The organism is Methylotenera mobilis 13, from assembly GCF_000384255.1.
GTDB lineage: Bacteria > Pseudomonadota > Gammaproteobacteria > Burkholderiales > Methylophilaceae > Methylotenera > Methylotenera mobilis_B.
Genome location: NZ_KB913035.1, coordinates 2,697,826 through 2,755,496 on the forward strand (window position 1 = coordinate 2,697,826; position 57,671 = coordinate 2,755,496).

At 42.0% G+C, this 57,671-nt stretch carries 54 protein-coding genes, 1 tRNA gene and 1 riboswitch (2 of these 56 only partly in view); of the genes, 31 read left to right on the forward strand and 24 right to left on the reverse strand.

Annotation, left to right across the window (positions count from 1 at the left end; translation table 11 throughout):
• The 4 genes in view from A391_RS0113000 to A391_RS0113015 are tightly spaced (at most 2 nt apart) and all read left to right on the forward strand, a layout consistent with a single transcriptional unit that may run on beyond the window.
• Positions 1-366 carry the 3' end of a site-specific integrase gene (locus A391_RS0113000; RefSeq protein WP_019899823.1) on the forward strand. 927 nt of this gene lie to the left of the window's left edge, so the window shows 366 of its 1,293 coding nt (coding positions 928-1,293); its start codon lies off the left edge, out of view; the stop codon is at positions 364-366.
• Complete coding sequence (locus A391_RS0113005; RefSeq protein WP_019899824.1) at positions 350-1,879, forward strand: hypothetical protein; 1,530 nt, start codon at positions 350-352, stop codon at positions 1,877-1,879. Before A391_RS0113000 ends, A391_RS0113005 begins: the two co-directional genes overlap by 17 nt.
• Positions 1,872-4,298, forward strand: coding sequence for a hypothetical protein (locus A391_RS0113010; protein ID WP_019899825.1), 2,427 nt, complete (start codon positions 1,872-1,874; stop codon positions 4,296-4,298). The genes A391_RS0113005 and A391_RS0113010 overlap by 8 nt, the downstream gene beginning before the upstream one ends.
• Positions 4,299-4,300: 2 nt before the next feature.
• A complete protein-coding gene (locus A391_RS0113015) occupies positions 4,301-4,726 on the forward strand; it encodes a hypothetical protein (RefSeq protein ID WP_019899826.1) in 426 nt (141 codons plus the stop codon).
• On the opposite strand, the gene ttcA (A391_RS0113020) is transcribed toward A391_RS0113015, so the two are convergent.
• Positions 4,723-5,568, reverse strand: coding sequence for a tRNA 2-thiocytidine(32) synthetase TtcA (ttcA, locus tag A391_RS0113020; protein ID WP_019899827.1), 846 nt, complete (start codon positions 5,566-5,568; stop codon positions 4,723-4,725). The genes A391_RS0113015 and ttcA (A391_RS0113020) overlap by 4 nt on opposite strands.
• Positions 5,565-8,201, reverse strand: a complete 2,637-nt coding sequence (locus A391_RS14040) for a type I restriction endonuclease subunit R (RefSeq protein WP_019899828.1) — start codon at positions 8,199-8,201, stop codon at positions 5,565-5,567. Before A391_RS14040 ends, ttcA (A391_RS0113020) begins: the two co-directional genes overlap by 4 nt.
• A 497-nt stretch (positions 8,202-8,698) precedes the next feature.
• Between A391_RS14040 and A391_RS14215 the strand changes: the two genes are divergently transcribed.
• From A391_RS14215 to A391_RS0113040, 3 genes are read left to right on the forward strand one after another with little or no spacing between them, the layout of a single operon-like run.
• Positions 8,699-9,793: a type II secretion system protein gene (locus tag A391_RS14215; RefSeq protein WP_019899829.1), complete on the forward strand. Its 1,095-nt coding sequence runs from the start codon at positions 8,699-8,701 to the stop codon at positions 9,791-9,793.
• A gap of 15 nt (positions 9,794-9,808) precedes the next feature.
• Positions 9,809-9,997 carry a hypothetical protein gene (locus tag A391_RS0113035; RefSeq protein ID WP_019899830.1) on the forward strand — a complete coding sequence of 63 codons (189 nt, stop codon included), beginning with the start codon at positions 9,809-9,811 and terminating at the stop codon, positions 9,995-9,997.
• On the forward strand, positions 9,945-10,607 hold the full coding sequence (locus A391_RS0113040) for a prepilin-type N-terminal cleavage/methylation domain-containing protein (RefSeq protein WP_081621936.1): 663 nt from the start codon (positions 9,945-9,947) through the stop codon (positions 10,605-10,607). The genes A391_RS0113035 and A391_RS0113040 overlap by 53 nt, the downstream gene beginning before the upstream one ends.
• Before the next feature lie 1,116 nt (positions 10,608-11,723).
• Here A391_RS0113040 and pqqA (A391_RS14725) read toward each other — a convergent pair.
• Positions 11,724-11,795: a pyrroloquinoline quinone precursor peptide PqqA gene (gene pqqA, locus A391_RS14725; protein WP_012777389.1), complete on the reverse strand. Its 72-nt coding sequence runs from the start codon at positions 11,793-11,795 to the stop codon at positions 11,724-11,726.
• A gap of 462 nt (positions 11,796-12,257) precedes the next feature.
• Here pqqA (A391_RS14725) and A391_RS0113050 point away from each other — a divergent pair, with 462 nt between their 5' ends.
• Positions 12,258-12,716 (forward strand): YybH family protein, encoded by a 459-nt coding sequence (locus A391_RS0113050; protein WP_019899833.1) that lies wholly within the window; start codon positions 12,258-12,260, stop codon positions 12,714-12,716.
• A gap of 188 nt (positions 12,717-12,904) precedes the next feature.
• Here A391_RS0113050 and A391_RS0113055 read toward each other — a convergent pair whose 3' ends face one another.
• Positions 12,905-13,858, reverse strand: coding sequence for an AraC family transcriptional regulator N-terminal domain-containing protein (locus A391_RS0113055; protein ID WP_081621937.1), 954 nt, complete (start codon positions 13,856-13,858; stop codon positions 12,905-12,907).
• Between the two features lie 157 nt (positions 13,859-14,015).
• Between A391_RS0113055 and A391_RS0113060 the strand changes: the two genes are divergently transcribed.
• The 4 genes from A391_RS0113060 to topA all read left to right on the forward strand — a co-directional run bounded on the left by A391_RS0113060 (position 14,016) and on the right by topA (position 20,458).
• Positions 14,016-15,971: an SMP-30/gluconolactonase/LRE family protein gene (locus A391_RS0113060; RefSeq protein WP_029144189.1), complete on the forward strand. Its 1,956-nt coding sequence runs from the start codon at positions 14,016-14,018 to the stop codon at positions 15,969-15,971.
• Positions 15,972-16,153: 182 nt separating this feature from the next.
• Positions 16,154-16,483, forward strand: coding sequence for an SMR family transporter (locus tag A391_RS0113065; RefSeq protein WP_019899835.1), 330 nt, complete (start codon positions 16,154-16,156; stop codon positions 16,481-16,483).
• 489 nt (positions 16,484-16,972) lie between these two features.
• Positions 16,973-17,749, forward strand: coding sequence for a tRNA 2-thiocytidine(32) synthetase TtcA (ttcA, locus tag A391_RS0113075; protein WP_019899837.1), 777 nt, complete (start codon positions 16,973-16,975; stop codon positions 17,747-17,749).
• Positions 17,750-17,860: 111 nt separating this feature from the next.
• Positions 17,861-20,458 (forward strand): type I DNA topoisomerase, encoded by a 2,598-nt coding sequence (gene topA, locus A391_RS0113080; RefSeq protein ID WP_019899838.1) that lies wholly within the window; start codon positions 17,861-17,863, stop codon positions 20,456-20,458.
• Between the two features lie 138 nt (positions 20,459-20,596).
• On the opposite strand, the gene phoU is transcribed toward topA, so the two are convergent.
• Positions 20,597-21,304: a phosphate signaling complex protein PhoU gene (phoU, locus tag A391_RS0113085; RefSeq protein WP_019899839.1), complete on the reverse strand. Its 708-nt coding sequence runs from the start codon at positions 21,302-21,304 to the stop codon at positions 20,597-20,599.
• 81 nt (positions 21,305-21,385) lie between these two features.
• Positions 21,386-22,045, reverse strand: coding sequence for a ribose-5-phosphate isomerase RpiA (gene rpiA, locus A391_RS0113090; protein ID WP_019899840.1), 660 nt, complete (start codon positions 22,043-22,045; stop codon positions 21,386-21,388).
• 80 nt (positions 22,046-22,125) lie between these two features.
• On the opposite strand from rpiA, the gene ilvA reads away from it, so the two are divergent.
• Entirely contained in the window at positions 22,126-23,637 is a 1,512-nt protein-coding gene (gene ilvA / locus A391_RS0113095) for a threonine ammonia-lyase, biosynthetic (RefSeq protein ID WP_019899841.1), read from the forward strand.
• A gap of 211 nt (positions 23,638-23,848) precedes the next feature.
• A complete protein-coding gene (locus A391_RS0113100) occupies positions 23,849-24,964 on the forward strand; it encodes a beta-propeller fold lactonase family protein (protein ID WP_019899842.1) in 1,116 nt (371 codons plus the stop codon).
• Between the two features lie 83 nt (positions 24,965-25,047).
• On the opposite strand, the gene A391_RS0113105 is transcribed toward A391_RS0113100, so the two are convergent.
• Positions 25,048-25,506 (reverse strand): EVE domain-containing protein, encoded by a 459-nt coding sequence (locus tag A391_RS0113105; protein WP_019899843.1) that lies wholly within the window; start codon positions 25,504-25,506, stop codon positions 25,048-25,050.
• Between the two features lie 67 nt (positions 25,507-25,573).
• Here A391_RS0113105 and A391_RS0113110 point away from each other — a divergent pair, with 67 nt between their 5' ends.
• Positions 25,574-25,945 carry a DUF2237 family protein gene (locus A391_RS0113110; RefSeq protein ID WP_019899844.1) on the forward strand — a complete coding sequence of 124 codons (372 nt, stop codon included), beginning with the start codon at positions 25,574-25,576 and terminating at the stop codon, positions 25,943-25,945.
• A 357-nt stretch (positions 25,946-26,302) separates the two neighbouring features.
• Here the strand turns inward: A391_RS0113110 and A391_RS0113115 are convergent, their stop codons facing one another.
• Together A391_RS0113115 and A391_RS0113120 are read right to left on the reverse strand one after the other, a co-directional pair.
• Positions 26,303-26,593, reverse strand: a complete 291-nt coding sequence (locus A391_RS0113115) for a cell division protein ZapA (RefSeq protein WP_019899845.1) — start codon at positions 26,591-26,593, stop codon at positions 26,303-26,305.
• 34 nt (positions 26,594-26,627) lie between these two features.
• Positions 26,628-26,816, reverse strand: coding sequence for a hypothetical protein (locus A391_RS0113120; RefSeq protein WP_019899846.1), 189 nt, complete (start codon positions 26,814-26,816; stop codon positions 26,628-26,630).
• A 123-nt stretch (positions 26,817-26,939) separates the two neighbouring features.
• Positions 26,940-27,192: riboswitch (cobalamin riboswitch) on the forward strand.
• Between the two features lie 145 nt (positions 27,193-27,337).
• On the opposite strand from A391_RS0113120, the gene A391_RS0113125 reads away from it, so the two are divergent.
• From A391_RS0113125 to A391_RS14385, 10 genes are all read left to right on the forward strand, one after another.
• A complete protein-coding gene (locus A391_RS0113125; protein WP_019899847.1) occupies positions 27,338-29,248 on the forward strand; it encodes a TonB-dependent receptor domain-containing protein in 1,911 nt (636 codons plus the stop codon).
• An 89-nt stretch (positions 29,249-29,337) separates the two neighbouring features.
• Positions 29,338-29,934, forward strand: coding sequence for a hypothetical protein (locus A391_RS0113130; RefSeq protein ID WP_232416179.1), 597 nt, complete (start codon positions 29,338-29,340; stop codon positions 29,932-29,934).
• 5 nt (positions 29,935-29,939) lie between these two features.
• Positions 29,940-30,545 carry a cob(I)yrinic acid a,c-diamide adenosyltransferase gene (gene cobO / locus A391_RS0113135; RefSeq protein WP_019899848.1) on the forward strand — a complete coding sequence of 202 codons (606 nt, stop codon included), beginning with the start codon at positions 29,940-29,942 and terminating at the stop codon, positions 30,543-30,545.
• A gap of 9 nt (positions 30,546-30,554) precedes the next feature.
• Positions 30,555-31,811, forward strand: a complete 1,257-nt coding sequence (locus A391_RS0113140; RefSeq protein ID WP_019899849.1) for a cobyrinate a,c-diamide synthase — start codon at positions 30,555-30,557, stop codon at positions 31,809-31,811.
• Positions 31,811-32,476: a 5,6-dimethylbenzimidazole synthase gene (gene bluB / locus A391_RS0113145; RefSeq protein WP_019899850.1), complete on the forward strand. Its 666-nt coding sequence runs from the start codon at positions 31,811-31,813 to the stop codon at positions 32,474-32,476. Before A391_RS0113140 ends, bluB begins: the two co-directional genes overlap by 1 nt.
• A complete protein-coding gene (locus A391_RS0113150; RefSeq protein WP_019899851.1) occupies positions 32,473-33,285 on the forward strand; it encodes a cobalamin-binding protein in 813 nt (270 codons plus the stop codon). Before bluB ends, A391_RS0113150 begins: the two co-directional genes overlap by 4 nt.
• Position 33,286: 1 nt before the next feature.
• The gene (gene cobU / locus A391_RS0113155) at positions 33,287-33,814 is read left to right on the forward strand and encodes a bifunctional adenosylcobinamide kinase/adenosylcobinamide-phosphate guanylyltransferase (protein WP_019899852.1); all 528 of its coding nucleotides are present in this window, start codon (positions 33,287-33,289) and stop codon (positions 33,812-33,814) included.
• 17 nt (positions 33,815-33,831) lie between these two features.
• A complete protein-coding gene (locus A391_RS0113160) occupies positions 33,832-34,044 on the forward strand; it encodes an RNA-binding S4 domain-containing protein (protein WP_019899853.1) in 213 nt (70 codons plus the stop codon).
• 115 nt (positions 34,045-34,159) lie between these two features.
• Entirely contained in the window at positions 34,160-34,624 is a 465-nt protein-coding gene (locus A391_RS0113165; RefSeq protein ID WP_019899854.1) for an RDD family protein, read from the forward strand.
• Positions 34,625-35,169: 545 nt separating this feature from the next.
• Complete coding sequence (locus tag A391_RS14385) at positions 35,170-35,601, forward strand: hypothetical protein (protein WP_157261365.1); 432 nt, start codon at positions 35,170-35,172, stop codon at positions 35,599-35,601.
• 499 nt (positions 35,602-36,100) lie between these two features.
• Here the strand turns inward: A391_RS14385 and A391_RS0113175 are convergent, their stop codons facing one another.
• On the reverse strand, positions 36,101-37,585 hold the full coding sequence (locus A391_RS0113175; protein ID WP_019899856.1) for a cobyric acid synthase: 1,485 nt from the start codon (positions 37,583-37,585) through the stop codon (positions 36,101-36,103).
• Positions 37,586-37,617: 32 nt separating this feature from the next.
• Between A391_RS0113175 and cbiB the strand changes: the two genes are divergently transcribed.
• The gene (gene cbiB / locus A391_RS0113180) at positions 37,618-38,523 is read left to right on the forward strand and encodes an adenosylcobinamide-phosphate synthase CbiB (RefSeq protein WP_019899857.1); all 906 of its coding nucleotides are present in this window, start codon (positions 37,618-37,620) and stop codon (positions 38,521-38,523) included.
• Positions 38,516-39,490, forward strand: coding sequence for a threonine-phosphate decarboxylase CobD (cobD, locus tag A391_RS0113185; RefSeq protein ID WP_019899858.1), 975 nt, complete (start codon positions 38,516-38,518; stop codon positions 39,488-39,490). Before cbiB ends, cobD begins: the two co-directional genes overlap by 8 nt.
• Before the next feature lie 72 nt (positions 39,491-39,562).
• Here cobD and cobC read toward each other — a convergent pair whose 3' ends face one another.
• From cobC to cobT, 3 genes are read right to left on the reverse strand one after another with little or no spacing between them, the layout of a single operon-like run.
• Positions 39,563-40,129 carry an alpha-ribazole phosphatase gene (gene cobC / locus A391_RS0113190; RefSeq protein WP_019899859.1) on the reverse strand — a complete coding sequence of 189 codons (567 nt, stop codon included), beginning with the start codon at positions 40,127-40,129 and terminating at the stop codon, positions 39,563-39,565.
• Positions 40,126-40,932: an adenosylcobinamide-GDP ribazoletransferase gene (locus tag A391_RS0113195; protein WP_019899860.1), complete on the reverse strand. Its 807-nt coding sequence runs from the start codon at positions 40,930-40,932 to the stop codon at positions 40,126-40,128. Before A391_RS0113195 ends, cobC begins: the two co-directional genes overlap by 4 nt.
• A gap of 29 nt (positions 40,933-40,961) precedes the next feature.
• Positions 40,962-42,035: a nicotinate-nucleotide--dimethylbenzimidazole phosphoribosyltransferase gene (gene cobT / locus A391_RS0113200; protein ID WP_019899861.1), complete on the reverse strand. Its 1,074-nt coding sequence runs from the start codon at positions 42,033-42,035 to the stop codon at positions 40,962-40,964.
• A 195-nt stretch (positions 42,036-42,230) separates the two neighbouring features.
• Between cobT and A391_RS0113205 the strand changes: the two genes are divergently transcribed.
• Positions 42,231-42,306 (forward strand) — tRNA-Phe (locus A391_RS0113205).
• Positions 42,307-42,325: 19 nt separating this feature from the next.
• Here A391_RS0113205 and A391_RS0113210 read toward each other — a convergent pair.
• The 3 genes from A391_RS0113210 to A391_RS0113225 form a co-directional block, all read right to left on the reverse strand.
• The gene (locus A391_RS0113210; RefSeq protein WP_019899862.1) at positions 42,326-43,396 is read right to left on the reverse strand and encodes a tyrosine-type recombinase/integrase; all 1,071 of its coding nucleotides are present in this window, start codon (positions 43,394-43,396) and stop codon (positions 42,326-42,328) included.
• Positions 43,397-43,604: 208 nt separating this feature from the next.
• Positions 43,605-44,921 (reverse strand): hypothetical protein, encoded by a 1,317-nt coding sequence (locus A391_RS0113220; protein WP_019899863.1) that lies wholly within the window; start codon positions 44,919-44,921, stop codon positions 43,605-43,607.
• Between the two features lie 100 nt (positions 44,922-45,021).
• Positions 45,022-45,933 carry a hypothetical protein gene (locus tag A391_RS0113225; protein ID WP_157261366.1) on the reverse strand — a complete coding sequence of 304 codons (912 nt, stop codon included), beginning with the start codon at positions 45,931-45,933 and terminating at the stop codon, positions 45,022-45,024.
• Between the two features lie 122 nt (positions 45,934-46,055).
• Between A391_RS0113225 and A391_RS0113230 the strand changes: the two genes are divergently transcribed.
• Positions 46,056-47,474: a KAP family P-loop NTPase fold protein gene (locus tag A391_RS0113230; RefSeq protein ID WP_019899865.1), complete on the forward strand. Its 1,419-nt coding sequence runs from the start codon at positions 46,056-46,058 to the stop codon at positions 47,472-47,474.
• Positions 47,475-47,828: 354 nt separating this feature from the next.
• On the opposite strand, the gene pqqA (A391_RS14730) is transcribed toward A391_RS0113230, so the two are convergent.
• Positions 47,829-47,900 (reverse strand): pyrroloquinoline quinone precursor peptide PqqA, encoded by a 72-nt coding sequence (gene pqqA / locus A391_RS14730; RefSeq protein WP_019899917.1) that lies wholly within the window; start codon positions 47,898-47,900, stop codon positions 47,829-47,831.
• Between the two features lie 204 nt (positions 47,901-48,104).
• On the opposite strand from pqqA (A391_RS14730), the gene A391_RS14060 reads away from it, so the two are divergent.
• Positions 48,105-48,590, forward strand: coding sequence for a DUF3429 domain-containing protein (locus tag A391_RS14060; RefSeq protein ID WP_019899866.1), 486 nt, complete (start codon positions 48,105-48,107; stop codon positions 48,588-48,590).
• Here the strand turns inward: A391_RS14060 and A391_RS0113240 are convergent.
• From A391_RS0113240 to A391_RS0113275, 7 genes are all read right to left on the reverse strand, one after another.
• Positions 48,580-49,752 (reverse strand): MalY/PatB family protein, encoded by a 1,173-nt coding sequence (locus tag A391_RS0113240; RefSeq protein ID WP_019899867.1) that lies wholly within the window; start codon positions 49,750-49,752, stop codon positions 48,580-48,582. The genes A391_RS14060 and A391_RS0113240 overlap by 11 nt on opposite strands.
• A gap of 65 nt (positions 49,753-49,817) precedes the next feature.
• On the reverse strand, positions 49,818-50,804 hold the full coding sequence (locus A391_RS0113245; RefSeq protein ID WP_019899868.1) for an L-histidine N(alpha)-methyltransferase: 987 nt from the start codon (positions 50,802-50,804) through the stop codon (positions 49,818-49,820).
• Complete coding sequence (gene egtB / locus A391_RS0113250; RefSeq protein WP_019899869.1) at positions 50,801-52,054, reverse strand: ergothioneine biosynthesis protein EgtB; 1,254 nt, start codon at positions 52,052-52,054, stop codon at positions 50,801-50,803. The genes A391_RS0113245 and egtB overlap by 4 nt, the downstream gene beginning before the upstream one ends.
• A gap of 44 nt (positions 52,055-52,098) precedes the next feature.
• Positions 52,099-52,380 carry a DUF427 domain-containing protein gene (locus A391_RS0113255; RefSeq protein ID WP_019899870.1) on the reverse strand — a complete coding sequence of 94 codons (282 nt, stop codon included), beginning with the start codon at positions 52,378-52,380 and terminating at the stop codon, positions 52,099-52,101.
• 152 nt (positions 52,381-52,532) lie between these two features.
• The gene (locus tag A391_RS14065; protein WP_232416180.1) at positions 52,533-52,862 is read right to left on the reverse strand and encodes a hypothetical protein; all 330 of its coding nucleotides are present in this window, start codon (positions 52,860-52,862) and stop codon (positions 52,533-52,535) included.
• A gap of 459 nt (positions 52,863-53,321) precedes the next feature.
• Complete coding sequence (locus A391_RS0113270) at positions 53,322-54,335, reverse strand: zinc-dependent alcohol dehydrogenase family protein (RefSeq protein WP_232416181.1); 1,014 nt, start codon at positions 54,333-54,335, stop codon at positions 53,322-53,324.
• A 134-nt stretch (positions 54,336-54,469) separates the two neighbouring features.
• On the reverse strand, positions 54,470-56,026 hold the full coding sequence (locus tag A391_RS0113275; RefSeq protein WP_019899874.1) for a sensor domain-containing diguanylate cyclase: 1,557 nt from the start codon (positions 56,024-56,026) through the stop codon (positions 54,470-54,472).
• Between the two features lie 377 nt (positions 56,027-56,403).
• On the opposite strand from A391_RS0113275, the gene cptA reads away from it, so the two are divergent.
• Positions 56,404-57,671, forward strand: the 5' portion of a protein-coding gene (gene cptA, locus A391_RS0113280; RefSeq protein ID WP_019899875.1) for a phosphoethanolamine transferase CptA. The gene runs 415 nt beyond the window's last position; the window shows 1,268 of its 1,683 coding nt (coding positions 1-1,268); it begins with the start codon at positions 56,404-56,406; its stop codon lies beyond the right edge, outside the window.

The window sequence follows — 57,671 nt, forward strand, 5'->3', positions numbered from 1 at the left end:
GAAAGACGTCTTGCGATTTCATTAAGCTCTAATATAAAAGAACATCCTTATCTATTTGTTTGCCAAAGTGGTCCAAGTATTGGAGAACCAATTTCACAGCGCAACTTGAATAGAATTATTTCAAAACTCAAATCGTTAAAAGAATTTCCAACATGGTTTACACCACATTCTTTGAGGCACACGCACTTAACTGAGATAGCTAACATTGCTCATGAAAAAGGTAAAGATGTAAGAAGCATTTTAATTCAACGTGGCCGATGGGCTAACACCTCCACAATGCCTTCCAGATATAGCCAAAGACACATCATTGATCAAGCTGCAGAGCTAATTGAAGAGAGAGACCGCATCCTTGACAGCCTCAAATAAATTTAGCGGATATGACACATTTATAGTTTATTCCAATGAACTTATTCCTGAAGATTTCCCTAAAAGAATCAGACCGATTGATAGCGGTAAGTTAATTGATGTCAACTTCGATCTTATGACATTAAAGGGAGATGCTGGTGACGCAAGTATAAGACTAAACCAATTATCAGTTGGTTTAACGAAAGCTACCAGTAGCATTTTTTACTATGTCGTCATTCATGCATTAAATGGAAGAAGAAAAATATCGACAGTTAAACGTTGGATTAATCAATTCTCGATGTTTATAAGAGTCATAAAAGAATTAGTCCCAAACCAAATATCCTGTATCAATTTAGCAATGTTTAATTGGTTTAACCAAGATAAATCTCCCTCATCACAGAAGTTGCTTAGATCGTTTATAAAGTATTGGATTGGTCTCAATATCCCAGGAATTGATTTAGACCTTAAGAGCTATATAAAATCATCAAAATCACCCAAGCCCAAAAGCACTATAAACATCCAAAATTCCAATCCGCAAGAGCGTCCATTCAGTATGCAGCAAACCAGAAATATCCTTACAAATGTTGAAAGCTTATACATATCAGGTGAATTTAATCCACAAGATTATTTAATGTGGAGATTAATTATTTCTGAAGCAATGCGACCGTCGCAATTACAGTTATTAGAATTTGGAGACCTAAAAATTGATATGGATATAAATGGCAACTTGGTTAAAGTTCAAGTTAATGTTCCCATAGTTAAACAAAAAGCCACCCCGGCGCGAGAATACATGATGGAATACACACTTTCTGAGCCAATTGGTAGAGCGGTAGTAGAGCATATAAAATACATATCGAGTATTACAAAAAAAGAACCAGAACGTACTTTACCAATATTTTGCATTGCAAGAAAAGGTGCGGGAAAGCAGGTTCTTGTAAACAAAAATGGTATTAATATTACTAGCCGAATCATGAATAGTCGAAAATATATCGCTGGTATTGATGAAGAGCCTCAAGATTTAAACTTATTTACTAGAAGGTTTAAACATACGAAACTAACCCATTTAGCGATGTTAGGTGCGCCTCTAGAGGTTTTAGCAAGGGCTGGATTTCAAACGTCCACTGGATCACTAACACATTATGTCAATTTAACTGAAGAGGCTTTCGTTAATTATGAAAATCAATTATCAAGCCATCATGAGAACTTACTATCAGCATTCAGAGGTAAAGTAATTAACAAAAACTTCTCAACAAATCCTGATCTAGACCACCGGATTTTAGATCCAGATATCGATAAAGATGTTGGATCTTGCTCGACTAAGCCATGCAATGTACTTACCCCATTTGGATGTTATATTTGTCCGCGTTTTGAAGCATTTAAAGATGGGGCGCATCAGGCCGTTCTGGATAGCTTACTTTCCAAAAAGAAAAAATTAATAAAACTGAAACTTCCTCTTGAGGCTATTACAAGAGATGACTACCTTATTGATGCCGTCAGTTCTGTAATTTCTAGTATCAAAGAACAAAATGGCTGAGAATTTACCTTTATTCCTTGTCCATTCCGAGCTGGATGTTCTAGATAGGTTTGAAAAATTCATCAACTGGGGTTTACCATTTGGTACGGCAAATATTAACAACATCCATGCAGATACCTTTGAAAAAGAACTTCCATATTTTGAGTACTCATCACGTTTCATTCCTCACAGTCACGACTCAACAAAATCATTTTTTCTCAAACAAGAGTTTCTAAAAGATGGCTTACTATCTACGACTAAACTATCAACAAGATTGCTTGACGCAGATAACTTCATCACAAGCAAAAACTACTTATTGTTTGCAAAAGCTTATATCAACGTAATGATTTTCTACAGAAACCTAAGGTCAAAACCAAAATGCATCTCACTGGCTTTAATTTATCTTGAAAAAGCGCTGCGAGTATTAAATTGCGACAGCAATAATCTTAACCAAATAAAACTCATCACCTTCCAGCAAGCTTTAAGATGTATTCAAGAGAGTAATTACAGCCAAGGCATCAAGTATGACACCGGCAAAGAACTAGAAACTCTTGCTGGAATGTTACAGTCTGGACACCACACCAAGACGTTCAGATTTTCTGGCAAAGGATTTAATCTTCTAGACAAACCATTCTCTTTCGTATCCGATATACAAGCTAAATCGCGCAAAAAAGCTATCGCTGTTGATGATAGTGAATTTAATCAAAGAGCCTCATCACGAATATCTAATGAGGAACTTGCTGCCGTTGGCTTAGCCTATTTCAAATCTCTTGATATAGATGGCGGAATAAGCAAGACAAGCTTTATGGCTTCTATTTGTGGGCTTTCTTTTACAACTGTCTCAATGAGAATATCAGAAACATTACTATTAAGTAGAGATGCACTTTATAGTGACCAAGATAATAAAGAGCGTACTCGAATTAGATTAACGCGCCCTAAAATTGATGAATCACAGAACCTGCCGATACCTCACAAGCTATCAAACTTAGCCAAGGAAATGTTTGAAAACATACTGCATTTTTCACAAGGTGCACATGAAGCATTTAAATTTTATCTAGCGAAATTTCCAAACTCATTTTCAGAAGTAAACGAGCTATATATCCCCTTACACCTAAGAGATATTTTTAATAAGGAGTATTTATCAAAAGAAGATGTACTTTTTGTTCTAGCATGCCCAGACTCTCCCTACTATTACTTCCCAAGTCGATTAGCAAAACTATCAGTACATATTTTTATAAAAGAACCTAATGACATTTCTAATCTTGTAAGCAAAAATTTTAGAAAACATAACGCTCCTTACATTCGGATTGACGAGTTCGAGAAAGCTAGTCAAAAATATAAGTTAAGCATAAATATGCCTCAAAATATTGATAAGACTAAATATATAACTTGCGTAATGGCCAGAAAGTATATTGGAAAAGGACACAGCCATCTAAAAATATCTCATCCTATTTTTAGCGCCTCGCTTAAACCAGGTTGCTATATCAAATCTAAAGACCTATATAATTTTTTATTAATGCAATTTAAACAAAGCAAATTTATGCATTGGCCGTACACCTCAAAAGATAAATCGACAAAACTTGATAACGCACTTTTAGTTTCATTCTTACCAGATAATACAAAAGGCATTGGCACAGGCAACGAGATAGCTCAATGGTGGCGTCCTGAGGCACTCTCAGGACAAGTCATTAATGCTTGGCTTAGCCAATATAACCAAGGACCTGCTAAATTATTTTTCAATCTTAATATTCGATTGAGCGATGGATCATACCCATCGATAACTCTACATAAAACTAGAAAGTATCATCAAACAGAAGCATTATTAGCTGGTGCAAATGAAAAATTTATCGATGAATTAGCCGGTAGGAAAAATGGAAAGCAATCAGAACATTACGACCTTCGCACCCCACACGAAATAATTTCACAATCTATAGAAACTTTTGATCCTGATGTTGATTTTAACGTAATCGGCCCAGTCGCATTAGAAGCTCCTCCAAAAGTAAAAGTTATAGCACGAAAAATATTTCTATATGAAAATGCGGCGCCAAAGCACATCACTGAAGTAGGAGGGTGTAGAAGTGATTGGTCAATTAATCCATGCGAGATGTTCGGTGACTGCATGCGGTGCAATAAATCAGTGTGGCAAAAAGGTGATAAAAAAAGATTACCAATAATTCATGACATGCGGAATTACTCCATTCACATGATTGAACAAGCTAACTATAAAATAGCCGAAGGGAATGGGCACCTCCCAGTTAAGAAATACTTACAACAATTCAAGGACACATTAGAACGTTGTGAGCAAATACTTGCTATTGAAAATGATGCGTCTGTGAAAGTTGGTACTATCGTTACTTTTTCTGCGCCTACTGGTTCATTCAGCGTTTCAGAATTAACCAATAAACTAAGAGTCGAAAATTGTGAATGTAGCAAGGAATAGATATGGGTGCTAAGAAGATTTCCATAAAAGACGAAAACGAAATACTTCAGATATTGCGTAAATGGCCAGCTAGTAAATTACTATCATGGGAGGACCTAAGGGTGCATTTGGAAAAGACTCTTAAAAAGGGTGACTCAACCTGGTCCCGCCAATCACTTTCACGAAACGAGAACATTCACATATCGTTTAACGAAGCGAAAAGGCGTCTAAAAGAAAGTCGTAATGCACATAAAACCAATCCAAAATCTATCAATGAATATGAACAAAATATCCAAAGCCTTAAATCTGAACTAGCAGAGCTAACTACTAAATATGAAACCCTATTGCATAGGCATACACAGTTGATATACAACGTTTCTCTGATTGAAAAAGGTAATCACTTGTTAAATGACCCTTTACCAGACAATACGAAAAATCAAACCGGCTAATCTACAAAGTTAATTGTTTTAAAATCTTCTTTCACAACCATATCTGTATCGTATGCAACTTTAGATTTCGAAGTGAACGTTGAAAAATCAAACATTTCTCTATCCAGAAGATGCGAAGGTGCTACGTTGCAAACTGCTCTAAACATGTTTTCAACTCTTCCAGGATGTTCTTTATTCCACTTAACTAAAAGTTCTTTCATAACCTGTCTTTGTAGATTTGGTTGTGATCCACATAGGTTGCATGGGATTATCGGAAAACTCATCATCTCAGAGTACTTCTTTATATCTTTTTCTGCGCAATAAGCCAAAGGTCTTATTACAACGTTTTCTCCATTATCTGATCGCAATTTTGGCGGCATCGCTTTCAAACTGCCACCATAAAACATATTTAATAATAGCGTTTGTAAAATATCATCCCTATGATGCCCAAGTGCTATTTTAGTGGCGCCTAAATCTTTTGCTGTTTTATAAAGAATACCTCTGCGTAATCTAGAACACAATGAACATGTAGTTTTACCTTCTGGTATTTTATCTTTTACAACGCTATATGTATCTTGTTCAACAATTCTAAAATCTACTCCAATACTTTTTAAGTAATTTGGTAAAACTTCTTCAGGAAAACCGGGTTGCTTCTGATCCAGATTTACAGCAATTACTTGGAAATTAATAGGGGCAATTTTAGAAAAATACACCAACGTATCCAACATGGTGTAACTATCAGCACCTCCAGATAGACACACCATGACTAAATCTCCATCTTCAATCATGTTAAAGTCTATTATCGCTTTACCAGTTTCCCTACGGATTCTTTTTTGTAACTTATTAAAACTGTATTGATTCATTTATTTTCACTAAAGTTATTTGAATATACCCAAGCATCACCTAAAGTTTGAGCTTGTTGCAAAACCAACTCCACAGCCTCATTCTGTTGGTCTGGTGGATACTTGTATTTACGCAGTATGCGCTTAACTAACAAGCGTAAACTTGCACGTACACTGTCCCTAATAGCCCAATCAACAGTTATATTTTTGCGCAAGCTTTCAGCTAGTTCATGTGCAATTTTCTTTAGCGTTTCATCGCCTAGTTCACGCACAGATTCTTCGTTATTGGCTAGAGCATCGTAGAAAGCCAATTCGTCATTACTCAATCCCAGATCAGCACCTCTGTCGGCCGCTTCTTTAAATTTCTTGGCCATTTCGAGGAGCTCTTCAATGACTTGAGCAGTTTCGATCGAGCGGTTTTGGTAGCGATTAACCACGTTAGCTAACAAGTCCGAGAACTTAGTTTGTTGCACGATGTTTGTAGCGAAGCGGGTTTTAATTTCACCTTCTAGCAGGCGTTCCAGCATTTCTACAGCAAGATTGCGCTCAGGCAGGTTACGCACTTCGTTTAAGAAGTCTTCATCCAGGATACCAATATTTGGTTTATCCAGTCCGGCAGCATCGAATATATCGACTACTTCCTCGGACACCACGGCTGAGCCTATGATCTGCCGTATTGCCAGGTCGCGTTCTTCGTTGGTTTTTTTCTTGATGCTGATTTCTTTTTTGGTTAGCAGCACTTTCACTGCCTGGAAGAAAGCGACTTCTTCACGTACAGCCTTAGCCTCATCTAAAGTGCAGCACAAAGTAAATGCTTTTGACATTGCCAGCGCAGTATCGCCAAAGCGTTTTTTTCCATCCTTAATGCCGAGTACATGGTTAGCCGTTTTTGCTAAAACACTATGCCCGCCTGATAGAAAGTTGCTGTAATCAAAGCCGTGCAACATCGCGCGAAGTACGTCGAGTTTCTCTTCCAGCACTGCATAAGCTTCGTGAGCATCAACCGTAGGTCGGCCACGGCCATTACTAGCGGTATATTCTTTGAGTGCCTGTTTCAGATCGTTTGCGATGCCGATGTAATCTACAACCAGGCCACCCTGTTTGTCGCGGAATACACGATTTACCCTGGCAATCGCTTGCATCAGGTTGTGCCCCTTCATCGGTTTGTCGACATACAGCGTATGTACGCACGGCGCATCAAAACCAGTCAGCCACATATCGCGTACTATGACTAGCTGTAGCGGGTCGTCAGGGTCTTTGAAGCGTTTTTCAAGGCGTTTTTTAACTTGCTTGGAGTATACGTGCGGTCTGAGTAATGGTTTGTCGCTGGCTGAACCAGTCATAACGACTTTGATTGCACCTTTTTCTGGATCTTCATCATGCCAGTCCGGGCGCAGTTCGGTAATCGCGTTGTAGAGGTGTACACAAATCTCACGACTCATGGCGACAACCATAGCCTTGCCGCTTTGTGCCTTGTTACGCTCTTCAAAATGCTCAACGAGGTCTTTGGCTACTTGCTGTATGCGTGGAGCAGCACCAACAATGCTTTCGAGTGCAGCCCATTTGCTTTTTAAGCGAGCCTGCTGGTCATCTTCTTCATCTTCGGCCAATTCATCTACTTCAGCATCAATCTCAGGTAACGCTTCTTGATTCAGTCCTAACTTGGCAAGGCGTGACTCAAAGTAAATTGCGACTGTAGCGCCATCATCCCGCGCTTGCTGCATATCGTAAACGTGGATGTAATCACCGAAGACGGCGCGAGTATCACGGTCTTCACTTGAAACCGGGGTGCCAGTAAAGGCAACAAAGGTAGCGTTAGGCAGAGCATCACGTAAATGTTGAGCGTAGCCTACCTGATAACCTTTGGCATCGCCCTTGAATTTGGCTTCAAAGCCATACTGGGTTCGATGCGCTTCATCAGCAATTACAACGATGTTGTAGCGGTCTGATAATACAGGGAAGCTATCTTCATCTTCGCCTGGCATGAACTTCTGAATGGTTGCGAACACGATACCGCCGGAAGGACGATTGGCTAGCTTTGCACGTAAATCTTGGCGCGTTTCACCTTGTACTGGCTGCTCACGTAGCAAGTCCTGCGAGAGCGAGAATACGCCGAATAGTTGACCGTCTAAATCGTTACGGTCAGTAATCACAACAATGGTCGGGTTTTCCATTGCAGCTTCAGTCATGACACGCGCTGCAAAGCATGTCATGGTAATGCTCTTGCCTGAGCCTTGCGTATGCCAGACTACGCCGCCTTTATGATTGCCATCTGGACGCGATGCATTTATGACCTGGTTAATCGCTGCACGCACTGCATGAAACTGCTTACGAACTTCCAGCACCAATTTGCTCTTGTTCGCAGCAGTTGTCGCGAATAGCATATGGCCAATATCTAGGCCGACAGCATCTGCTAGAGCGACATCATCCGTTACGGTTGACAGGGTGAACGTCTTTTTGTTGTAGTGCTTGCACTGGATGCCTACATTTATTTTGCCATCGTGGCCGAGGATGTCAATTCCGAACTGGGACTGTCCTGGGCCTCCCACTCTGCTGCAAGAGGAGTCATTCCACATCCGACGGTATAGAGCATGACACATCGCCTCAAAATCACTTTCATTTTCTGGTTTTGTTAGTTCATTACTTACTGCCATGCTTGATTCCTGGTCGATGATTTTTGAGTAAGGTGCTTACTCTTGATACAGTGTAAAACATACGGTGTGCCAGTGCAAAGATACCTATGATTCATTGCTACATCTTCAAACCCTCTAGCACATGTCATTAGCTCATTATGACGATTCTTAGGTTTAATTTCGATGTCATTACGAGCGAGTATGTTCTAAATCTTATGAAGTCCCAGCGTATTTTTCGACCGTCAGCTAAGGGGATTTATAAGCCTTCGGCAAATTAGCGGGACAAAGTCCCATACAGATTTGGCACGTCAATATTAGCAGCCAGCCAATAGTTGTCCTTAGCTATTTATATCAATATTATTTTTTGATAACGATGTAGTGCACCAGATATTCATACTTGCCTTTAATTTACCGAAATTGCTACAGGAAGAACTAGTTTGCAACGTTATTTAAAATTACTGCATAATATTAGTAGATAAATGTGTGCTTCAAATCTAGGTCAGTTTTATAGGGGTAATATGCGAACGAAATACCAGCCAGGCTTCACTCTTGTAGAAATGGCCGTTGTGGTCTTTTTAATAGGGATTCTAGCCACAATGGGGTTATCAGCTGCAAATGCCCTACTTGCAAGCTCTAGCATCAGTAATACCAAAAAGAAGCAGGAAGTGATTAAGGATGCTTTAATCGCGTATCTTGGAACCAATAAACGCCTACCATGCCCTGCCATCAATGAAAATGGGGTTGAAGCAAATAACGGTGCAGTACCAAGCATATGCACCGGATATTTTGGATTATTGCCCTATCGAGCGCTAAATTTACCAAAAAGTGCTGCACTTGATGGATGGGAAAATATATTTTCATATGCCGTTTCACCGCAGTGGACATTGGCTTATGCAAACGTAGTTACTGCCACTTCATCAAGTAATCCAGGCATTGCCTTTAATACCGGCGATGCCGGGGCATTGCCAGTTAGTACCAGAACACCTGCAACTAATCCGGTGGCAACTCCTCTTGGCAATGATGCTGCAATAGTAATCTCACATGGTCATAATGGATTAGGCGCATTCACCAATAAAGGCACGCAGACAAACCTGCCAGTTGCCGGGACAGATGAACTTGCAAATGCGGTCCCTGCAGGATTTGCAGTTCCTGCTACATTTTACCATCGTGAATATACTGATATTGATGTGGCTGTATATGGTGGTTTTGATGACGTCTTATTAAGATTAAGTCCTACTGAAATACTAGCGCCATTGGTTAAAGATGGTTCTCTTAAATCCACAGAGGCGCAGTGGGCTGAACAAGTTGAAAGTATCAATGATGCTCTAGCAAGCTTTATGTTAAACCCAGGAACAGTAAATTGTAATCCGCCAGCAACTCAAGGGGATTTTAATAATTTATTGATAGCAAACAACATAAATTTAGTTAATCCGTGGGGAGATCCAATTACTTATGTTCAAGTCATAACGCGCTTAAAGAGTGATGGCGACACAACACCTGGAGCAGCTATTAATCCATACACATTATCTACCATTGGAAGGGTTATGAATTATCCAACCATAGTAACTTTCTATGGTAAATATAAAAAAATTATAGAAAACACTTGTCCATAAACTTGGAGTTATTCAATGAATTTCAAATTAGCACTAATTTTAACGCCAGCATTTTTCATGCTTTCAATTTGGGTACTCGCCCTATCAAGTAGTGTATTGCTAACAACCATTGGTCTAGTTAAGTTAGCACTATGGGCAGCACTTATGTCTTATGGCGCTGCATTATCAGTCACGATTTTTGTTAAAGAAATCATCGTTAAATAAATTGAAAGCTTTCAAAGCATTCACATTAATAGAAATGGCCATTGTCGTAATGATAATTGGCTTAATCTTAGGATTCGTAGCATCACGCAGCAGCTCATTAATAGGTAATTCAGAAACTACAGATACCATTGCTTTAATTAAAGACTTGAATGATGCAGCTTCCAGCTTTAAAAATAAGTATCACTATTTACCTGGTGACTTACCTCTGGCCGGTGATGATATTCCTAATGTAAGTGCTGGTTGCAGCCTTGCAGTAAATACAGCATCAATAGGCAATGGCCGCATTGATACAGCCACAGAAGTCGGGTGTGTAGCTGAGCATCTAGTGCGTGCTGGAATGATTAAAGGCACGATTAATGGGATATTCACCAGAAGCAATAATTCCAATGTGGCTGATGTATTTATTACAGCTCGTAGAGCTGCAGGCTCCCTGCCAGTATCTGTAATAAACGAAATACAGATAAATAACCTATCATGCGACACAGTACGCACTATTGATTCAAAATTAGATGATGGCGATATTACTGCAGGCAGAATCACTGCATCAGTTGCTGCATGTGTTCCAAATGGTGCAAATGATCCAGTTCCAATACTAGATATTGCTATTTAACTTTATATTGAAGGTCTACTTTGGGTTGATGTCTGGCGATGTTTAAATAAAACTGAACGTCAGTTAAGCGGATATTTCAGCCATCTGTAAGCGATAGTAATTAAACGCCAATGCTATGCAGTAGTTTATTTAGAAATGCATGACTCAGAAATACTAATTTGTGGCTACTTTAAAATAATAATCGGTAGCACCCTTAGGCAAAAATACTCAAACATGCGAATTAATGTCGAAAACATGTTGCGATTACATCATTCCAACAGTGACAGCTGTTGTGTATCTAAGTCTATATACCATGAATACGCGAGGCACTAATGAGTGTTTTTTCCTGAATAGAACAACCTTTTATTAAACAAGAGAGTCTCTGCTACCTTATTTAAATCTTGCACTTAATAGCAATCTGTTACCCAGTCCATAAGACTCTCCTAAGTTTTTGTAAGCATTAGATATACGAACGTGAGAAAAATTTGATGTAACGATTTCATTTACCAGATTATTATCTAGAACTCGCACATTAACCAATCCCAAGCCAACTTTGTTCTTCAGCAATCTTCTTGTGATAAGTCGTTTTCTTGTTAAGAGAAATATGCGTATCTATCCTAAGAAAGCGAGTGATACTTGTTTTCCATCGATAAAATTTTGTCCATGAGTTCATTGTTAGCTTAAATTGATGTTTTGTTAGAAAACATATTAGGCTTCATTTATCAATTAATCCAATTGGTTGTTTCAATGCCTATGATTAGTAAAACTAATCAATCGGAGACGTCAGCTGCGATCTATATTGCTATGAAAATTAACTATGCCTGTAACAATGGAGATGCTAGAAAATGGATTGCAGTTACTACGGGTACAATAAATACTGCAGTAACAAACATTACTGTAAAGAGTATGCGTAGGAACTTGTTAGTCTCAAACAGCGTAATATCGCGGTTTTCATCTCTATAGTTTGGATATGTATTCATTTAAATCCCCTGAAGAAACTTTTGATTTCTTTGTTATAAAAGTTTGAAGTGGGTAACTTCAAAAAAAGTTTGCATATAGTGATAACTATATAAATCTAATATGTCATAGAAATGACAAAGGGAGCATAAGCTCCCTTTTGTGAATTCCGCTGAGGAATTACTTATTCATGACGTACATTGTTACTTCAAAGCCAAAACGCATTTCAGTCGCTGCTGGTGTTGTCCACATAATATTCTCCAAAGTGTTATCTGTTTTGAACTGACGATATATCTTTTCGATCCAGTTCATTATGCGCTCACCTCAAAATACAGCACTATTGGTACTCATGATTGATCCCTCAGTAAAATCATGAGCGAGAGAAAATTTAGCAAACTTATCATTTAAGCCGACCTACTCCAGTCCCTAGCGATTTTTTAATGCGTGCTATCAAAACATTAATAACTGCTAAGTAATGGCAAGAGATATATTGCTTCAAATCCTTAGAAAATTAATACATAAGCTGAAAGATTAAATTTGCATTTAGTTAGCCAGCTAACTATAATGAGCCTAACTAGAGTTTGGATCATCTTCATATTTCAGTTGATGACTGCTAAGTTCTGTTATTAATGATGCTTGGACAAATTAGCTGCAAGCGACATGAAAAAATATTTATTTCATGGTTTTTTACACTTCAATTAAGGATTACCCCATATGAAATCACTGATTAAAAACACACTCGCGATAATAACTTTTAGCCTTGTAACAACAAGTATTGCGTTTGCTGAAGAAATGACTGCCAAAACAACGGTAGAGTCATTAAACAATACTTGGAATAAAGCCTTTAATAATTCAGATGCGAGTTCACTTGCGAGTTTATATGCAGAAAACGCTGTACTTTCCCCAGGCAACGGCAAAGTTCTGACTGGACGTGCAGAGATTCAGAATTTATTTAAAAGTTTTTTTGAAGCAGGTTTGAAGAATCATCAATTGGAGATCGTCACAGTTGATGGTGATGATGAAACGCTATATCAGGTCGCAAAGTGGAGCGCTAGTGGTGCTGAAAAGGATGGTGTAACAGTCACTTACAGCGGCATTACGACTAGTGTTTTTAAGAAAGATGGAAATGGTAAGTGGGTAGCTCGCACTCACATTTGGAACGCCGGCAATTAAACTCCTCAAGAGACTAGTGCAGCATTCTGCAAAATGATAAACCCGACCATCTTTGATCGGGTTTAGTTTGTCTGTTGATATAAGTTGTAAAGCACCAAGATTCTGTCCACTCTTCCTAAAAGTCCACAAAGTTTGAGTTTTGGTAGTCCGCTTTGCGGATTAAGCAGAATATGGGACAAAGCTCCTCTTCACGGCTGAACGGTTACATATTTAGAAGCCGGGTCGAAGGGTAATGTGATGAGTGATTCTCGCATAGCAGCCATATCTTCCATTGGGGTTTTACCAAACAGTCGTTTAAATTCACGGCTAAATTGTGAAGGACTCTCATAGCCAACTTTAGCGGAAGCATGCGCTGCTGAAGTACCGTCTTGAAACATGAGTAACCTGGCTTTATGTAACCGCGTTGTTTTCAGATATTGTATTGGAGATGTTGCAGTCACGGCTTTAAAACTGGCATGAAAGGCAGCCAAACTCATCCCGGTTTCATCAGCCAGTTTCGCGACGTTAAGATCATCTGCAAAATCAGAGTGTATCCTTCGCAAGGCCTTACTGATTTTACCCAAGTGATTTTGCTGGCTTAGTAATGCGCGAATAGCTTCACCTTGATTGCTGATTAAAACCCGATAATGAATCTCCCGCAAGATTGAATGGCCAAGAATATCCGTATCGTTAGCCGAAGTTAATGCTTGCAACAGTCTTAGTACTGTATTAGAAAGCTTAGCATCCAATGGGGTGGATACCATCCCATGAGTTCCAAGCTCAGAATGGGAAGACCCTTGATCAAGCATCAAGATCAGCTCGGAGAGAATGGGTATATTAATGCGAATCGAAATACCCATTAAAGGCTCTTCTTCACTGGCGATCGTTTCGCTTTCAAACGGCAGTGGAACCGACAGCACCAAAAAATGCTGCGGGTTGTAATGAAAAACTTCTTGACCTAAATAACCAATTTTACGACCTGAGCAAATCACCACGATGCTTGGTTCATATAAAACCGGACTGCGCGGCAAAGAGCGGTTCCAGCGCATGAGCTTCACACCTTCTAAAGGGGTGAGAGTAAAGCCTTCAGTCGGCGCCAAACGCTTAAGGAGGTCGCATATGTCGCTTTGATCGGACTCCTGCCAGCAGTTCATCTTAGTCATAAAAATTATATATTTAGGTTACAAAACTATATTATATCAACTATAAATTCATATTTATAAATAGTTTTAGGCAATAAATAAGGAGTTTTATGTATTCAAAAAATCTCATTGCCTCAGTAAACTACTATTGGTCTAGTTTCGATAACAAGGAGTAAATATGAAAGTGCAATTAAACCTACTTGCATTCATGCTGGGAACAGCATTTAGTGCGGTATCGCTAAATACTTATGCTGAAGCAGCAGATGCCCAGGCGAATTTAAGTAAATTAAACGTCCCTGCAGGCTTTAAAATCGAAGTCTATGCGGATGTGCCAGATGCACGCCAAATGGCATTAGGTACCAATGGAAATATATATGTCGGCACGCGTGGCAATAAGGTCTATGCAGTCGTTGACAAGAACAAAGATCACAAAGCAGATCAAGTAATTACCATATTAGACGATTTGAACATTGGTAATGGTGTGGCGATGTACAAGGGTAACCTGTACGTGGCAGAACAGAACCGTATTACACGTTATGCTGCGCCAGATTTTGATTTGACACTGCCATTCAAGCAAATGCGCGAAGTCATCTATGACAAGCTGCCGAATAAGGCTCACCATGGCTGGCGATATATCGCTTTCGGTCCGGACAACAAGCTATATGTAACAGTGGGTGCGCCTTGCAATATTTGTGAAACAAAAGGGATTGAAGGTTCTATCATCAGAATGGATCCGGATGGCAGTAACGTAGAAACCTTTGCAAAAGGCGTTCGCAACTCGGTAGGTGTCGATTTTCAGCCAGACACCAATGTGGTCTATTTCACCGATAACGGCGGCGACATGATGGGCGACGATATCCCGCATGACGAATTAAACGCAGCGGTCAAAGCAGGCCAGCACTTCGGTTTTCCTTACTACGCTGGCGGTGACGCTCGTTCCCCGCAGTTGAAAGATAAAACACCACCAAAGAATGTCGTTTTTCCGGCAGCTGAGTTTCAGGCGCATAGCGCCAACCTGGGTTTTAAATTCTATAGTGGTAAACAGTTTCCTGAGGAATACCAAGGTAGCGCAATTGTCGCCCAACATGGGTCATGGAATCGCAGCAAGCCGGTTGGTTATCAACTGATGAAGGTGAAATTCGACGCCCAGCATCGCGTGACTGGAACTGAGGTGTTCATTGATGGCTGGTTGAATAATGGCGAAATCTGGGGACGCCCAACGGATGTGCTGCAATTGCCTGATGGCTCATTGCTGGTATCTGATGACTACAACGGCGTGATTTACCGCGTTAGTTATGGCGAAGGTAATGCTGACGCTAAAGCACCAGCTACTGCTACAGCACTTGGCACTGTAACGGGTTTGAAAATGCCTGAGTCTTCGATTGCCCATCCGGATGGGCGTATATTTGTTACGGAAATCGGTGAATTCGGCAAGAGCGGTGACGGTAAGGTGACTGTGATTAATGCTAACGGTTCAAAATCTACATTAGCTGATGGTTTGAATGATCCAAAAGGAATCGATATGTTCAATAATCAGCTGTATGTTGCAGATATGGATCAGGTAGTACGTATTGATCTGCAAGGTAATAAAACGGTAATTGCAAAACCATCAGATTTCCAGAGCAAACCAGTTTTTCTGAATGACATTGAAATCGATGGCTTAGGCAACGTGTATGTATCCGATAGCGGGGAAGATAATGGTAAACATGCTGCCATTTACAAGATTACGTCTCAAGGGCAAGTGGTGCAACTCATCAGCGATAAATCCGGCATAAAACGCCCAAATGGTTTATTAATGGATGGCCCCAATGCATTATTGGTTGCAGACTTTGGTACAGGAAAACTGTTCCGCATAGACTATTCTGAACAAGACGGCAAAGTTAAGTCTAATTTGACGCTGCTGAATCAAGGCTTTGGTGCTGCTGATGGTTTGATACGTGATCCTAGCGGTGTACTCTACATCAGCGATTGGGCTGGCGGCAAAGTTTGGCAATTAAGCGAACCCAAGGCGACTCCGCAATTGATTAGCGAAGGAAATCAGTCGTCAGCAGACATTAACTTATCAGCCGATGGTAGAACGATACTGATGCCCGATATGAAGGCCGGGACATTGGTTCCAATTTCAATTCGTTAATTGATAAAACAATATAAAAGGCCGGAATTCCGGCCTTTTATATTTTGAGATGTTACATGAATGATGCATGCGACTTGTGCTGCAATTTGCCCACAAGCTAAAGCTTTTGTCTAGACTGTGCAGCATACAATAATAAAGTCATAATCTGACGCCTTGAGATGTATTTTATATTGGGAAATTAGATGAACAAATGGTTAATATTAGGTGCAGCAATTGTTGCAGAAACCATTGCTACTGCGGCATTGAAGTCAAGTGAAGGCTTTACGAAACTAATTCCTTCTGCGGTTGTGATAATAGGATATGGAATAGCATTTTACTTTCTTTCAATAACCTTACGCTCGATTCCAGTCGGTATTGCTTATGCAATTTGGTCAGGCGTAGGAATTGTTCTGATTACTATTATTGGCTGGGGATTTTTTGGTCAGAAACTAGATATTCCCGCACTTATTGGCATTGGTCTAATTATCGCTGGGGTCGTAACGATGAATGTTTTTTCCAGTTCAGGACACTGAAACTGTAAAAATCAAGGTTAACTGCAGCGTTCACTTGAGGCCGTTGTAGTGTATTTCAAATTTAAACTGGCCGTCAGCTATGCGGATATTTCTGCCGGATTAGTTTTAATTATCAATTTTGATGGTAGTTAATTTTTGGAGTGATCTTGCAATTGTGCAATGCGCCGTTGCACAATTGCCCATGATGCCGTTGAACGAGATGTTGAACTTGGGCTTATAGATTACATATCCAAATTTAGGCTAGAATTCGGCAAGGGTTTTGCATATATGGGACCATTACACTGGATACCTGTTGCTAGATGGGATGTATTTGCATTAGGTCAGTGCAAGAATAAGAAATTAATATTTCAAGTAAACTTTAAATCACAACTAATGTAAAGATTGAGCTTAAAATGTGCATAAAGTTAACATTTATATTATTATGTAAACATGAATATTAGTTTTCTATATGATTTTATAGTATTTTTTTCAAGATTAGCTTATGGAGTTATGCTAATAAGTAAAGACTCTCATGCCATGCTGATGATTCTGCTTGCATTGCAAGAGCGCGCTCCTATCAACTTTAAACTGATTGCGATGAATCTTGATCAAAAGCAACCAGGTTTCCCCGCAGATATATTACCTGCCTATTTTGAAAAATTAGGGATTGATTACAGGATTGTAGAAGCAGACACTTATTCAATCGTTAAAGAAAAAATTCCAGAAGGCAAAACCACATGCTCGCTTTGTTCACGCCTGCGTCGTGGTGTCATCTATACCACCGCTAAAGAATTAGGCGCAAATAAAATTGCACTGGGCCACCACCGTGATGATATTGTTGAAACCTTATTCCTGAATTTATTCTTTGGCGCAAAAATGAAAGCCATGCCACCAAAACTAGCCACCAATGACAAACAAAATATTGTGATTCGTCCGTTAGCTTATTGCAGTGAAAAAGACATTGCCAGCTACGCGCGTCAAATGGAGTTTCCAATTATCCCTTGCGATTTATGCGGTAGCCAAGAGAATCTACAACGCCAAAAAGTGAAAGACATGCTACAAAACTGGGAGCGTGAGCAACCTGGGCGGATTAATAATATTTTCCGCGCCATCACCAATGTAGAACCATCGCATTTAGCTGATACTAATTTATATGACTTCAAAAATCTGAGCCAAGCTAAGGCGGATGATGAAGATCCCTTATTTGGTGACATTGCCAATGAAGGCGCTGCATTGAGCTTAGCCAACACCGAAGGCAGCAAAATTGAGTTTATTCGCAACAAATAAGGTAACAGGCAAAATTTTTCACACTATATCGCTTAAGTTGTTGTATTTTAGGCAATGTCCTTGTTATCATCCAAAATGTTAGAAAAGCAAACTCCTTAATATTAGGCATTCATGTCCAAACTACTTATTGTTGAATCTCCATCTAAAGCAAAAACGCTCAAGAAATATCTCGGGAGCGATTTTGAGGTGCTTGCCTCTTATGGACATGTTCGTGATTTAATTCCTAAAAATGGTGCGGTAGATACCGAAAACCAATTCGCCATGAAGTACGACATCATTGAGCGGAACAGTAAGCATGTGGACGCGATTGCAAAAGCAGTTAAAAGTGCCGATAGCATTTACCTAGCAACCGACCCGGACCGTGAAGGTGAAGCTATTTCCTGGCACATTGCCGAGATTTTAAAGTCTAAGAATCTCCTCAAAAACAAACTCATGAAACGTGTCGTATTTCATGAAATCACCAAAGGTGCTGTAGAACACGCGATTGCCGAGCCACGCGACATCTCCATGCCAATGGTCAATGCACAACAAGCACGCCGTGCGCTAGATTACCTTGTTGGTTTTAATTTATCGCCATTACTGTGGAAAAAAATCCGTCGCGGGCTATCAGCTGGCCGCGTGCAGAGTCCAGCCTTACGCCTGATTGTTGAGCGCGAGTTAGAAATTGAAGCGTTTAAATCACAAGAATATTGGTCTATCCATTTAGATGCATTAAAACATCAACATGGTTTTAAAGCTAAACTGGTACAACTCAACAATCAAAAAGTTGAACAATTCACGGTCATTAACCATGACCAACAATCTGACATTGTAGGTAAACTGCTTCTAGCAAGTGCGGGCAAAACGACAGTGTCGCGGGTTGAAAAGAAACAACGTAGCCGTAGCCCTGCTGCGCCGTTTACCACCTCAACTCTACAACAAGAAGCGGTCCGTAAATTGGGGTTCACCACCTCACGTGCGATGCGTGTGGCACAACAACTATACGAAGGTGTTGATGTAGGTAGTGGCACCGTAGGCTTAATCACTTACATGCGTACTGACTCATTTAGCTTGGCTGCTGAAGCTGTCATGCAGATTCGTGACTACGTTAAAAAGAATTTTGACGCCGATTACTTACCAAAATCACCCGTCATGTACAAAACCAAGTCTAAAAGTGCACAAGAAGCGCATGAGGCGATTCGGCCTACGGACATCTCACGTACACCAGCCAGCGTTCGCCAATACTTAAACGACGAACAATTCAAGCTGTATGAAATGATTTGGAAACGTGCACTTGCTTGTCAAATGGCACCCGCTAAATTTGATGCAGTCAGCGTAGATTTAAGCGTGGGCAGCGATGCAAACTTGTTCCGTGCAACAGGTCAAACACTTGTATTTCCTGGCTTTATTGCGGTATACATGGAAGGCTCAGACGACGAAGAGGAAGAAGATGAAAGCAAATTGCCTAATCTCGAAACAGGCGAAGTCCTCACTGTCGAGAAGATTTACGGTGACCAACACTTTACCGAACCACCTCCACGCTACTCAGAAGCTAGCTTAGTGAAAGTGCTAGAAGAGTACGGCATAGGCCGCCCTTCTACCTATGCGAGCATTATTAGCACCCTGCAAGACCGCGAATATGTATTGCTGGATAAAAAACGCTTCACACCAACAGACGTTGGCCGCGTTGTAAACAAATTCTTAACAGAACATTTCACCAAATATGTGGACTACGACTTTACAGCGAATCTTGAAAACGCGCTGGATAGCGTGGCCGAGGGGGAGCGCGAGTGGATTCCACTCATGGATGAGTTCTGGAAAGATTTCAACCAGCAAATTCACGACAAAGCGGATGTTGATCGCCCAGGCAATGAACTGATTGATGAAGCGTGCCCGAAATGTGGAAAGCCCCTACAAAAACAACTAAGCAGATTTGGTAGCTTTATCGGATGTACAGGTTATAACGACACACCAAAATGTGACTACAAACGTAGCATCGACGGCACAGCAAACGCAGGTGCAGATCCAGTAGCAATTGGTGTAGACGCAGCGACAAGCAAAGAAATCTACTTGATGAATGGCCCTTATGGTCCATACCTACAAGTAGGCCTTGCTATAGAAGGCGAGAAAAAGAAACCAAAACGGGTGAGCATTCCAAAAGAAATATCGCTAGCGGATCTCAACCTAGACACAGCAAACATGTTGCTATCTTTACCACGCGACCTAGGCTTACACCCAGTCACTAACAAAAAGATTATTGCCAATATTGGGCGTTTTGGTCCTTACATCAATCACGATGCAAAATTTAAATCAATCCCTAAAAACCTTAGTGTATTTAGTATTGATTTAGACGGTGCAGTAGCCCTATTAGCACAAGCGAACACTGGCCCTGCACCACTTTGCTCACTTGGTAGTCATCCAACTGAAGATGGTCAAATTGAAGTATTTGCGGGACGCTACGGTCCTTATGTGCAACATGGAAAGATTCGTGCAACCCTACCAAAAAGCATAGAGCCTGAATCTCTAACAATGGAAGAGGCGCTAGAACTATTGAGCGCAAAAGCAGCGAAAGAAACACCTGCGAAGAAATCAACTGTAAAAAAAGCTACCGTCAAGAAAACAACAGCTACAAAACCAGTGGCGGAGAAAAAGGCAAGCTCAGCCAAAGCTAAACCTGCAACAAAGAAAGCAGCACCCAAGAAAACTACAGCGAAAAAAACCAGCACTTAAAAAATACCATCTAATTTGCAGTCCTGCATTGAGACAGCAACATCGATTGATTAGACAAATAAAAAAGCGGTTTTAAAACCGCTTTTTTATTTAATTCATACAATGCCTCAAGTACCTCAATACCGTTTTACTCAAATACTAAGGTTCAAACGTTTCTCTTTCCATTTCTTGGACTGAGATATGGCGAACGTCTTTACCCTTCACCATATACACGACGTATTCAGCAATATTCTTAGCATGATCACCGATACGCTCAATTGCTTTAGCAACAAACAACACTTCAAGCGACATAGAAATCGTACGTGGGTCTTCTAACATAAAGGTAATCAACTGACGCATCGCAGAGCGAAAGTGCTCATCCACTTGCTCATCTTGTCTTGCTACTTCTACAGTTTTGCTCACATCCAATCGAGCAAAGCCATCTAGCGCTGTGCGCAACATCTCTCGAACCAATGCCACCATCGATTTAATTTCATTAAAGCGTGGCTTGTACATGCGATCTTCATCAAAAATCTTTTGTGCAGTACGGGCGATTTTAGTTGCTTCATCACCGATACGCTCAAGATCCGTGATGGTTTTCACCATCATCATCACCATGCGCAAATCACCTGCAGCAGGCTGGCGGCGCGCGATAATCTGGCTACACCCCTCGTCGATCTGCACTTCGAGTGCATTAACAAGATGATCGTTACCCATCACTTCTTTAGCTAGATTTGAGTCTAGCTTCACCAAGGCTTCAAGTGCTTGTACGATTTGCTGCTCAACTAAGCCGCCCATCTCAAGCACTTTGCCTCGTAAAGCCTCTAACTCTGCGTCATATTGCTTAAAGGTATGTTCAGAATGCATTTTTTAATTTCCAATATCTGCTAATCAACACAGTCTAACTAGACAATATGACAAAATTATTACAATTCAATGATTAACGCTTTATTTCTGATAGGTTTTTACACCTTCAGCAGTTGCAAGCAACAATACATTAGCTGGGCGAGCAGCAAATAGACCGTTAGTCACCACACCCACGATTTGATTGATCTTCGCTTCCATCGCAACCGGATCAGTAATCGTTAAGCCATGTACATCAAGAATTAAGTTGCCGTTGTCAGTTGTAAAGTCGCGTAATTGCGGCTGACCACCTAGTTTCACTAACTCGCGTGCAACGTGGCTTTTTGCCATTGGCAACACTTCTACAGGCAATGGGAATTTACCTAACACTGGTACATATTTAGTCGCATCACAGATACAAATAAACTTTTTCGCAACAGCAGCAACAATCTTCTCACGAGTTAAAGCGCCACCACCACCTTTTAGCATATGCATGTGTTCTGTAATCTCATCAGCACCGTCTACATAAATCTCTAAATCATCTACAGAGTTCAAGTCAAATACTTCAATACCATGGCCGCGTAAGCGTTGTGCAGTTGCTTCAGAGCTCGCTACCGCACCGTCAATTTTATGTTTCACTTTTGCCAACTCTTCAATAAAAAAGTTAGCTGTTGAGCCGGTACCTACACCAATGATGCCACTTTTTACATACTCCACTGCCGCTTTTGCTACTTGCTGCTTTAATTCGTCTTGTGTAAACGCCATTTACTTAATTCCTTATAAATTCTTTATAATGTCAATCAAACCATAACTATACACCGCTACTTACTAATACAAAATAACGCATGCCTACTAACTATCTAGAAAAAATCAGAAACTCTCGCGTTTACGACGTGGCTAAAAACACGCCATTGGACTTTCAGCCAAACTTATCTGCACGTATTCACAACCGCGTACTACTCAAACGTGAGGATATGCAGCCGGTGTTTTCCTTTAAGCTTCGTGGCGCCTACAACAAAATGGCAAATCTGCCAAAAACAGCACTAGACTCTGGCGTGATTGCTGCCAGTGCAGGAAACCATGCACAAGGGGTAGCACTATCAGCGCAAAAGCTAGGTTGCCGCGCTGTAATTGTGATGCCTACAACTACGCCACTCATTAAGATTAATGCTGTAAAAAGCCGCGGCGCTGAAGTAGTGTTGTTTGGTGACAGCTATTCAGATGCCTATGTACACGCACTAGAGTTAGAAAAGTCTGAAAACCTGACATTCGTGCACCCTTATGATGACCCTGATGTGATTGCTGGTCAGGGCACGATTGCGATGGAGATTTTAGATGCTCACCCAGAACCAATCGAAGCAATTTTTTGCTGTGTGGGTGGAGGAGGTTTATTAGCTGGTATTGCAGCCTATGTCAAAGCGGTTCGTCCAGAGATTAAGATCATCGGCGTGGAAGCGCGTGATGCGGAAGCGATGACCGAATCCTTACATAAAGGTCACCGCGTCATGCTGGATCAAGTCGGCTTATTTGCTGACGGCGCAGCAGTCAAACAAGTGGGTGAACATACATTTGCGCTTTGCCAACAATATGTTGATGAAATGATTGTGGTTGATAACGACGCTATTTGCGCAGCTATTAAAGATGTGTTTGAAGATACACGCAGCATTTTAGAGCCAGCTGGTGCGCTAGCTACGGCCGGACTCAAAGCCTATGCCGCACGAGAAAAACTGGAAGGTAAAACACTCATTGGCATTGCTTCTGGTGCCAATATGAACTTTGACCGCCTACGCTTTATTGCTGAGCGTGCTGAACTGGGTGAAAAACGTGAGGCAGTACTAGCTGTGACCATTCCTGAAAAGCCAGGTGCATTTAAAGCTTTTTGTCATTTACTTGGTAACCGCAATATTACAGAGTTTAACTATCGCTACTCTGACCAGAAAGAAGCACACATTTTTGTTGGTGTGGCAGTAAACGATCCGACAGAATCAGCGCAACTAGTAAAAGACTTAGAAGCAAAAGGCCTTCCCGCGCTTGATTTGTCAGAAAATGAAGTAGCTAAGTTACACTTACGTCACTTAGTTGGTGGCCATGCCCCTCAAGCAGAAAACGAAGTTGTGTTCAGATTCGAGTTTCCTGAAAAACCTGGCGCACTCATGAAGTTTTTAGACACCATGGGGCACGATTGGAACATTAGTCTGTTTCATTACCGCAACCATGGAGCAGATTTTGGTCGTGTATTAGTCGGAATGCAGGTACCGCCAAATGAACTATCTGAGTTTTCTGATTTCCTAAATAATCTAGGCTATCCGTACTGGGATGAAACGCAAAACCCTGCTTACAAATTGTTTTTAGGCTAATTACGCTATCAATACCATAGCAAGGAAAATTGGTTATTATCAGCCAGAACTGTTGGCTGATAATAACCAATTCGTTACTTCTCAGCATTTAACCTTTTGTTTTTAATTGATTATACTTATTAGTATAGTTCTTGCTTGCTTTATACAATTAAGGTCTTACTTAATAAAAAGACCCACATGTCATTGTCAGAAATCAATTTGGAGAGAGCGTATGAAATTTACACCTACATTTAGCAAAACGCGCATTAGTTTGGTTCTAGTATCGCTAATCGCAGGAATTAATGGTTGTAGCAAAGAACCAGCAACCGAAACACAAGCCATTACAGAGGAAAAATCTCCTGCTAGTAGCGTTGCCTATGTAACACGTCAAGACGCAGGTGTGAGTGTGATTGACCTTGCCACCATGCAAGTGATTAAAGAATTTGATGTGAAAGCGGTATCTCCACGCGGCCTCGGTGTGACTGATGATGGGAAAAAACTGATTGTAGCAACACGAGAAAATGAAAGCATTTCAGTGATTGATACGGCCACAGGTGAAGTTTTACAACAAATTGCCGTGGGTAAAAATCCTGAGTTTGTTCGCATCAGCGGCAACTATGCATTCATTTCATCCGAACCCAGTGCAGTGGGTGGCCCACCACCAAAACCAGGTGAGAAACCAGCTGAGGAAGAGGATGACGACGAGGACGCAGAACCTGCAAGAATTGCGGTCGTAGATCTAGCGCAAGGCAAAAAAATCCGCGATATCGTTGGTGGCCCAGAAACTGAAGGGATTGAGTTTTCAGCTGACGGAAAAAATCTTGTGATCACCAATGAAGCTGACAACACGGTTACTGTGCATAACATTGAAGATGGTAGCTTGGTTAAAACCATTCACACGCATGAGCACGGTGACCGCCCACGCGGTATCAAAGTATCACCTGATGGTAACACTTACCTCGCAACATTAGAGTACGGCAACAAATTCATGGTACTAGATAAAGACTTTAATTTTGTGCGGACTGTTGATACAGGCGAGACTCCTTACGGGATTGCATACGATACAAAAGGAGAACGTATTTTTGTCGCCACCAACAAACAAAAAGCATTACAAGTCTTTGACGCAAAAACTTACGAAAAATTAAAAGATATTCCAACTGGCAATCGTTGCTGGCACTTTACTTTTACACCCGACGATAAACAAATCTTGTTAGCTTGCGGTAAATCGGATGCCGTTTTCGTGATTGATGCGGAGAAGCTGGAAGTGACTAAACAGATTGAGGTAAAAGATATGCCTTGGGGCATCGTGACTTATCCAAAATCAATGGGTAGCCTCGATAAAAAATAAAGATGGCAATTACGTTGCTAACTAGCTTAGTGACGTAAAAAAAATATTACTCCAGAAAAGCTCCTATTACGATAGGAGCTTTTTTATTTAAGCTTATCGATAATAAAAGCCCAGTCTCTTGGGTCTACAGGTGTAATTGATAAACGATTACCACGCTGTAAAATACGCAAATTTTCTAACTCTGGTATATCTCGCATTTCTTTCAAACTTAACAAGCGCGTCTTACGCACCAACTTCACATCCACATTAAACCAACGTGGGGTCTCTGGTGTGGCTTTGGGATCAAAGTACTTATGGCCTTCTATAAACTGCAAGCGATCAGGGTAAGCCTGTGTGGCAACTTCCGCAATCCCAGCGATACCTGGCTCATCACAATTTGAGTGATAAAACAAAACACCATCCCCTACCTGCATCTGGTCGCGCATAAAATTACGCGCCTGATAATTGCGCACACCGTACCAATCTACGGTTTGATTCTCGAAGCCAGCTAGATCGTCAATTGAAACATCAGATGGCTCGGACTTCATTAACCAATATCGCATTACGTTTTCCTGTTAAAAATGATTGACTATGATAATCTATATCCAATCCAATTTAATAAATCTTATGATGACAAAACCACAACAAAAAAACGTAATTGGTACCGCATTACAAACTTGTAGCTTGGATCCAATCACAGGCTTCACACGCTCAGGCTGCTGCGAAACGGGCATTGACGACCTTGGTAGCCACACCGTATGTGCACAAATGACTGAAGAGTTCTTAGCATTTTCAGTATCCAGGGGGAATGACTTAAGCACTCCACGCCCTGAATATGGCTTTGTGGGCCTAACAGCTGGGGACCGCTGGTGTTTATGTGCAAGCCGCTGGCTGGAAGCATCAGAGGCTGGATTTGCACCACCGGTGATTCTAGAGGCTTGTCACGAAAAATGCTTGGAGATTGTTAGCCTAGCGGATTTGAAATATCACGCATTAAGATAATATGGAATGAAGTGCGGCCAGACTACATTCACCCATAAGGATGATGGGAGTTCTCCACGGACATAGCCTAAGCCAGCATCCTGAACCAAAAAGGCTCAAGTGGTAACAGCCTAGAGTGCATTAGGTACACCCGCCACAAGTGCTCTAAGAGCACCCATTAGGGCGCGCACACAACAACTCGAATGACTAAAACCGATGCTATAAACTAGTTCAAGGAATTATTAGCCTAAACCACGCCGCAGAGAACAAACTGTATAACCTGACGTTTTATACTTAACGATAAAACGATTGAATTGATTCTACTCTACTTACAAAAAAATTCTATTACCAATTTAAATATATTATTTTTATATATTGTTACTTGTCACAAGCTTGATCGATTTGATCTTGCATCATTAAGATTCTACGTTTGATATCACCTATATTCACTTCGCCGCTTTTACTATTGAGCAACTCATACGATAAGTTAAGTGCGGTCATAATAGCAATACGCTCTACTCCAATGACCTTACCGCTATCTCGGATATCACGCATTTTCTTATCTAAATAATTAACCGCATTAAGTAACCCTGGACGCTCCTCATCCGTACACGATACGGTAAAGTCACGTCCCATGATATTGACATCAACGCCTTTAATTTCACTCATTAGCTTTTACTCAACAATCATCATTTATTGAAACTCAAGGCAGGGTTTGCATTAATGCTTCGATGCGCTCACTAGCTTTTGCCATATTTGCTTTTAGCAATGCTGTGTCAGATTCCATCGCACCGAGATCAAGGCGTAGACGCGCATTTTCATCACGCAACTCGTTATAGCGTGCAATCAATTGCAACAGTTTTTGTTCCAGTGCGGTTAAGTCTGCGTCCATACACTCACTATAATTGAAAAAAATGATTGTAGTCAATAGTTAACAGTGATTTTTAAAAGTATTACAACACATTAAGAAAAAATTTATTATCCATAATTAACTTTATGGAATTTTTAGGCGCTATAATTGTCGCTGTTGATAGGTGCCAAGTTTGTGATTAAACAAACGAGGTGAAACTGGGAAATAGGTGCGTTGACGCTTTAATTAATTAAAGCAAACAATGCCTATGCTGCCCCCGCAACGGTAAGTGAGCATGATTTTTAATCATATTGTTTTGCAATAAACCACTGAACAGCGCTATTTAGTAGCACAGTTTGGGAAGGTGTAAAACATAGCACTCACAAGCCCGGAGACCGGCCTCGCAACAATTAGTTGGGAATACCGCGGGGTGACGGTTTATCAGAACGTACTGCATAGGCCAATCACCTTGATGCAGTTGCCTTTCGTTTCGATGCTTAAACTCCACAGTACTTCCTTTTTCACAGTTGCATGCGGGGTCGCATGTCACAAAAGGAAATCGAATGAATAAGAAAGTCATCGCAGGGCTGATCAGCCTTGCATTTCATCACTCTATATCTGCTACAGAAAACATCAACTTAGACGAAGTTGTTGTGACCGCATCTAGAACATCTCAAGCCCGTGAAAATGTCATTGGCGACGTCACCGTGATTGACCGCCAAGAAATTGAGCGTATGGGTGCAGGTTCTGTGACTGACTTATTGCGCATGCAGCCAGGTGTGCAGATCAACACAAACGGCGGCGCTGGCACAGAGAGCAGTATTTATTTGCGCGGCACAAACGACCAGCATGTTGTGTTATTGGTGGACGGCTTACGCATCAACTCTGCCACATCCGGTACCACTGCATATCAAAATATTCCATTAGCTCTAATTGATAGAATAGAAATTCTACGCGGACCAGCTTCTAGCCTTTATGGGGCAGATGCTATTGGCGGCGTGATTCAAATATTTACACGTAAAAATCTATCTGAAAAGCCATTAATCAATGCTGCTGTAGGAATGGGTTCTTATAATACTAAAACAGCCGAGTTTGGTATTAATGGCGGATTTAATGCACTTAAATACGGCTTGAATATCAGCAGCATGGATACTGACAGCTTTTCTGCCAAACGCATTCGTATAGGTGAGGATGATGACAATGACGGCTATCACAATTTAAGCACTTCTGGTTTTGTAGAGCTTGACTTAAAAGAAGGGCACTCTCTTGGACTACAGTATTTTGGGAGCAAAGGTCGAAGTCACTTCGATAGTGGTTATAACAACTATGGTAACCAAACTCTGCAAAGCTATGCTTTTACCAGCAAAAATCAGTTTACTGATATCTGGCATAGCACATTCAAATTAGGGATGGGTATAGATGATTCTGATAGCCATGCATTACCTGATACTAGAAACATAGTATCAGGTAATCTTAACATTAATCTTAACTTGACAGGCGCAAGCACATTTCGTAGCGAACAAAAACAGCTATCTTGGCAAAATGATTTTAAACTGCCGTTAGGGACACTAACTCTCGTTTATGACCACCTAAAACAAGATGCAAATAGTAACTCTGGGCCAAGACTAAAGTTTCAGAAAGAACGTAGCAATGATAGCTTTTTAGCAAGCTATCTATTAGATCGCTACAACCATTCGGTCCAAGCCTCTTTGCGTGAGGATCACAACACTCAATTTGGTAATTATACTACTGGCGGATTAGGCTACGGCTATCGTATAACTCCTAACTGGCGTATCACAACCAGTTACGGAAAAGCGTTTAAGGCACCATCGCTAAACCAACTTTACCGCCCAGGATTTGGTGAACCTACCTTAACACCAGAAAAGTCAGACAATACTGAAGCCGGCCTTAGATATTCAGGTGGGCAATGGAATGCTGGTTTAACTATATTTGAAAATAAAATTCGTAATTTAATTGCGAATGCGGGTCCTGCAACAGCAGGCTGCACTCTTAACAACTTCTGCCCCATAAACGTTGATAAAGTTGAGATACAAGGAGCAACCGTTGATGCAAGCGTTAATATAACTGACAATCTTTCATTAAGCGGAAACTTCACAACACAATCACCTAGAGATGATAGCAGTAATCAATTGCTCACACGTAGAGGTAACCGTTATGGCTCTTTGACTGTATTGCATAGCTTTAGTGATTTCCAATGGGGAGCTGAACTAACAGGGGCATCTACACGTTACAACGATGCAGCCAATCAAATATCTATGAGTGGTTATACTCTAGTAAATTTAACAGCAAATTATCGCATCTCACCAGAGTGGAAACTTGAAATACGAGCGAACAATATTCTGGATAAAAATTATGTGCTCAGCACCACTAAAACTACCCAGCGTCCAAACAACCCAGACTACAACACCGCTGGAAGTAACTTGTTTGTAGGTTTGCGCTATACCATGCAGTAGTCGTTGCAACTAACCTTGGGCGAGTGAAAACTCGCCCAAGAAAAACGCATTTACGCTAAAATCGTGTTCTATTTAACCATATTTTTAAAATGACTCAACCGGAGGCTGCACCTATCATGCTAACACTTTCTAAAACACAACAAATTATCATAGGTGTTGCACTTGCTACGCTTGTTATTGTGACACGCGGTCATCACTTTGCTTCCATTAATAGCCTGCCTAGCGCCTCTTACGCCGTATTCTTTCTTGCTGGTTTATATCTAAGCCCAGTTTTAGCATTTGCAGCTTTATTAGCCCTGTGTGCTGGCTTAGATTTTTATTCAATTACATTTCAGGGCGTTAGCAACTTCTGCGTAACACCCGCTTATGGCTTTTTATTACCAGCTTACGGTGTGATGTGGCTTGCTGGTCGTTGGTTTGCGAAACATTATAGCTTTAGCATTAAAGCTATTTTGCCACTTATCGGTAGCATCACTGTTGCTGGAGCAATCAGCGAGCTATTCTCTAGCGGTGGCTTTTACTTCTTTGGTGGCCGCTACCCTGACCCAACCATCACTGAATTTGGTGCTCGCTTAGCTAAATATGCACCACACCAATTTGAAAACATTGGCTTCTGGTTAGCAGTGGCAGCGGTTGTACATATTGCATTTGTATTGGCGAGCGGTGTGAATCGCGCAAAAGCCTAATTTAGATGTCATCTGATGATAAAAACACGCGCCATACAACACGTATGGTGCGTAAAAAAGCAGTGATTGATGCTGCGATTGAACAAGCAAACCAAGAAAAAGGCTTGTTATTAGTACTCACAGGCAACGGTAAAGGCAAAAGCTCATCTGCATTTGGCATGATGGCACGCGCATTAGGCTACGGAATGAAAGTTGGCGTGGCTCAGTTTATCAAGGGGCGCAGTGATACTGGTGAAGAAGCCTTTTTTCGCAGTCAAGCCAACGTAGAGTGGCATGTGTTGGGTGAAGGTTTCACTTGGAACACACAAGACCGAGAACGCGATACACAAACTGCACAAGCAGGATGGGCAATTGCACAACGCATGTTGCGCGACCCCGACATTAAACTGGTGATTCTAGACGAACTCACCTACACCATAAAATATGGTTATCTTGATCTCACACAAATATTGGCTGACATTGCTGGACGACCAGCCATGCAACATGTAGTGGTAACAGGGCGAGGTGCGCCAGCAGCGCTCACCGAAATGGCCGATACCGTGAGCGAAATTATGGATGTCAAACATGCATGGCGTGCTGGTATTAAAGCCCAGCCAGGGATTGACCTTTAAAGAACTGCTATGACAACTTGCAAAGCCATACTTATTTCTGCCCCAGCATCTGGGCAAGGAAAAACCTTTATTACTGCCGCGCTTGCACGTGCATGGCGCAACCAAGGACTACGCGTTCAAGCATTTAAGTGTGGCCCAGACTTTCTGGACCCCATGATTTTAGAAGTGGCTACTGGCCGCCCCGTTTACAACTTGGACTTCACCATGTGTGGTGAAAGTGATGGCGAGGCGCAACTGTATCGTGCAGCACAACATGCTGATTTGATTATTGTTGAGGGCGTGATGGGCTTGTATGATGGCACACCATCAAGCGCAGACATTGCAGTACGCTTCAACTTACCAGTATTGCTAACAGTAGATGCTAGCGGCATGGCGCAAACTTTTGGTGCTGTCGCCAAAGGACTTCTATCGCATTACCCAAACTTAATACCAGCTGGTGTATTAGCAAATAAGGTTGGGAGTGTTGGCCATGGCAAGTTGCTACACGACTCATTACCTAGCCATCTCAATTGGTTTGGCGCACTACAAAAGAACGAAGCACTAAGCTTGCCTGAACGACATCTTGGCTTATTTCGCGCAAGTGAGATGAGCGATTTAGAGCAAAAAATTGAAGAAGCTGCCAATGCATTGAAGCAAGATTTGCCACTACCGCCAGCTGTCACTTTTAATACACCAACGACACTGACACCACCTAAACTCCTAGATGGAAAAACAATCGCTATTGCTAAAGATGAAGCGTTCTGTTTTATTTACCAAGCTAATGTAGACTGCTTAATAGAGATGGGGGCAAAGCTTGAGTTTTTCTCACCACTCCATGATAAATCACTGCCTGAAGCAGATGCCTACTGGCTTCCTGGAGGCTATCCAGAGCTTCACTTACAAGAAATCAGCACAAACATCGCAATGAAAAATGCGCTGAAAACAGCATTTGATGCAAACAAACCAATACTCGCAGAATGCGGCGGTATGATGACTCTGTCCACATGCTTAAACAATGAGCCTTGCTTTGACCTACTACCAGGGGTGAGCAAGATAGAAGACCAGTTACAAGGGCTGGGCTCATTAAAGGCCGAGTTATTTAATGGAGAGCTTGGCGCACACACTTTTCATTACGGTAGCTTTAATACAGAACTACCGCCTATTGCAACTGCCAAAACACGTTTTGGTAAAGTTGAAAACATTTACCAACATGGTTCAATCCGCGCTAGTTTCCTACATTTCTATTTTGCATCCAACCCTACAACTGCTGCGGAATTATTTTTATAATGGAAAACCACCGTTATTCAGACGAAGAAGTTGCTGCGGTTTATCGCGTGATTGCAGAACGCCGCGATATGCGGCACTTTCTGCCCACGCCAGTTGCGCCAGAGATATTAACTAGCGTTTTACAAGCGGCTCATCAGGCCCCCAGTGTCGGCCTAATGCAACCTTGGCGCTTTATACGCATCACCGATATCAACACACGCAAAGCGATACATCAGCTAGTGGATGAAGAGCGCATTAAAACCGCTCATGCCATTGGCGAGTATGAAAACACCACACGCATGGCTGAGTTTTTACGCTTAAAAGTTGAGGGAGTCTTAGAGTGTGGTGAGCTATTAGTCGCCACCCTATGTGACAACCGCGAAGGTCAAATTTTTGGGCGTAGAACCATTCCCGAGATGGACATTGCATCAGTAAGTTGCGCAATACAGAACATGTGGCTTGCCGCTCGTGCTGAAGGCTTGGGCATGGGCTGGGTTTCAATTTTCGACCCTATTAAATTAGGCTCACTACTACAAATACCTGCTGATGCAAAACCAATTGCCGTATTGTGCTTAGGCCATGTAAATACCTTCTACAAAGAGCCAATGCTGATAGAAACGGGCTGGAAACAAGCGAAACCACTATCAGAAATGGTGATGGAAAATCATTGGAAGAATACAAAATGAGGTATCCACAACGCATTGTGTGCCTCACGACCGAACCTACAGAAGTGCTGTATTTATTAGGTGAACAAGATCGCATTGTTGGCATTTCCGGCTTTACCACCCGCCCAGCGATTGCGCGTAAGGAAAAACCAAAAATCGCTGCGTTTACCAGCGCTAAGATTGATAAAATATTAGCGCTCAACCCTGATTTAGTGATTGGATTCTCAAATCTGCAAGCAGATATTGCAGCATCATTGATTCGCGCAGGGGTAGAAGTGCACATCTTTAACCAGCGGTCTATTGCACAAATGCTTAGCATGGTGGCTACCGTTGGTAGCTTAGTAGGCGCGTCTGATAAAGCTGCCAAGCTGATTGAATCGCTTGAGTTCACAATTCAGCAAGCACGAGACACGGCATCACAGTTATCCGCAAAACCCATTGTATATTTTGAAGAATGGAACGAACCCATCATTTGCAGTATAAAATGGGCTTCAGAGCTGATTGAAATGGCTGGCGGCAAAGACTGCTTTCCAGAACTATCGCAATTTCACAGTGCAAAAGATAGAACTATACAAGCGAGCCAAGTCATCGAACGTCAACCCGACATCATCATCGGCTCATGGTGCGGCAAGAAATTTCAGCCTGAGCAGGTAATTAACAGAGATGGATGGAATACCATCCCTGCCGTAAAAAATGGCTTTATATTTGAAATTAAATCTGCCGACATTTTACAACCAGGCCCATCGCTCATTACCTATGGCCTCAAACAGGTTCAGTCGATTATTCAGCAATGGGCATCCGCTCAAACACATTCCAAACTTGGAAACTAACATGTCTACACATCTTATTTTAGGCGGCGCACGCTCAGGAAAAAGCGCATTTGCAGAGCAATTAGCCTCAGCATCTGGCTTACCCGTCACTTACATTGCAACAGCACAAGTGTACGATGCTGAATTTGGGGAGCGTGTTGAACACCACAAAACACGTCGGCCTGCCCATTGGGCAACACTAGAGCAATCTTTTAATTTAGCAGAAGCATTACAAACACACGCTAAAGCTGGCACCTGCGTTATTGTAGATTGCCTCACACTATGGCTGGCGCAATGTATTTGCCCAGACTGTGAACGACCAGAGAACTTAGACTGGCAACATGAGCGTAGCAGTTTGTTAGAAATCTTACCCAAGCTTGAAGGTACAATCTTGCTAGTAAGCAACGAGGTGGGCATGGGCATTGTGCCATTAGGTGAAATTAACCGACAATTTCAAGACGAACAAGGTCGCCTCAACCAAGCAGTTGCTCAGTGCGTTAATAAAGTCAGCTTTATTGCAGCAGGACTACCTCTTACTCTTAAAGGGTAACTATTTAAAGGGTCAATATGGAAACAACAACATTCGAACTACAAGGTGAGTTTATCGAACTTTGTAACCTATTAAAACTTGCAGGCATCGCCAATAGTGGCGGCCAAGGCAAGCTTATGGTCAGCGATGGGATCGTACAAGTAGATGGCAATATCGAGACACGCAGAACAGCAAAAATACGCCCAGGCCAAGTAGTTGAGTGCTTGGGGCAAACCATTAAAGTATTATAAATAAAACGTTTACTCACAAGCCACCCTGAAAGAGGCTAAGGTGCGCTTGCCATGATGAAAAATATAGCGTTTAATCCAATCTGAACAAGCTTAAATGAAAAACAGGAAAATAAAAATGGAAGAACATGATTACGAGTATGCCGGATTTTGGATTAGAACGGGCGCAACCATTATCGATACTATATTGTTAATGCTTATCACTTTTCCAATACTCCTTTCCATTTATGGCTGGGCTTATTTTGACAGTTCGCAAACTGGCATTTTTGCTGGTCCAATGGACTTTCTATTAAGCTGGGTACTTCCAGCAATTGCAACCGTCTTGTTCTGGTTAAAAAAACTAGCAACGCCAGGAAAAATGGCTGCTTCTCTAAAAGTAGTAGATGCAAAAACAGGGCTAACTTTATCAGTTGGTCAGTCAATAGGTCGTTATCTCGCATATTTTATATCACTGCTTCCACTTGGTCTTGGCTTTATTTGGATAGCATTTGACAGCAAAAAGCAAAGTTGGCACGACAAATTAGCAAACACTGTTGTTATAAGAGCAAAAAATAGTGGTTTATCTCCTGTTAAGTTTGAGTAATAAGCCCAACAATAAACAACACCTTGAATGTTAGCTAGAGATAAGTAGGGTGGCAACTTGTTGCCCACATAATGAATCAAAAATTTATTCCGCGTGGGCATACATGCCCACCCTACAAGACTGGTGTCTATGTGTTTGTAATGTGCCATGGTCGCTCACATCGCAATTTAGATGTGTCATATTGACCCATGCGCGTTATACAGGCAAGATGCTTATATGATACTTTTTATACAGCTTCGTTAGGTCTCTCGGTGAACTGATTGAGCACACTCCAAAAGCACCTCGAAGAAGACTTGGCAACGCTGCATGAGCTTCTATACACGAAGGGGCCTTTACCACCACGCCACGTGCGTTCAGTAGCTTCTGCCATTGTTAGAAAATGGCTGGTCGAAGGGGCTCTTAACAAGTTGGCGCATGAACTGTCCGTAAAGTTCGAATTAGTCGCGTACGGAACGAGTGCAGTATTCGATGCTTTGCCAAATGCTCCGGAGGTAAACTTCTTCCTTGCTGGGGGCGTCAACCTAAATGGATTGCCTATCAGATCTATGTACGCATCTAGGGCGCCTTACACTGGTAATCCCCCAATACCAGTGGATACGCCTGTTGAGTTCTTTCCCCCAGGAAAGTATTTGGGGTCTAAGCGCATATATTTTGAGGGGAACTCATTCTCCGCAGAGCAAATCATCACTTTCGTCGCAAACAAGGCTGGTGGTGTTCACTTGGACCTGCGCAGGGAGAAGCCTTGGCAGGAGCAGCTAGAGCAAGCTGCGGCATACATGACCTTCGGCAACCCCAACAATGAAACCAAGCGGAGAATTGTGGAGCTTGGTGAGCCGGGAGGTCCTTGCATGCTGGTGCTTCCTAAAGAGAGGGGTAACATCTGGAGCTGCTTGGAAATTGAGATGTTGTCGGCAGCTCAGGCTCTACTGAATGTTCGCTGTAATGGCGAGAGCTTAATAATCTGGGGCGAGACCTAACCATTCGTTGCAGGCGCGACGGCCCTGACGGGCCGCGGCCTGAACTCAAACGTTAGGAGTATATGAGTACAATTAGTGCAATCTTTTTCTACATCGCCATTCCTATCGGGTTCGGTGGGTTATAGGCGCTCATATTAAAACCAGACCGTTGGTTCCACTCCATACTAATTGGCCTAGCTATCATCTTCTCAGGAATGACGAATTTATATTTTCAACTCCAAAATGACTCTTTCTTATCTTTTAGTGACGCCATGACTTCTAGTGGCTTTGTAGCATCTTTCGGTTGGGGTCTAGTTGCCCAAGGAATTGTCACATTTCGCAGAGAGAAAAAGCTCGGTAGGTTGGGCTGAATGCAATGAAGCCCAACAATAAACGGCACCTTGAATGCTGGGCTTCGCTACCGCTCTGCCCAACCTACAGCCTATAAAAGCGAAGAGCGCAATATGCGTCGCCACATAACTGAAAGCGCGAACCATCGAGCGTTAGCGCTAAACAAATACTAAATATAGGCGCCTAGTACTTGCCAATCTAAATGCTGCTCTACACAGTCAGCTAACCGATTCAGCTCGTCGTTTTTAAGCTGCTCATAATCAAAGTGCTGCTCCGTCTGCAAGCCTGCCCATGCCAACCAAGCCGCGCATGCTTCTTCGTGGTCAAACAAGCCGTGCAAATAAGTGCCAGCAATTTGATTATCTTGCGAAATAGCACCTTCTGGGCGACCTTCAAGATAGAGTGCTGGCGACTTCAGTGCTGGGCCAGTCGTCACCCCCATATGAATTTCATAACCAGTTGCTTTTGCATCTGCAAAAGCTAAATGACCTGATATTTGTTTCAGTTGCTTGATTTTCTCCAAGCTTGTTTCCATCTCTAACCAACCAAACCCACGGCTAGAGCCAGCATCCCCTTCTATTGCATAAGGGTCATGGATATGTTGGCCAAGCATCTGAAAACCGCCACAAACACCTAAGACTTTTCCGCCGTATCGTAAATGGCGAGTGAGCGCTTGCTCCCACCCATTAGCCTGCAAATACTCAAGATCACCGCGTACGTTCTTACTGCCGGGCAATATCATCAGATCAGCAGGTGGGATATCTTCGTTAATTTTAACAAACTGAAAATCCACCTGAGGATGCAAACGCAGTGCATCAAAGTCGGTGTGATTACTGATATGAGGTAAAACAGGAACAATGATTTTTATTCGGGCACCACGTACACTAGCCTCGCCAACAACGTTATCGCTTGCTTGCTGATGCTCAGAGGGCTGAGACTTGGGCACAGAATCCTCTGCCTCAATATGCAAACCATGCAAATACGGCAACACGCCCAATACGGGTTTACCAGTTTCTTGAGTTAGCCAATCGAGCCCAGGTTGCAATAATGTGATATCTCCACGAAAGCGGTTAATCACAAAGCCAACTACACGTGCTCGCTCGCTTTCAGAAAGCAAGGCCATGGTACCTACAATGTGTGCAAATACACCGCCTCGGTCAATATCTGCGATTAAAATCACTGGGCAGTCTACCGCCTCAGCAAAGCCCATATTGGCAATATCGCGATCACGCAAGTTAATCTCAGCTGGGCTCCCTGCCCCTTCTACAATCACGCAATCATATTGGCTTTGTAACCGTTGGTATGACGCTAAAACTGCTCGCATGGCTGTCGGTTTATAAGCATGATAACCTACCGCCTCCAGATTACAGACTACTTTGCCGTGAATAATTACTTGGCAACCCGTATCTGAATTAGGTTTGAGTAACACGGGGTTAAAATCGGTATGCGGCGCCAACCCACAAGCTTGCGCCTGCACCGCTTGTGCGCGTCCAATTTCACCACCATCTATTGTTACCGCTGAATTTAACGCCATATTTTGTGGTTTAAATGGCGCAACACGCATGCCTCTGCGATACAATACACGGCACAATGCCGCAACAAGGGTGCTTTTGCCCGCATCGGACGTTGTGCCTTGAACCATTAATGTTTTCATACCCAGATTATCTCATAATACCGTGCATCGCTATGGCAGCAGTGCTGCTTGATTTTATTATAGGCGAGCCGCGCCGTTTCCACCCTTTGGTTGGGTTCGGCTGGCTGGCTAACAAACTAGAAGCCTGGCTTAACATTGCAAACAAAACAAATAATGCTAAACAACGTTGGGTAGGCATGTTTGCATTGGCTTTGCTGCTTACACCGTTTATTTTACTAGCCTATTGGCTATGCCATATTCCCGTTTTCAGCATTGTGGCAGATACACTGCTGCTGTATTTTGCCATTGGTCACAAAAGCTTGCACGACCATGCCCGTGCAGTAACGCGTGCACTTAGCAACCATGACGAAGCCTCGGCCAAAATCGCAGCATCGTATATGGTAAGCCGCGATTCAGCGGCAATAGAGCCTGTGCCAGCTACAGTAGAATCTGTGCTTGAAAATGGTAATGATGGTGTATTTGGCGCATTATTCTGGTTTTTTATTGCAGGGGGCACAGGTGCATTATTGTTCCGCTTGGCCAATACGATGGATGCCATGTGGGGTTATAAAACACCGCGCTTTTACTATTTTGGCTGGGCAGCGGCAAGGCTGGATGATGTCCTAGACTATATTCCTGCGCGCCTCAGTGCGCTTACTTATGCAATACTTGGCAATACGAAACTAGCATTAAACTGCTGGAAAACGCAGGCACCACTCTGGGATAGCCCCAATGCAGGGCCAGTGATGTCAGCTGGGGCTGGTGCGCTAGGCGTGCAGCTTGGTGGCGCAGCACGTTACCAAGGTGAGTGGCATGAGCGCCCGATTCTGGGTGCAGGCGAGCCACCTATTGCAGGAGACATAGAACGTGCGCTTAAACTGGTCAGGCATGGCGTGTACCTCTGGCTGTTAGTGATGCTAGTCGTTAGCATATTCATTAGATTGGTCGGCCATGCTTGAACATGGCGGCAATTTAAGCGCTGCGGTAACGCGGTATGGAATACCATTAGAAAACTGGCTGGATCTATCGACAGGCATTAATCCCAACCACTATCCAATTGCAGATATTCCACCTCACCAATGGCATCAACTACCCAATGACGAAGATGGCTTGGTTAACATCGCCGCCAATTATTACGGCTGCCAATCTTTGCTGCCCACCAGCGGCTCTCAAGCGGCTTTGCAAGCACTGCCTACGCTTAGGTCTTTAGGCACGATTGCCATGCTCAAGCCCATGTATCAAGAACATGCCTATGCATGGCAACGCTACGGGCATCAAGTACTAAGTTTTAATGACTTAAATGACGAACATATCCTAAACAAGGCCGACGTGGTGTTGCTTTGCAATCCAAACAACCCCACAGGCAAACAATTCTCCGCTCAAGCGCTACTTAGTTTACATGCAAAGCTTGCCAACCGTGGCGGATGGTTAGTGGTGGATGAGGCCTTCATGGATGCAACGCCAGAACACAGCATCGCACTGCACTCGCATTTAGACGGCTTGTTTGTATTGCGATCACTTGGCAAGTTTTTTGGGCTAGCTGGCGCGCGAGTTGGGTTTATGCTCGCCGCAGACGAGCAACTAAAAAAGCTACAGGAATCACTGGGGCCGTGGACATTAACAGGGCCAAGCAGATTCATTGCTAAACAAGCATTGCAAGATAAAACATGGCAAGAAAACACACGCATCACTTTAAAAAGCAGTAGTAAACGTTTAGAAACGCTACTCAGTCAATACGGCTTAAAGCCAACTGCGGGTACAGCCTTATTTCAATACGTGATGACAGCGCAAGCCCAAGTTCTACAAGAAAGATTAGCAGCGAAAGGTATTTGGGTCAGATTATTTAAAGAACAGCCCGCTCTCAGGTTTGGCTTACCCCATGACAGTGGCTGGCAGCTATTAGAAGGCGCGCTAAAATTACTTTAGTGGCTTAAAGATTCTGACGTTGTATATCTATTACAGCTAACACTTATACGGCTAACACTTAGCGGTTAACACTTAGCGGTTAACAAAGTGGATTCTAGGGACAGGATCACTCAATGTGATCTGCGTGACACTTGCATGATCAATCACCAATCTAAACAAACCCTTTAACGGCATATTCAGTGCATCAGCCAACATCGCACGAATCACACCGCCATGCGTGACCACCGCGACATTTTTTCCACGTAAGCGATCACTCACTTCCTCTGTGAATGTTTTAGTTCGGTTGTATAACTGGGTAAAACTTTCACCATTAGGTGGTGACAAATGTGCATAGTCATGCGCCCAAGTATCAAATACTTCGCGCGGTATGCTATCCCAAGGCTGCATTTCCCAATCACCAAAATGCAACTCTTTTAGTCGGTCATCAACCTGCATCTCACCTAAGTTAAGCGCGCGTGCTAACTTAGTACAGCGTTGCAATGGGCTTGCAAATACCGCATCAAACTGAATACCATCCAACTTTGATAGTAAGGCGCTGCACTCTGCCTCAAAATTGGCAGAAACATCCACATCACTCTGCCCATAACAAACCCCTGATGGAATATTAAGGGATGTATGCCGAATCAGATGCAGATTCATATTTGCTGAACCCAAACGAGCAAGCCCAAATAAAATGCTAACTCGGTCATTTGTTGCATTGCACCTAAACAATCACCCGTATAGCCGCCAAGCCAAAGTTTGATTTTATTGCGCCACCAAATCCAAGCAAGTACAACTGGCGTTAAACAACATGCCGCCAACCACAGCCAGTCATTCACATTCAGCATCACAGGAGAAAAGTTAAAATAAAGTAACGGAATAGGCAGCGTGCCAAACAACACCGCAACGAGCAAATCTCTAGCCTGTACTTTAGTAGCAAGCGGCTTAGCTTTACCATCGTCTTTTACATAATTTAAATCCGCCATCACAAACAATGCGCACAAACGGCTAAGCGAGTGCCCCACCACTAAAATAAATGGTAAAAAGTAGGCAGGCAAGGCATTGAGCACTTGGTACTTTGCAAACAACATAAAAAACAGAGCAATCGCACCGTAAGTACCAAGACGCGAGTCTTGCATAATCGCCACGATTCGCTCTTTATCCCAACCGCCACCTAATCCATCCGCGCTATCTGCCAGCCCATCCTCATGAAACCCACCAGTGATATAAATCGTCATCGCCATACTAATCAACACAGCAATGCTATGTGGCAACACTTTGCTAGCTAATACAAAAGCACCCGCACCAATCATGCCGACAAAAATCCCCACTAACGGGAAATATTTAGCCGACCGATTCAAATCATCAGGATGAAAGTCGCTAAACACAGGGACTGGGATACGCGTAAAAAAGCCAACCGCTAACAACATATAGCGTCGCTCGTTACGCAAGAAATTAAACATGGAGTGTCCTCATCACTGGGCGACCTTAATCACGGAGTATCTTTAGTGCTCACACCAGCACTTTCAAACGAGGCCATTTCATTGATAAAATTAACCGCAGCCTGCACCAATGGGTAGGCCAAGGCCGCGCCTGTTCCCTCTCCTAGACGCAAACCAATATCCAGCAAAGGGGTTGCTTCAAGATGCGCCAACAAACGACGATGCCCAGCCTCGCCAGAACAATGCGTAAATACACAATATTGCAAAATATTAGGTTGCAATTGAGAAGCCACTAACAATGCCGATGTTGCAATAAAGCCATCAATCAATAGCACCGAGTGTTGCTCAGCCGCACCTAACATCGCCCCTGCCATCATCGCAATTTCATAACCGCCAAACGTTGCAAGTACGTCCAGTACGCTTTCACCTCGCATATGATGAAAATCGATAGCCTGCCTAAGAACAGACAGCTTTTGCGCTAAGCCAGCATCGTCCAACCCAGTTCCGCGGCCTACACACTCATCAATAGGGATTCCACACAACACACTCATTAAACAACTAGCCGATGATGTATTACCAATGCCCATCTCGCCAAAACCGAATACATTGCATCCAGCCAGTGCCTCCTGCCTTGCCAAAGAAGTGCCTGTCGCAAGTGCCTGCTGACATTGTGCAGCAGTCATTGCAGGCGCCTGCAAGAAATTAGCAGTACCAGCCCCCACTTTGGCGTGAATTAAATCAGTGCTTGCATCAAAATCATAATTAACGCCAGCATCAATCACCCGCAACTGCATATTGTTCTGCCGCGCAAATACGTTAATCGCAGCACCACCCTGCAAAAAATTAAGCACCATCTGCGCAGTCACCGCTTGTGGATAAGGGCTAACACCTGAGTTCACTATCCCATGATCACCCGCAAACACCAACAAAGTTGGGTTAGACAATTGCGGCGCCAACGTTTGCTGAATCAACCCAAGCTGTAATGCAATCGCTTCTAACTGCCCTAAAGCACCCAATGGCTTGGTCTTATGATTTATTTTATCAACTAGCGCAGCCTTGAATGACTGATCTAATGACTGGAGATTTGGCAACCCGATATTTGGTAAATTTGTGTTTAAATTCATGGAGAAAGATTTTACATGAGAGCAACCGAGATAACACCACAACTCTATACAAACTTTCAGATTAAAATCAGACAAACTTCCGCATTAAAAATAAATATGCATAAATTGAAAATATTTTTTGTCAGTTCATTATTTAGTTGCTATAATGCGCGGCTTGCAAACATTAAACCGAAGTTTGCAAGTAGTAGTAAGGAAGGCCGGGTAGCTCAGTCGGTAGAGCAGCGGATTGAAAATCCGCGTGTCGCCAGTTCGATTCTGGCCCCGGCCACCAGAATTTATAAGGGTTTAGCTTAGGCTAAGCCCTTTTTTATTTGGTGAACGTGACTAAAACGTGACAATTCAATCACGTTATCTTCTGAAGCCAAAAAATCAATCCGACTCGCTGCATTTGCCAAATGCTCAGTAGCAAACTTAGCGTATCGATCAACCATTGACCGCGTTTTCCAACCCCCTAGTTCTTTCAGTTCATCACAACTGGTGCCAGCCTGACGATGCCAAGATGCCCAAGTGTGACGCAAGTCATGAAACCTAAAGTCTTCTAATTCTGCTTTCTTTAACGCTGTAATCCAAGCTGAGTTCGTAATGTTGTAACGAATCGGCTCACCGTTATAGGTAAAACAAAACTTCGAATGCTTTCCGACTTGCTCCTGAAGAACATTAACAGCACTTCTATTTAATGGAACCCCTCTCGGTGTACCGTTCTTAGTTTGATTTAACCAAGCAGTGTGTCTACTTAAATCCACCCTACTCCATTCCAAACCAAGAATTTCCCGAGCACGGCATCCCGTCGCTAAAGCAAATTTGACCACAGCCGCCAAATGATCAGGACAAACAGCAATTAGCTTATCCGCCTCATCCCTAGTCAACCATCGATCACGCTCTACCTCACCCGACAACAAACGAATTTTGGGGATATGATCTATCCATTGCCATTCATCACGAGCCATACGCAATAAACCGCGTAATGTCGCTAAGTAACGATTCACGGTTGCAGCTTTATTCCCCTTTTTAGATTCGCCTTGAATGACCGACCAAACCACGTCACCGTTAATCTGGTTTAACATCAAGTCGCCCAAATAAGGATGCAAATTACAACAAATCCGCTTTACGTCACGATAGCTTCTGAGCGTTGCTTTAATTTCGAGATACCGAACAACGGCTTCTTTCCAAGAGCGATGGGGCTTAATCCCAAAATTCACTTCCTTATACGAATCCAGCTTTAATTTAGCTAAATACGCTTCGGCTTGCGCTCGGTCTTCAGTCCCAGAACTCTGGCGTACTCTTTTGCCGTTTGAGAGTGTTGCATTGATCCACCAATAGGGCGAATCACCTCTCTTGTAGACTCCGGTTTCACGGGCCATATAAACTCCTCTCCGGCCCGCCCTCGCTGCTTATATTCCTCCAACCAAAGATCCAAGTCAACTTTGTCATATACCAGACGGCGACCAAACTTCACCGCTGGAATATCAAGTTCACTCAGGAGCGTGACACCTATCCCTAGGTAACACGCAGCTTCTTCTTTAGAAAGACAACGGACAGCAGGCAAGGGCAGATCGTTATCTTTCATTGTTATTCACCGTTAGAGGCTTTGTTATAGGCTTCACGCATAGCGCGTACTTCTTCATCGATATAGGCTTCGTTGATCTCAGCGTTAATATCAATCGTATTAAAGGCTTTGGCTTTTATGCTGACCTTTTCTTTGATGAGTGCTTCAAAGGTCGTGCCTTTATTCATCGATTGGTTATTAATGTGATGCCCTAAGTCTTCAAAGAAGGGGTGAATCGCTAACTCATAGTCGGTGTAACCTTCAGCAGCCATCCATGTGGTTAATGCACTAAAAGCACGATCTAAGGCAGCTTCTTTATTGGGTGCGCGTGTGGTGTTAAAACGGGGTTGTAATGCACCTCCGTTGGTTTCCCAATCTAGCGAAGAGAGGGCAGCCCATAAAGAATGGATAGGCCAGCGTGAGCGTGTTTGATCAATATGATTAGGAATAGACAGCTTTAACCATTCTGTTGTGGCGTATGACCATAAGCCGTTAAGGTTGGCTAATACTTCAGTGAGTTTAGACAGGTTCTTTTGTACTAGAAATTGACGCTTAAATTCAAACTCTAAACGCCAGATCGGTTCACCTTGTTGCCAGTTAGCTTGTTCCCATAACGGGAGTAAATAAAACTTCTTACTTTTATCAATCTCGAATAACTTGTCATAAAGACGACCAGCAATGACGCCACCTAAACCAATCGCCCAGCCAGTGAAGTGACCATCGATAGAATAAGCATTGATAGACTCTGCATGAGTGACCCATGCTTCACGATGCCATGACTCCATATCTTGATGTGAAACAAAATCGACAAACATATCAACACGACTCACGTTTGCGGTTGATTCTAACGCGCCTAGCTGTGACAGTATCGTGGATAGACGGTGTTCTGCATCTTTTGGGGATAAATGGGTTAGATATTCACTAGAAAGCTTTACATAGGCCATTGGCACAGCTTTATTCGGGCGTGATAACTGAATACGAAAGGCGTTATCTTCCAGTACATAACTAAACATGGAAGTGCCTTTGTCTTTGACCTCAAATAGATGATCACCTAGTTTGAGTTGTGCTTTGGCTTGCTCTTGAGGATTGTCGGACTGTGCTTGCTTCTTTAACTGGATCAGTTGCTCATGAACTTCTGGGTGTAAATTACCTTGATAAGACAGATATAAACTATCTATACCCCATCTTAAAAACTTAACTTCACCGTGATTAATGCTGTTATTAGTAGCTGTGTTACTAGGCACCGCTACTGCATCACGGTCTCCGTCCTCCACGCTGACGCGTGTGCGGGCGGGATCCCGTGATGCAGTTTGGTTGTGTTGTGTATCTGGCTTTGTCATATCCATTCCTTAGGAATTTACCAGCGTCCCGTTTTGGTTACTGGAATGGATATCTATTATTTACATCTAAAAATTTAACTCCATGCAGTGAAATCTAATTTCAGTGCATTGACACGCCGCCTGTCTTTTGATATCTGCGATATTGAGCAAGACGCTTTGTAACTGCGTTTGTATCAACTATGCTGTGCTGCCAACGATCCAGTTTAGCTGCATCACAAAGATCAAGAATCTCTTCATGCGAAAAATCATCTAACCAAGACATTACATCCAACATAGCAAAGACGACGTATAGCCCAGGAAGCTTTATCTGACTGATTAAATTTGGTCTAGCTTGATACCTAGCAAGCTCTTTAATAAACTCTTTTTCACCTTCTAGCTTAGCTCGCTTAATGCGCTCTACAAAATAGGGGTGATGATCTATAAGGTTTCTATCAACCTTAATAGCTTTAAATAAAGACTCGTCATCACCTTGTATTGCTTTTGGGACTAACGAAACCATACTTTCACCATTTGTCATGACCGAAAATAGATTATGTATTGATAAAAAAATATGCATGAGAAGATATTGTGCTCTTTGAACTTCTGCCTTCTTACGTTCATTATCCATTGACTCAAAAGCAGTTCTTGCAGCATCGATTTCTTCTTGACTCTCAGGCCACTCAGGTAATAACTTATCAAAATAGTCTAGAGGTTCATCTAGAATCTCTTGGATAATACTTTCACATTCTTTTTGTTGCTCTTCTACAGGAATAGTAGCTAACTCAGAATTCCATTCCTTTAGCCCATCTTTGCCCATTAAAAAAAGCATTAGGCATGTATCAATTGTCTTTTGGTCTCTATACAAGGTGACATATTGATTGATATTGAGATTGTTTTTAGCTTGAATCAATTTATCGGGCAAAATTAACCAACCATGTGCATCAGCCTTAAACTCCATAAAGAAATCAACATACTCAGGGGCTTGCCTAGTAATTATCTTGATTACTTGAGATTTTGAAGGGCGGATTTTCATATTATTTTAAATAAAAGCTCACAAGTGATGTTTACCATTTCAAAGTATAGTTATAAAAACATTTATACAAAAATAAAATCTAAGTCACAACAAACAACCAACCATAAATAAGACTCATAACTATGAACAAAGATAAAAATACCTGGAATGACGATAAGTTAGATAGACAAAAAGAAGCTGAATTCATAATCTCATATTTAACAGCTATATATAATGAAAGCTTGGAAGACATCTCTAGTAAATCATTTGTTCTTAGTTTGGACGCCCCATGGGGATACGGTAAATCTTACTTTCTAAAAAAACTAAAAGAAGATTTAGAAGATAAAGATCACCCGGTGTTGTATTTTGACGCTTGGGAAAATGATTATTCAAAAGATCCATTATTAGGTTTCATTTCAGAGATCGAGCAAACTTTAAATACCTACAAATCTAAAATTCCCCAAGGGGATAAAATAGTTGAAAGCTTTCTAAAACAAGGCAAAAGGATTTTAGCTACAGCTACTGGAATTGGAGTAAACATTTTAGCTAAAAAGCTAACGGGGTATGGGCTTGAATCAATTAAAGAGCAATTTAGTGCTAGCTCAAATGATGCTTTAACTGAGGCGAAAGATAGTATAGACAAAAAATCAGAAGAGTTTGTTAGTGAGATTATCCAAAAATCTTTAGATGATCATAAAGAATTTAAAACTCTTGTAAGCGAATTAAAACTTACTCTTGAAAAAATAACATCCTCACTTCACGATAACGCAAATTACTCTTTGCCAATGTTCATTCTTGTTGATGAGCTAGATCGGTGTCGACCCACATATGCAATTGAGCTACTTGAAGTTATTAAGCATATTTTTAATGCAAAAGGTATTTTCTTTATATTAGCAACAAATAAAGAACAGTTAGCGCATTCAATAAAAGCTATTTACGGTGATTCATTTGATTCATACAATTATTTAAAGAGATTTTTTAATCAAGAATATACATTTAGCATTCCTAGCAAGACAAAATATGTTGCTGAACTATTTAGTAAATACCGTATAAATAAAGAGAACTTATTCATTCCAATTGACGGAAAAATCAATAATACTGAGCATATAGAGCAGTTCTTATTCGAAAAGCTTTCAAGCGCTTTTGAGCTTGGATTAAGAGATATGGAGCAAATATGTATACAGTTAAAATCAATAATGTTGACATATAAACATAACATTCACTATGTCTATTTACTTTACATATTGATGATCGGATTTAAAAACCAAAATAGCGATCAGATAGATTTAAATGAATTTAATAAACTCATTGTTATATGCCAATCGCGGATAGACCATTGGCATCATGAACCTCGCGAGGTGCCATTTCACTCTATAATTAACTTTTATCAGCAGTGCGCAGCGGTCTCCAAACAGGCCGCAAATAAACTATATAACGATCATCTCGAAACTTACCAAGAAGCAATTCTCAATTCGTTAACATCCGAAAAAATTGACTATAATGAGCTATTTTCAATAGCTCATTACAATTTAATATCTAAGCAAGCAGGACATATCAGCTAAGCATTAATATTAAAAACTCTATTTTATCTATCAGCTGTAGCCAAATTTCCTCTAAAATTTTGCATCCGATATTTAAATGTCTATATAGGACTTTCGTGACAATTTTGTCACGTTCCGACGAGTTTAAACGAGTGAAGGCGGGCCTAAAACAATATATTAATGATGATTTTTAAAGTTGAAAATCCGCGTGTCGCCAGTTCGATTCTGGCCCCGGCCACCATCTAAATCAAGCTCACTTTAATGTGGGCTTTTTTTATGCATGTCAGTGTTAATCTACAGCCGCTAACATCAACTCAACGCCATCAATAAAAAGGGAGCTGACGCTCCCTTTTGTATGTATATTCCTGTTAAGGATTATTTATTCATTACGTACATGGTTACTTCAAAGCCAAAACGCATTTCTGTCGCTGCTGGTGCTGTCCACATAATAAGTCTCCTGTATTTTGATTGTTAAACAGACTATATGTCTTGTTCGTGTGATAGATTATGCACTCATGTAGAATTCATATCCTGTCACTGTTCATGAGTGTTTACTCAGTAAAAACATGAATACAACATAATGAAGTATGAGCATGATGGGTTTTGCACGGCCAACATAATAAACAAACAACACCCTTGATTTAAACCGCTATGAAAAAACACTATTTTGCAACAACGCCAAAATTGCTTGGGTACTTTGGGCTACTGCCTTTTATTGTACCCACAGTATTCTTGTTTTTTGATCATACCCATTTTGATATGTGGCGTCACTTTTTACTCACTTACGGAGCAATTATTCTGAGCTTTGTGGGCGCTTTGCATTGGTCATTCGCTATGTTGCTACATGAGTTGCCCATTAACAAACAACGCTGGTCATTTTTATGGAGCATTGTTCCGTCTCTAGTCGCATGGATATCGCTATCAATTCCAAAGTTTCATGGATTCATTCTACTTACCGTTTTCTTTGCGATCGCACTGATACGGGATAAGCATCTGTTTAACAATGTAGATTTACCGGCTTGGTATATGCCACTGCGTAGAAATTTAACTGTAGCAGCAATGACTTGCTTGCTAATTGCAGCATACTTGATGAATGGAAAACAATATTCATCGCTTCCTGCCTCGTTTACTTTGTAAAAGATTGCAGGGCAACGGCCATGCGTTGCAACGCTGTTGTAATAAGTGATCTAGGCGCAGCGATATTCATGCGCATAAAGCCACTACCTGCCTCGCCAAATAACTTGCCAGGGCTTAAGCCTACGCCGGCTTGCTGAATAAAAAACTGTTTTAATGCGGCATCATCCAAGCCCAGCTCGCGGCAATCAAGCCAAATTAGATAAGTGCCTTCAGGCACGATGGCATGCACTCTGGGTAAATGCTCACTGACGTATGCAATGACGAAATCACGGGTTTGCTGCAAATACCCTAACAGCGCATCCAGCCATACATCGCCATGCTGGTAAGCAGCTTCAAACGCCACCATGCTGAATGGGTTGGCTGCACTGACATGCATACGCTCGAACACTTTGGCCAGCGCTTGCCTTTGCGTCGCATCTGGAATAATCAATGCGGATAAATTCAGCCCGGGGATATTGAAAGTTTTGCTCGGAGCCACTGCTGTGATGATGTTTTTACTGTGCTGAGATAGAGGTTCCAGCACTTGGTGCTTGGCAGGTGCATATACTAGGTCAGCATGAATTTCATCGGCAAAAACTATTAACTGATATTTCTCGGCAATAACGAGCAGCTGTTCCAGCTCATCTTTACGCCACACCCTGCCCACAGGGTTATGCGGTGAACACAGTAACAGCATTTTTGCACGCGCGGCGCAAGCTTCGAGGTGTTCAAAGTCAATATGGTATTGATTATTTTCAAAATGCAGTGGATTTTGTATCAGGCTTCTGCCGCTATCAGTCACCGCTGAAAAAAAAGGGAAATACACCGGCGGCTGCACAATAACTGCATCTGTGGGCTGCGTAAACGCCATCACCGCCGCATTCAGCGAAGGCACCACCCCCGGGCACATCAGTAACCAGTCACGCTCAACGCGCCAGCCATGACGGCGTTCTAGCCAATCGATCAGTGCTTGATAAGTATTTTCAGGGAAGATGCTGTAGCCATAAATGGGATGACTAGCGCGTTGTAGCAAGGCATCGCTCACGGCAGGCGGCGAAGCAAAATCCATATCTGCCACCCACAGTGGAATAACATCATCCTGACCAAACATCGCCTGACGGCCATCATATTTCAGGCTGTTGCTATGGTCACGACTCACAAGCTGATCAAAATCTTGTTGCAAAGAGCTCTCCGGGTTTATGCATCAATGGTTATCAAGTCACTACAACAGGCCATGTCGTGTGAGCATTAGCTTTTTTGTACCTGCCACAGCGCATCGATAAAGAAATTCTGAGCATCTGTAAAATGCGCTTCAATTTTAAAACCAGTCTGGCTGGCAAGCGCATGAATCTCTGATTCTGAAAACTTGAATGATGACTCTAAATGCAGTGCTTCAAACTTCTCAAAGTGAAAATATTTTTCCAGTGCCGCAATGTATACATCCTGATCGTGCAGAGAGATGATATAGCTCTCCATGGCGCCTAATGACGGATTATAAAACCCATAATGCTTGAATTTATCCATCTCAAAATCTGCGCCCAGCTCCGCATTCATACGCTTGAGCAAGTTCAGGTTGAAGGCTGTAGTCAATCCACCAGAGTCGTTATAGGCTTTATTGAGGATATCGGTATCTTTTTTGAGGTCGTAGCCAATCAACACATGGTCGTTAGCGTTAAGCGACAGCCAGAGTTTTTTAAGAAACTCCTGCGTTTGTGCTCTATTAAAGTTGCCGATGTTAGAGCCCAAAAATAACACCAGCTTTTTATTACTGGAGATTGTTTTAAGTGAATTAAGGCCATGAAAGTAATCTGCCACGATGCCATGAATATTCAGCTGCTCACTTACTGTCAGATTTGCACCCAGCAAGCCCATGGCTTTTTCAGAGATATCAATCGGATAAAAGTTAACTTTAGTGCCTTGCGCTAAAAAGCTATCGATAATTAATTTACTTTTATGTCCGTCTCCTGCTCCCAGCTCAAGAATATCAATTTCAGCCTCATTAATCGTGGCCGCAAGCGACGCGCCAAATTGCTCTAAAATTGAAAACTCGGTTTTAGTCAGGTAATAGTCCTGATGCTGCGAAATCTTTTGAAATAGTTCACTCCCGGCATCATCATAAAAATACTTTGCTGAAATAGTTTTGGGCTCACTACTTAAGCCCATTAGTACATCAGTGGTGAACGCTTCTCTGTTCTGCGTGAACTGATCCACTTCGATTAAATTGGTAATTTTCAAACGATATCCTTCGCTAATCTGATGCCTGAAAACATCCAACGCTGCTGTGGTTGATAAAAGTTTCTGTAACTATGTCGATAATGCTGATCTGGTGTTGCAACACAACCACCCCTTAACACAAACTGATTACACATAAATTTGCCGTTATATTCGTTTAAGATGCCATCAAAAGCTTTAAAACGCGGATAAGCCGAATATTGGCTACTGGTCCAGCACCAAACCTCACCGTACACATTGTGCGTATTGTTAGGATGTAGCAATGCGGTATCAGAAAACCCTATCGCCAGTGGTGCCTGATTTAAAAACACCTCTAACTCCTGCTCTGTAGGTAACCTGAGTTTATTCCAGTTGGCAAACGCATTCGCCTCGAAATAACTGATGTGCACTAAGGGCCGGTTCAAACCCAAAGGTATCAATCCATGAAGCGTGTATTCATGCCACTCACCGTCAAGGCATGACCAATACAGAGGCTGCTGAATACGGTGCTGACTCACCCAATCCCAGCCCTGACTCAGCCAATACTCAGGCTTGGCGTAACCGCCATCTTCAATAAATGCTAAGAATTCACCATTGGTGACCAATGCATGGCTGATAGCAAACGGGTACAAATAATGCTGATGCGCAGGCTTTTCGTTGTCGTAGGCAAAGCCTGCCGCATCGTGGCCAATTTGGTACAGCCCTTGTGTAAACCCCGACCAGCCATGAATTGGCTCAGGTGCAGGTGGCAGCGTTTGCACAGCATATTGTGTATCTACGACATTGCTCGCAAGTATGAATTTAATATCCATATATAGCAGCTCTTGATGCTGCTGCTCATGATGCAAACCGGTTTCAATCAAGGATTTCATTTCATCCGTGAGTACATGCTCATTGATCAATTTTGCAAGATTTGCATCCACATAGCGGCGGTATTCAATAACCTGATTTACCATAGGCCTCGACAAATTACCACGGTCAGCCTGTAATGTATGTGCGCCTAATGCCTTGTAATAAGAATTAAACAAGCTGCTGTATTGCGTATTAAAACGGCTGTAATCAGGGCAGAACCTGACCAGAAGCAATTCCTCAAAAAACCAAGTGGTGTGTCCAAGATGCCACTTCGGCGGACTTACATCTGCCATCGGCTGCACAGTGTAATCCTCGGTTTCGATAGCACTACAGATTTCAAGCGACTTGCTTCTCACCATCTGGTATTGATGGAGCAACTGCTGTTGCATATTATCAGCTGTTAGCGTTAATGCATGATTCATAAAACGTTAGTCCCTTGTCTATCACAATGACTGCTGACACTATATTAACTGCTTACTTTTACACCCTTCCAAAACGCAACATGATTTTTGATATTTTCTGCTGCCTTGAGCGGAGTTCTGTAAACCCATGCCGCATTCGAGTTTTCCTGGCCATTGACTTGTATGGAGTAATAATTGGCTAGCCCTTTCCAGCCACAACTTGTGGTGTGCTGCGTCTCAGTAAAATACTCTGGCTTGATACTAATGATGGGAAAGTAATGATTTCCTTCCACAACGACCGTATTGTCTGACTCAGCAATCACAACATCATTCCAAATAGCTTTCATAATAGACCCTTAATCCACAGACTTAATATTGATGTGCAGTAGGTAAGTAGCATACGACTAAATAACGTAAGGCATGGACAAGTGATATTAGATACTACACATAAAACTGGTCAACATGATTACTTAAATACCGTCACTAAGTACCACGCTCTTTAGATACTGTTATTTTTAGCTTTGTATTGATCGTGAATACTTTTATAAACCGCCTCAATCTCCTGCTGCTCCTCCTTATCAAGCATACCATCGCTATTTGCATCAATATGTTGATAGGTTTTCTCGGTATTAGCAGAGTCGCCTGAGAGGTACTCCTGCAGACTGATACTGCCATCTTTATTGGTATCAAAATGCGCTATACCAAAGCTAGCGTGGCCCATGTCTTCGCATTTGCTACCGTTAGCTGCACCATGCTGGTTTGCATGGGATAATGTGGATAAGGAAGTAGACAACAACGTAAAAAGTAATAAAGATATTTTTTTCATCATAGGCACCCTAATATATAAGTTGGTTCGTCTGGCAATGATGAAGATAAGTTCAATGATGTTGTGTGAAGTTGTAATTATTTAAGTAGTCTTTTTGCAAGAAATTGTTTAGTGATCATTTAACTATTGGATTGATACTAGAAAACCTAACATCAACGCCATGTTTGGTGAGTCACACCGACCGCTGATAGAGGGCTAAATCACAAATAATATCAGTCAGTCAAAAGAGTTGTGAGTCCGAAAAGGCTGCTCAAAAGTCAATGGACAGCAGTTACATCAGCCAACAAAGAATAATGTTTCATAGCGATGAAGCTAGCTGCTGTCGGCTGCCGAAATCAGCCAACTGAACTCATCGACATGAAACAGCAGGGGCTAAGTACGGCCTGAGATGCGATTGACAGAAGCTAAACGACACAAGCATAGAGTTACACGAGTACATCAAACCACAGGACCTTGGATATTCTACATTTCTAAGCATATTTTTCCAAAGTGCTTGTTCGTCTCCTGGTACCTGAAAGCATCAACAATACGCTCAAGTGGGAACACCTTATCTATCACTGGGCGCATCTTACTTGCATTAATGGCTCTTACCATCTCTTGCTGCTGAGTGCGGTTACCTACAATTAAGCCTTGCAAACGGAGCTGCTTAATCAGGGCAGTCACAATAGAAATTTCACCGCCTATGCCCGTTAGAATACCAATCACGGAAATATGCCCACCCACGCGCGCTGCTAACATTGATTGATTGATGGTTGCTGGCCCGCCTACTTCAACCACATGATCTACCCCGCGCCCGCCAGTCATTTCGCGGGCCAACTCGCCCCAATTTGCGATCTTTTTGTAATTGATAAGATAGTCAGCGCCGAGTAGCTTTATTTTCTCTAGCTTCTCATCACTAGATGATGTTGCTATGACGGTAGCTCCAGCCATTTTTGCAAATTGCAACGCAAAGATTGATACGCCTCCTGTGCCTTGCACCAAGACAGTGTCACCTGGTTTAAGAGCACCATCTGACATTAACGCACGCCATGCAGTCAAGCCCGCCGTGGTGAGGGTAGAAGACTCCACATGGCCCCAACCTTTAGGTGCGTGCGTAAACGCGTTAACAGAAGCGGTCACCGCTTCCCGCGCATAACCGTCCACCCCGTCTCCTGGGGTTGTGGCAAACCCCTCAACCAGTGGCTCACCCGCCAACCAAGTTGGAAAGAATGTACTCACGACATGGTCACCGAGAGAGAACTCTGTCACCCCTTCTCCAATTGCAGTGACTACACCAGCACCATCCGCCATTGGAATTCTGGGCTCAGTCGGCCCCCACATTCCACTGACCACAGCAAAATCATGATAATTAAGTGAGTTGGCATGCAGTCGCACACTAATTTCACCCACTTTTGGCGGTGCTGCATCTCGAGTGCCTAGCGTCACTTTGTCGTAGCCACCTCCAGTTTGAAGAATGATTGCCTTGTTTGTCATCATAGGTCCTTTACTTGAGTCGCTAATCATTGAGGTTAATATGCAGCTTTCGCAGTCAACAAGTTTACAGTGTTGCGATTTTCTAAGTGAGCAACGGCTCTAATAGTCTCAAAGACTTGAGTATTAAAATAGCTTAATTAAGCGCAGACCACTCGGTTCTTACCCGCACCCTTTGCCAAATACAAAGCTTTATCGGCTGATAATAATAATGCATCAACATTATCATGCCAGGGTGCCAACGATGTAATACCGATTGATACTGTCATGTGAAGGCTAGTATTGTCATTAATCGAGATTCTAGTCTGCGCTACTACCTCTCTTAACCTTTCTGCCACCTCAATAGCATAATCAACATCCGTTTCTGGCAGGACGACTGCAAACTCCTCCCCACCCAGTCGCCCTATGATGTCAATTTCACGCAAAACATTACGGCATATCAAGGCGACTTGTGTCAGTACAGTATCACCAGCCTTGTGCCCGTAAGTGTCATTAACATGTTTAAAATCATCAAGATCCAGCATCAGCAAGGATAGCTTTTTTTGGTAGCGTTTCGCGCGCATCAACTCACCTTCAGACAGCTCAACAAAATACCTTCGATTATTCAAGCCTGTTAAATAATCGAAATGCGCTTGAGCAAGCAACTGCGTTTCTAGTAGCTTTCTATCTGAAATATCTCTAGCCGCACAATAAACAACCTGCTGGCCATTACGTGTCAAAGCATTTGCACTAACCTCAACATTCAAATGCCTGCCATCTCGACAACGATGAACCGTTTCAAAAATCATTTTTTGCGCGCTGTCTCGAACTCGACGGGCGTATGAGTGTAACAACACATCCTCCAACTGGGTGTCCCAGTCCTGAACATGCAACTGACTAATTACACTTTTATCAAACTGATGCATTTGCAAAAAGGCATCATTAGCGTCTATGAGCAATCCGTTTTCGTCAATGATATAAATACCATCGTTAGCGGTTCTTAGTGTCACCTCAAGTTCACGATGCTGTTGTTCGGCCATCGCAACTGCAGATTTCAACTCGTGCTCACTCACTCTGAGCGCATGCTCATCACGCTCCCATGTCATTAAGAAAAGGCTAATCACCAGCAAAATCAAGCAAACAATGCTACACAAATAAGTGATTGTGTTTAATGGATCCGCCACTGTAAGAGTAGGTACCGTATAGCCTTGCGATAAAATCAAAGCTCTTGAAACCAATATGCATGACTCAATGAATGCGCTTGCTGCAAATATATATTTGCCACGCCCTACAATTAGACGGTTATGCTGTGCAACAAAATAAAGTAACAATAAGCCTTGAAATCCAAAAACTGCGCACCCTATGATGATTCTTAACGCTAAATAATCAAGTAGTAAAGAGAAGCTGACTGCAATGAGTAAAACAGGGCTCCAGATTAAAAGCCTAGGTGCCTGACGTCTTAAAAAATAGAATAATCCTTCAGCAAGAATAGCGAAGATTGAAGAAATAAAGACATTCGCACCCACGATGCTGATCAAGTCACTTACTTCACCTCGCAAACTATAAAAAACAAAGGCCAAACCATGTAGTGCAAAACTTGTCGACCATAGCATCAACTCTGGCTTTTTACGATACCCTGCGCAGGCAAGCGCGATGGACAACATGAAGCTAACAGTAATAATGACTAGAAAAAGTGTCGGTACATGGGCCTGCATCATGTTTTAAAATGTTTAAATAATTATTGAGAATTTAAGACTAAAAGCATTATATATGCTTGACTTGTAGCACACTCATGATGCATTTGATTTTAAATAAAAGCAATCGCCGCCCAACGATTTCTGTCGTGCTCATAAATCCATCAACGCCTTGACCAGCTAAATCAACAAATCCATATCCCTGCAATTTTTGTATGGCTTCACCTGCAGTTCTTGCAGGTTATCCGTCATTTTATAGAAAAAATCAAACGCATAAAATCATATCCAATTGATTTAATTAACATTAAATCATTAAGCGACAAGTGGTATGTAAATTGCGATCAGTGTGAGGAATGTTTTTTCGACTACCACTTAAATCACACTTAGAAAGCTAACCTCTTTTGAATACAACAAACCAAAAAGCCTCAATTTGGCCTCATATTGCTTGGACATACCTACTTTTTTGGTACCTCACTAGTACAACACAACTTCTACTATCCACCTCAGGCATCACTTCGTTTGAAGGGTTAAAAGACACGACTTTAACGACTGTCTTTTGGCTGATTCCAATATTTTTATTACCTAACCACACTAAAAAAGTAAGTGCTATTTTTGGGGTGGCTATTTGGCTATTCGCCTTGCCTGCTTTTGGATATTTTTTAATTTACAAGCAAGAGCTTTCACAAAGTTTAATTTTCATCATTTTTGAATCTAACAATGCTGAATCATCAGAGTATCTGAGTAATTATTTTACATTTTCAATATTATTCAAGTTCATCGTTTTCTCGATTATCCCAATATTGATATGGAAGAAGATTCCAGATCGTTTGGATATGTCTAGTAAGAGAGGCTACATTTTTGCACTAATCATCCTGGTGCTATTTTTTGCACATCCGATTAGAAAAGCTGTTATCGCAGGAAAAACTAGTGTTGCTTACAAAAATTTAAACAAGCACTTAGTGTCGGCTCCACCATGGCAGCTTATTTTGGGGTATTCAAACTACCAAAGAGAATTAAAAGAAGTTGAATCATTTTTAATGGCGTTCAATCGGTCAACTCCTTTAAGTAACTTTTCTGAGCTTAAAAAACCTTCGCCCACGACCGTAGTGATTGTGATTGGAGAATCATCAACTCGCTTGCATTTTGGTCTATATGGCTACCATCGTGATACCAACCCAAAACTTAGCACAATCAAGGATGAGCTTTCTGTGTTTAAGAATGTTTACGCTTCAAGACCGAACACGATAGAAAGCTTGGAGCAGATATTAAGCTTTGCAGATCAATCACAACCTGATTTATACAAAACAAAACCCACATTAATTGCCATGATGAAACAAGCGGGTTACAAAACTTTCTGGATTAGTAATCAGCAGACACTCACTGCAAGAAATACCATCTTAACCACTTTTGCAAAACAAACAGACAAACAAATATGGCTCAACAATGCACGCTCTCAAAACTCATACAGTTTTGATGAAAAAGTACTTGATCCGTTTAGTGAAACGTTAAAAGATACTGCAGAGAAAAAGTTGATTATTGTGCATTTAATCGGTTCGCACATGTCTTACAAATATCGCTACCCAAAGTCATTTGATTATTTCAAAGACAGCAAAAACTTATACGCTGGGTTGTCTGAAGATAAAATCCAAAAGATTAATGAATATGACAA

Coding starts and splice junctions, on each gene's coding strand:
- A391_RS0113060 (WP_029144189.1), top strand. CDS start 14,016: ATGAAAGTGCAATTAAACCTACTTGCATTCATGCTGGGAACAGCATTT.
- cobO (WP_019899848.1), top strand. CDS start 29,940: ATGTCATCTGATGATAAAAACACGCGCCATACAACACGTATGGTGCGT.
- A391_RS0113035 (WP_019899830.1), top strand. CDS start 9,809: ATGAATTTCAAATTAGCACTAATTTTAACGCCAGCATTTTTCATGCTT.
- A391_RS0113040 (WP_081621936.1), top strand. CDS start 9,945: ATGGCGCTGCATTATCAGTCACGATTTTTGTTAAAGAAATCATCGTTA.
- A391_RS14060 (WP_019899866.1), top strand. CDS start 48,105: ATGAAAAAACACTATTTTGCAACAACGCCAAAATTGCTTGGGTACTTT.
- A391_RS0113230 (WP_019899865.1), top strand. CDS start 46,056: ATGAACAAAGATAAAAATACCTGGAATGACGATAAGTTAGATAGACAA.
- A391_RS0113195 (WP_019899860.1), bottom strand. CDS start 40,932: ATGTTTAATTTCTTGCGTAACGAGCGACGCTATATGTTGTTAGCGGTT.
- phoU (WP_019899839.1), bottom strand. CDS start 21,304: ATGCATTCTGAACATACCTTTAAGCAATATGACGCAGAGTTAGAGGCT.
- A391_RS0113050 (WP_019899833.1), top strand. CDS start 12,258: ATGAAATCACTGATTAAAAACACACTCGCGATAATAACTTTTAGCCTT.
- rpiA (WP_019899840.1), bottom strand. CDS start 22,045: ATGGCGTTTACACAAGACGAATTAAAGCAGCAAGTAGCAAAAGCGGCA.
- ilvA (WP_019899841.1), top strand. CDS start 22,126: ATGCCTACTAACTATCTAGAAAAAATCAGAAACTCTCGCGTTTACGAC.
- cobD (WP_019899858.1), top strand. CDS start 38,516: ATGCTTGAACATGGCGGCAATTTAAGCGCTGCGGTAACGCGGTATGGA.
- cobT (WP_019899861.1), bottom strand. CDS start 42,035: ATGAATTTAAACACAAATTTACCAAATATCGGGTTGCCAAATCTCCAG.
- bluB (WP_019899850.1), top strand. CDS start 31,811: ATGGAAAACCACCGTTATTCAGACGAAGAAGTTGCTGCGGTTTATCGC.
- A391_RS14385 (WP_157261365.1), top strand. CDS start 35,170: ATGTACGCATCTAGGGCGCCTTACACTGGTAATCCCCCAATACCAGTG.
- A391_RS0113010 (WP_019899825.1), top strand. CDS start 1,872: ATGGCTGAGAATTTACCTTTATTCCTTGTCCATTCCGAGCTGGATGTT.
- A391_RS14215 (WP_019899829.1), top strand. CDS start 8,699: ATGCGAACGAAATACCAGCCAGGCTTCACTCTTGTAGAAATGGCCGTT.
- A391_RS0113055 (WP_081621937.1), bottom strand. CDS start 13,858: ATGACTAAGATGAACTGCTGGCAGGAGTCCGATCAAAGCGACATATGC.
- A391_RS0113160 (WP_019899853.1), top strand. CDS start 33,832: ATGGAAACAACAACATTCGAACTACAAGGTGAGTTTATCGAACTTTGT.
- A391_RS0113130 (WP_232416179.1), top strand. CDS start 29,338: ATGACTCAACCGGAGGCTGCACCTATCATGCTAACACTTTCTAAAACA.
- egtB (WP_019899869.1), bottom strand. CDS start 52,054: ATGAATCATGCATTAACGCTAACAGCTGATAATATGCAACAGCAGTTG.
- A391_RS0113125 (WP_019899847.1), top strand. CDS start 27,338: ATGAATAAGAAAGTCATCGCAGGGCTGATCAGCCTTGCATTTCATCAC.
- ttcA (WP_019899827.1), bottom strand. CDS start 5,568: ATGAATCAATACAGTTTTAATAAGTTACAAAAAAGAATCCGTAGGGAA.
- A391_RS0113270 (WP_232416181.1), bottom strand. CDS start 54,335: ATGATGACAAACAAGGCAATCATTCTTCAAACTGGAGGTGGCTACGAC.
- A391_RS0113275 (WP_019899874.1), bottom strand. CDS start 56,026: ATGATGCAGGCCCATGTACCGACACTTTTTCTAGTCATTATTACTGTT.
- cbiB (WP_019899857.1), top strand. CDS start 37,618: ATGGCAGCAGTGCTGCTTGATTTTATTATAGGCGAGCCGCGCCGTTTC.
- A391_RS0113110 (WP_019899844.1), top strand. CDS start 25,574: ATGACAAAACCACAACAAAAAAACGTAATTGGTACCGCATTACAAACT.
- A391_RS14040 (WP_019899828.1), bottom strand. CDS start 8,201: ATGGCAGTAAGTAATGAACTAACAAAACCAGAAAATGAAAGTGATTTT.
- A391_RS0113100 (WP_019899842.1), top strand. CDS start 23,849: ATGAAATTTACACCTACATTTAGCAAAACGCGCATTAGTTTGGTTCTA.
- A391_RS0113225 (WP_157261366.1), bottom strand. CDS start 45,933: ATGAAAATCCGCCCTTCAAAATCTCAAGTAATCAAGATAATTACTAGG.
- A391_RS0113015 (WP_019899826.1), top strand. CDS start 4,301: ATGGGTGCTAAGAAGATTTCCATAAAAGACGAAAACGAAATACTTCAG.
- A391_RS0113065 (WP_019899835.1), top strand. CDS start 16,154: ATGAACAAATGGTTAATATTAGGTGCAGCAATTGTTGCAGAAACCATT.
- A391_RS14065 (WP_232416180.1), bottom strand. CDS start 52,862: ATGATGAAAAAAATATCTTTATTACTTTTTACGTTGTTGTCTACTTCC.
- ttcA (WP_019899837.1), top strand. CDS start 16,973: ATGCTAATAAGTAAAGACTCTCATGCCATGCTGATGATTCTGCTTGCA.
- A391_RS0113120 (WP_019899846.1), bottom strand. CDS start 26,816: ATGGACGCAGACTTAACCGCACTGGAACAAAAACTGTTGCAATTGATT.
- A391_RS0113175 (WP_019899856.1), bottom strand. CDS start 37,585: ATGAAAACATTAATGGTTCAAGGCACAACGTCCGATGCGGGCAAAAGC.
- A391_RS0113165 (WP_019899854.1), top strand. CDS start 34,160: ATGGAAGAACATGATTACGAGTATGCCGGATTTTGGATTAGAACGGGC.
- A391_RS0113210 (WP_019899862.1), bottom strand. CDS start 43,396: ATGGCCCGTGAAACCGGAGTCTACAAGAGAGGTGATTCGCCCTATTGG.
- A391_RS0113105 (WP_019899843.1), bottom strand. CDS start 25,506: ATGCGATATTGGTTAATGAAGTCCGAGCCATCTGATGTTTCAATTGAC.
- cobU (WP_019899852.1), top strand. CDS start 33,287: ATGTCTACACATCTTATTTTAGGCGGCGCACGCTCAGGAAAAAGCGCA.
- A391_RS0113150 (WP_019899851.1), top strand. CDS start 32,473: ATGAGGTATCCACAACGCATTGTGTGCCTCACGACCGAACCTACAGAA.
- cobC (WP_019899859.1), bottom strand. CDS start 40,129: ATGAATCTGCATCTGATTCGGCATACATCCCTTAATATTCCATCAGGG.
- A391_RS0113220 (WP_019899863.1), bottom strand. CDS start 44,921: ATGACAAAGCCAGATACACAACACAACCAAACTGCATCACGGGATCCC.
- A391_RS0113255 (WP_019899870.1), bottom strand. CDS start 52,380: ATGAAAGCTATTTGGAATGATGTTGTGATTGCTGAGTCAGACAATACG.
- A391_RS0113140 (WP_019899849.1), top strand. CDS start 30,555: ATGACAACTTGCAAAGCCATACTTATTTCTGCCCCAGCATCTGGGCAA.
- topA (WP_019899838.1), top strand. CDS start 17,861: ATGTCCAAACTACTTATTGTTGAATCTCCATCTAAAGCAAAAACGCTC.
- A391_RS0113115 (WP_019899845.1), bottom strand. CDS start 26,593: ATGAGTGAAATTAAAGGCGTTGATGTCAATATCATGGGACGTGACTTT.